This window comes from Streptococcus sp. SS4, from assembly GCF_030440125.1.
Taxonomy (GTDB): Bacteria; Bacillota; Bacilli; order Lactobacillales; family Streptococcaceae; genus Streptococcus.
Window position 1 is genome coordinate 57,672 of the sequence record NZ_JAQFJM010000009.1, and the last position, 57,671, is coordinate 115,342.

The following is a 57,671-nucleotide window of genomic DNA, read 5'->3' on the forward strand; positions in this document are numbered from 1 at the left end:
GGAACAAATGGAACCTTAAACTCATCCTTCTGTGGCAAGCCCTTGTCCTTACGAAGAATAATGAGGGCAATAGCCAAGAGGACCAAGTAAGCCAAGGTCGCAATGTTAACCAAGGATGCCATATTTGCCAAAGAGAAGATACCTGCTGAGATAGCTGACAAAACGCCTGTCAAAAGCGTCGCATGATGTGGAACCTTATTAGTCTTTGAAACCTTTTGGAAGGTTTGAGGAAGGAAACCATCACGCGCCAGGCTATAAACCATACGGCTAAGGGCATAGGCCATTGAAATACATACCGTAATCAAGGTCATAATAGCAACCACTGATACATAGTTGGCCGCCCAAGAAATACCGATATAGCGAAGGGCATAAGCCACGGCATCATCAACATTCAACTTGGTATAGTGAACCACTCCTGTCAAGACCAGCGAAACCACTGCATAAAGTGAAGCTACGATAATCAAGGCAAGAACGATACCTCGGGGAACGTTCTTTTGCGGCTCTTTAATCTCGTCTACTGTCATAGAGATAGACTCGAAACCAAGGAAACCAAAGAACATGAGAGAGGCACCCGCCATAATTCCTGTCTTTCCTCCATAAATTTGCCCAAAGCCAAATGGTGCAAAATCTGCCCAGTTGCTAGGATTCAAATGGAAGAGACCCACTAAGATAAAGACTGCTAAGGCTGAAAATTTGAGTACTACCAAGAGGGAGTTCAAACGTAAAGCCTGTTTAGAATTCATGAGAAGAAGAGCCGTCACCAAGACCAATACCAAGACTGGCAAGAGGTCTATGTAAGTGCCTTGACTGGGATTGAAAGGTCCACTGATAGCTTGAGGCAACTTAAGACCAAAGCTAGCCAGTAGCCCCTTGAGGTAGGCACCCCAACCAGAGGCAACACTGGATACAGCATTCATAAAGACAATCATGGTCAACCAGCCACCCATCCAGGCAGGATACTCCCCCCAGACAGCATAGAGATAACCATAAACACCACCAGCCGATGGGTAACGTGAGGCAAACTCAGCAAAGAAAATAGCTGACATCCCAACACACACGGCTGAAATCAAGACCGAAATAATCAGGGCAGGACCAGCTAGAGTCGATGCCGCGGTACCAGTAATTGTAAAGATTCCTGTCCCAACCATGGCACCGATTCCCAGAAGGACTACATCCCTAAGGGTCAGATGTCGTTTCATCTCAGTCTGAGCGAGACCTACATCCTTTTTACGAAAAATACTCATTTTTATACTCCATTTTTTGCGAAATACCGAACTATTATACCATATTTCTTGGCCTAAAAGGACCTCTTTCTGTATTTTTATACTTTTATTGTTGAATGCTATGCCAAAAATGGGGACTCCCAGTGGTTGCTTTTTAATTTTACATACATCTCTATCAAAAGAAACTTGCTAAAGTGGTTCTTTAGCATTCATTTTGTTTCTAAAATCCTTATCTCGAAAGAATTTTCAATTTTTAGAAAAAAACATGAAAATCTTATGAATGCGTTTGATTCTTCTAATGAAAGATGTTAGAATGGGGTCATTAAAAAGGAAAAGGGGAACTTTTATGGAAAATAAAGTTCATTTTAAACTTCATAAAGTGAAAAAACAATGGGTTACCATTGCCGTATCTGGTTTGGCACTTGGTGCCTCATTGATTGGAGTTGGTGTCTCTGCCGACGAACAAGCTGCGAATCAAGTCACCTCATCAAGCACACCTGAGAGCGTCAGACAAAATCCTGATTTTGTCGTCACAGAAACAACTGTAGATACGACAAAAGCTGATCAAGTCGCAACCAATAATGCAGCTGATACAACTGCTACTGTTACAACGGAAAAGCAGCCAGTCCTTAAAGAAGATCAAGCAAGTAGCACTTACAATTTGGCTAGTGGCGAAACGAGAACTGCTACTTCAACTTCAGAAACAGCTAGCACAGTCACTGAAGTAAACAGTCAAGCACCAGAATCTGTTGAAACTACTGTCGTTTCTGGCGGTCAATTCAAGAGTGATGCTGAAGGCAACTGGTACTACCTTAAAGACGGGAAAAATCTGACAGGTGCCCAAAACGTTGACCATTTCGACCTTTATTTCCACGAGGATGGAAAGCAAGCCAAAGGTGAGATTATCACTGAAAATGGACAATCTTTCTACTATGACAAAGCCAATGGACGTAAGGTAACCAATACCTCTATCAACATCGATGGTCAAGCCTACAATGCTGATGCCCAAGGTCGTTTGACAGCAGTTCTCCCTGAAACGAACAAACGCAACCAGTTTATCGAAGATAATAACCACAACTGGTATTACCTCGGCAAAGATGGCAAACCCGTCACTGGTGCTCAGACCATTGATACATTTAACCTCTACTTCCACGAAGACGGTCGACAAGCTAAAAACGAAATCGTTACTATTAATGGTGATAGCTACTATTTCGATAAAGACAATGGACGTCGTGTGACAGGTCGCCAATATCTTGATTATGCAAACCATAAATACTTTGGTTACTACTACTTCGATAAAGATGGCAAGATGGTAAAAGATGACTTTGTTACCGAGAATGGTAATCTTTACTACTTTGATGCTACTGGTAATCAACCTGATTCTGTCTTTGTCTCAGATAAATCGGGTAACTGGTACTACTTCGACAATTACAAGGCAACTAAAGGCTTCTCAGCCCCATTTGGTTTCCAAACCGAATTCCTAGACCGTAGCCAATCCGACTATAAGACAAGCGTTCAAAACCTAAACGGACAACAGTATTACTTTGATCCTAAGACTGGTATTATGGTAACCAATCGTTATGTTTCTGATGATAAAGGGAATTGGTATTACTTTGGTAAAGATGGTAAAGCGCTTCACGGTTTTCAAACGGTGGACGGAAACCTTCACTACTTCAATAATAGTGGACAACAAGTCAAAGGGAACTTCCTTTACTACGATAACGATATCTACTATCTAGATAAAGATAATGGAAATCCAGTAACTAACCAATTCGTTAATAGAGATAACTCTTGGTACTACTTCGGATCTGATGGTAAAGCCGTGTCTGGTTTCCAAACCATTAACGGTCAGAACCTTTATTTCCACGAATATGGTGTCCAAGCCAAGGGACAACTGGTTACCATTGACGGCAAAACCTACTACTTCGATCCAAATACAGGTGACAAGTGGGTTAATCGCTCACTTACCTTAAACGGTACGGTCTATAACTTTGATAGCAATGGTGTGGCGACTCTTAAAACTGCTCAAACCTCAAATCGAAACCAATTTGTTCAAGGTAGCGATCAAGAATGGTACTACTATGATGCTAATGGTAAAAAGGTCACTGGTTTCCAAACCATTAACAAGGACCTCTACTACTTTAACGATAAGGGCCAACAAGTCCGAGGTGCTTTCTTTACCCTAGGTGATAACCAGTATTTCGCTAACAGCGAAACTGGTGCTGTTCTTCGCAACGCCTTTTATCATGATACATCCACTGACCATTACGGTGACTTCTCTGAAACTATCTACTACGCAGGAAGTGATGGTGCCTTCAAGACAGGTTGGTTTGAAGTTGATGGCAACCGTTACTATGGTAGCGACTATTCTGATAATGATGCCATTAAAGGAAGTCTCTACACAGGAGTCGTCAACTCTCAGCTCTTTAGTCCAGATGGAAAACTCTTGACAAACGGTCTCTATCCTGAATTCAAGCGTACTGGTGAAAATGATTATGAACTTAAAGGCGTCTATATCACAGATGCTGATGGTAAAATCAAAGAAGGTCCTTATCAATATGATGGCAAGATTCTTGGATCAAAATATAGTAGTGTTCGCCAATCCCAATGGTCAACTTTTGACGAATGGGACATTCTGAATGGGCACCTCTACCATTTCGACTCAACACCTATGACCTTCACAGCACCAAATGGCCAAAAAGTAACCACAAACGTTGCCATTGCAACAACTAACAAGGCCCTTACATATCGCGGTGTAACCTTTAATTTTGATGCCAAGGGTATTGATGTGACAAAAGAAAAAGCCATCCACTTTGACCAATTGAAGACGGATCCTAGCGGTACAAGTTATCTCTATGAAAATGGCCAAAAAGTCACTGGTTTGAAGACCTTTGATGGCGTCAGTTACTATTTCTATGACGATGGCCACCAAGCTAAAGGTACTGAGGTCGCAATCAACAATAATATTTACCAATTTGACCAACTGACTGGTATCATGACACGCAACGCCTTTTCAAAATCATATAATTACGAAGGTTCTCCACGCTTCCCATACTACCCAACACGCTACTATGGTAACGACGGAGCTGCTCTTACTGGTTGGCAAACCATCGACGGCAAGGACTACTACTTCCGAGCTAGCGGAAACCTTGAAACAGGACGTTTTGTCATTGGGGAAAGAGCTTATAATGCTGATGACAATGGCGTAGTTACTGACCGCAAGGGTGAACCTGCCTACCGTAATCGTATCGTCTACGATAAAGGCGATAACTACTATTACAATGACAAAGGTGAGAAAGTGACCGGCTTCCAAGAAGTTGATGGCAAGGTCCTCTACTTCGACGCCGAAGGCAAACAAGTCCTAGGACGCTTTGTCACAGTTGATAATTACACCTACTATTTCGACCCTAAAACAGGAGAAAAATACACTAACCGCTCTGTCCTCATCGACGGTAAACTCTATACCTTCGATAAAGATGGACATGTGGTGTCTTAAGATGAGATGAAACCGAGACGAAAGTCTTGGTTTTTTTATGGGAGTTAAGTACCATATAAACTAACATTACATTTAGGAAACTAAAAATAGGCTGAGAAATGACCTCAGCCTATTTTATTTATACAAGAATTATATACTCTAATTATAACTTATCAATGATGAATCAAATCATATATTCCAAATCATAACTAGCATCAGAAAGAATACGTGCCAAAAATTGTTGTGTACGTTTTTCTTTTGGTCTGTAAAAAATGTCTTTTGGACTCCCCTCTTCGATGACATGACCACCATCCATGAAAACGACATGATTAGCTACATCTCGTGCAAACCCCATTTCATGAGTAACAACTACCATTGTTGTTCCTTCATGAGCAAGTTGTTTCATGACATCCAGAACATCCCCAACTAGTTCTGGATCAAGGGCCGATGTTGGTTCATCTAACAAGATAACCTCCGGCTTAACTGCTATAGCCCTGGCTAAACCAATACGTTGTTGTTGTCCACCTGAAAGTTGTGATGGGTAGTAATCTTTAAAATCCAGAAGACCAACTTTTTTAAGTGCTTCTTCAGCAATCTGTCGCGCTTCACTTTTAGGAACTTTCCTAGCAATCACTAAACCTTCCAAGATATTCTCAATGGCAGTCTTGTTTGCAAATAAATTGTAGTGTTGGAATACAAAAGCTGTCTTCTTTCGGATATCTAAAATATCTTTCTTTGATAACTTATCCAAAGAGTAGTCCTTACCCGAAATTGTTAATTGACCTCCATCTGCTTTCTCCAAGTGATTAAGGCAACGTAAGAAAGTTGTTTTTCCTGAACCTGATGGTCCCAAGATGACAACCACATCTCCCTGTTTCACTTGTAGATTAACATCAACAAGAACCTGATGATCTCCAAATGTTTTTGATATATGTTTAGCTTCTAGCATAGTGACTCCCTCTATGTAAATTGCAATTTTCTTTCTCCAAGGTTAAAGAGAACTTGAATGATACCACAAATGATTAAATATAAAATGAAGATGACAAAATAAGATTCAAAATATTGATATCCATATGCTGCTTCAACTCGTGCAATTGCGGTAATATCTTTTATCGTCATAACAAAGACAAGTGACGTTCCTTTCACAATATTGATAACTAAGTTACACAAATTGGGAAGAGCAGACTGAAGTGCCTGAGGAAAAACGATTCTCAGATAAGCTTGTCTTGTTGTTAAACCTATGGCTTGGGCAGCTTCTAGTTGACCTTTATCAACAGTTTGTAATGCTGATCGAATGATTTCCGATAAACTTCCTGTCGTCATCAAGCTATAGATAATAAAAGCATAGTAAAGCGGATTAACTTTGAAGACATCTATGTGACTCCCAATTCCTTTAAAAAATTGATTTAACAAACTAGGGAACAAACTATAAAAAAATAAAATTAACAGAATTGGAGGTGTTGCACGAATAAATGCAAGATAAACAATTGAAAAAGTCTTGACACCTCTCAACTTATAAATCTGCCCTAAAGCGAGAAATAAAGCAGGTAGAAAACTCAATAAAATTGCTACAACCATGATTCCCAGAGTTACCGGAACACCATATAAAGCCTTGATAAAGGTATCTATAATAAAAGTAATATTCATTTTTTACCTCTCTTTTACACTCAATTGTTGTTCTGTTATCCTAGAAATCAACGATAGAATTAACGCTATTCCCCAATAAACAAGGGCAACAGCTGTATAAGTCTCCAAAGAATAGTTTCCTAAATGGCGACTAATCAAAAGATTCCCTTTGCCCATAACATCAATAAAACCAATTGTATAAGCCAAAGCTGCATCGCGCATAAGATTAAGTATAGCTGTTGTAATATTTGGTAAAGCAACCTTAAATGCTTGAGGGGCAATAATTCTTACAAAGGTTTGTTCAGAAGTAAGCCCAATACTAAGCCCAGCTTCTAATTGTCCTTTAGGAATTGCTTGATAAGCCGCTTTAAACACTTCTGATATCATTGCTGAGAATAGGAGAACCATGGTCACAAGAACGAATATCAATTTGGACCAATTATTAATATCTAATCCCAACCACCAATTAAGAAATTCTGGAACTCCGTAAAATACCAAGAATAATAGCACAATAGGTGGGGTACAGCGTAAGATAAAAACATATCCCTTAGCTAAATTCTCCAAAGCTTTATCCTTGGAAAGGCTTGCCCAAGCAATTAATCCTCCTAATAACGACCCAAGTAAAGTCGTTAATATGATAACCAATAATGTCATTGGTAAGCCCTTTATGACTTCAGGTAATGCTCCAAAAACTTTTGAAATGTCATAATTGACCATATTTTCTCCTAACTAAACTCACTTCAGAAGCTTATCAAAACATCATACTTTTACGACGTTACAATTTACTTATTTGTCTACGTATGAGAAGACATCCTCACCAAAGTATTTTTTAGATAACTTTTCAAGTGTACCGTCTTCTTTTAGTTCCTTGATAGCCTTAGTATATTCTTTTGAAAACTCTTCGTTCTTACTATCTCGATGGAAGAGTGGATAGGTTGGAATTCCTTTATAAGGGAACCAAGTCAACTTATCTGCATATTGATGATACGCACCATCTTTATCAGTTACAGCCTTTTCAAAAGATAATTTAATATCAAAGTAAGCATCGTAACGATTTTCCAAAACCCATGCATAGGCATCTGAAACTTGGAAAGATTCAGCAGATGTTAACTCGATTGGTTGATCTTTATGCTCATCGTTGTAGTCTTTGATAACATTCCACTGAGCATTTTGTGGTGAGATTGGCACCAAGCGACCATTTTGTTTTGCAAAATCAGAGATATTTTTATATTTATCTTTATCATCCTTACGAATGGTAAATCCAATAATACTTGCTCCAATTGGATCTTTAGGAATAATAAATTTTTTAGCACGTTCATCTGTGTACCACGCACCCTTAGTACCAATGTCATATTTACCTGACTCTAAACCAATCAAAAGATCATCATCACTTGTTCCTGTATATTCAAATTTGTACTGTGGAAGCTTTTTATCAATTTCCTTTAATACAGCTACCTCATAGCCATCAGAATTACCATCCTTATCAACAAAATCATAAGGAACATAGTTTTGAGTATGGGCAACTTTTAATGTTGTTACCTTTCCAGAATCTGATTTTGCTTTTTTATCTCCTGTTAAGCTACGTCCAATAACTGTAGCCCCAATAAGCGCTACAACAACAGCTCCACCAATAATCCATGTCTTTTTACTCATATTAATCTCTCCTTTTTCTTACAAAATTGCTGCTTCACGTACCCATTCAATACGCTCATGGTTAATATCACTAGGAATCGTGCAATCAGCACCAATGATTAATCCATGGGTTCCAGTATCAGCAATAATCTCCCTAACCTTTTCTTGAATAGCTTTTTTAGTTCCAGTATATAGAAGACCGTCTTTTCCATTTTCAAATCCTCCAAGAACAGTGCGACCTCTAAAAATGTTAAGACCTTTTGCCAAACTAATTCCTTCAGGACCGACCGCCCAATTAACTACCTGAGCAGGATAATCTTTAAAGAGTTCGATGTTATTACGGGCTCCTTCGTATCCGCAAATATGTAGAATATTATGTCCTTTAGCTCCATTAGCTGCTTCTAAAACCTTTAATTCACTTGGAGCAATAATTTCTTTATAAATTTCAGTGCTAACTCGCTCATCTTGAATACTTTGAACACTTAGGTAAATACCATCAGCACCTGCTTCTTCAATCACCCTCTGACTAAGACTCGCAATGTCTTCGCCAATAACATCTAAAACATGCTTCAAAGCTTTTCGGTTTTCCACAATGTAATCTGCGATAAGATTATCGCCACCTGAAACTTTTCCAACTAACCATTTTAAATAAGTAACCGGAGCGAAGATATTGTAAATTGCAACAATATCTTCAGGAAAATCAGCAATCAGACTTTTAACAAGTTCGACTTGTGCAGAAATCCAAGGATGATTTGCACCTAAAGGTTCAATCGTTTGCAAATCACTGATTGACTTAAAATCTTTAAAAGCAGGTTGTGGGTATGCGAAGAAACCATCACTCATCAATTTAACAAAATCAGGTTTGACTTCTTCAATAAATTTTTTATGACCAGCTTTATTTTTATCAATAATTTCTGGATTTTCAAAACCATGTAACCACTCGTCTTCAGTAGTAAAATGATGCCAAAATCCTACTGGAACACGATCAACACTCTCTCCACGAAATGCTTTCAAAACTAACTCTCTTTTTTCTGACATAGGAAACTCCTTTTCTTTTATCCTAAAATCAACAACTCAATGAATTCACCTAAAATACTATAATCTCTTATTATCATTGGTTGCTTCAAAACTGAATGACATTATCTTATCAGAGATTATCACATCCGAAAAATAAAGAAATGTTATCCCTAGCCATAAATAAAATTTATGATATAGTAATCTAAATTACGTTAAATCCTATTGTTACTTCTTTTAAGCATATATACCTACATAGTATTATTACCATCAGCTATAAGTAATTCTTAACACCAAGATAGAGAATTACTATCACAAACATAATTTAGTCTCTAGTCTTCCTGGAGAATCACTTCTCTGACTAACTTTGCTATAATAGTCTCAAACAAATAAAAGGAGATTTTCTATGACATCCTTATACGATTTTACAGTTTCAGATCAAGCTGACCAACCCGTGTCTCTCCAGGACTATAAGGGCAAGGTCGTCTTAATCGTCAATACAGCAACAGGATGTGGTTTGACGCCACAATATCAGGGCTTGCAGGAACTTTATGACAAATACAAAGACCAAGGATTCGAGATTCTTGATTTTCCTTGTAATCAGTTTATGGGACAGGCACCTGGTAGTGCTGAAGAAATCAATAGCTTTTGCACCCTCAATTACCATACGACCTTCCCTCGTTTTGCCAAAATCAAGGTCAATGGTAAGGAAGCAGAGCCACTTTTTGAGTGGCTTAAACAAGAAAAATCCGGACCCCTTGGGGCTAGAATTGAATGGAACTTTGCTAAGTTTCTGATTAACCGTGAAGGTAAAGTCGTAGAACGCTTTTCTTCCAAAACTGATCCACTAAAAATGGAAGATGCTATCAAAGCTCTTCTTAATAACTAAAAATAAAAAACGAGAGTGAAACTAGAACGACAATCTCTGACTGTCGCTAGTTCTGCTCTCGTTTTCTGCGTTAAGAAAAATAGTATAGAAAGAAATTTCGCTTTATTTTAGAACAAAGCTGTCAATGCTGTAATTAAACCAAAGACGATACCTGGCGCATTTGCAGCAGCAAGGGGAAGGTCACGTTCTTTTTTAAAGAGACCATAGTAAACCCAAAGGCTACAGTTGATTGCAGCTACCAATGGTTGGATAAAGTTTCCTTTATGACCAGACAAATTGTCCATGATTTGTGGTACATAAGACACGTACATCATCACTGACATAAAGGTTGCCACCCAACCAAGGGTTTTCATTTGTTTATCTGACATTCGAGACTCCTCTTTTATAAATTTTTTCCTTGTACATCTTAAAAAATATTACAAGGAATGTTTTAATGCACTAGAATTAAAACAGTGTCTATCTTACGCTTTTACAATAGAGAATTCAAGATTTTTGGGGCAATGTTAAAAACATGTAAACTATCACAAGATTGTGATTGGTCACAATCTTGTGATAGTGGAGTTGGTCTCTTATGTAGCGTTTTCATAAGAAAAAAAGACCTCTTTAAGAGGTCAATTTTTCATAATATTATCTTTTGATCCTTAGAATAATAGACTCTTTATGATTGATTATAACGAAATCATTCTGCTAAGAGTACTTCTTTGATGGTTTGTTTTTGGAGTTTTCTGTTGGATAGATAAAAGAGGCTTTCGTATACCAAAGCAAAACCGAGCAAGGTCCAAAAGCAAACATTCCCATCAAAGTTATGCTCAATCTTTTCGGGAACGGTGTCTTTGATCACACCAATCAAAATTTCCATGATGCCATATTGATAAGCCGTCCCAAGAACAAATCCTAGATAAGCCCAGAAACGATAGGGAGCGAGAATATGACTTTGGCATTCACGATCGGTGTAGCCAAAAGCCTTCATCAAGGCTAAGGTTTCGCGACTTTCTGAAACGACAATCCCCAATGACAAAAAGAGAATGGAAAAAGACAAGATCAAGCCAATCATGATCATCATGGTTTGGATGATATCATCTGTGTAATCCCTTAGGCCAAAGGACAATTGAATCATAGCCGCAAAACACATGGAACCAAAGACCACAAAAAACAGGATAGATTTTCTTCCCCAAATCAGCGACGAGGACAGCTCTTTTAGGAAGGATTTCTCTTTCTTGGGGGCCCTCTCTCTCCTTTTGACCTTAATCGGTGTTGGAGATTTTTTCAATAAGCGAAGGGCCGGCGTTTGTAATTGTCTTCTAGCATAGCCAATCGCAAGGACCATAAAGAAGGTCGTTGGCAGCATCACCAAAGCAACCAGGAGCTGCCAGTGAAAATGAATGGTAATTTCTGGCAGAATTCCCTTTTCATTTCGAAAGTCATAAAAATGTCCCATCATAAGAAAAGAAGCGAAATAGCCAAGAAGAGCCCCAACTCCAAAACTGAGTCCAAAAGCCCAAAATCGTTTCGCCAACTGGCCATTGCTATAGCCTAAAGCCTTTAAAATCCCTAATTGTTCCTTGTGGTCATCGACAAATTGTTTGATATAAAAACACATGAGAAGGATCGACATCAAGGACAAAACGACCCCACTGACCATGGCCACCATCCAGGAAAGTGAAACCTGGGCATCATAGTAGGTCTGAATCATCGGATTGGTTTTAGAAATCTCCAACTGCTCGATATCCAGGTAAAAATTCAAGAAAAGATTAGCCACAAAAACCGCACAAGCCCCAATGATACTGACGACAACTAATTTTCGAATATCTTTTACTGAAAACATGGCTTACCATCCAATCTCATAGGCAGTCTGAGGCTGATCATTGGTCACAACTTGGGTAATCTTGCCACTATTGACACGAATGATGGTTCTGCCCATATCCGCAATATTTTGGTTATGCGTCACCATAATTAAGGTAAAGCCCAGCTTTTCCTTTAACTTCCAGATATAGTCGAGAATCTTGCGCCCTGTTTCTTCATCCAGGGCTCCCGTCGGCTCATCTAAGAAAAGAATCTCTGGCTTTTTGGCCAAGGCACGAGCAATGGAGACTCTCTGCTGTTCTCCACCAGACAATTCACTTGGATACTTGTCCAGCTTATCGCCAAGACCCAAATCCTCGATGATCTTCAAAAAATCATGATTGCTTGCCAGATCAGCTCCCATCTTAACATTCTGTCTGACCGTGAGATTCGGTAATAAATAATACTGCTGAAAAATAAAGGCAATCTTCTCACGTCTGAAAGCTGTCAATTGAGCATCCGTGAGTTGAGACAAATCCTGCCCTTGAATGAGGATATGCCCCTCGTCTACCTTTTCTAATCCTGATAATACGTTTAAGAGAGTGGACTTTCCTGATCCAGAAGGGCCTAGGATAACCACATCATCCTGGTCTTGAATCTGCAAATCAATCCCTTTTAAAACCTTTGTTTGGCCATAACTTTTGTGAACATTTTCTAGTTGAATCATTTCTTTCCTACCATTTCTTTGATGAGAGATTGACAAACTTCTGTCAATAAACCAATCACTTCTTCCATGCTGAACAGATAAATACCAGAAGCAACCATCGAGGCCATCCCGTGTGAGTAGATAAATAAATGCTGGTACAAGCGACTAGCCTCCTCTAACGTCAATGGATAGTCTGCGACAATCGATTCCAGAACCAATTGGTAGCTATGATCCTTCATGGGAAGAAAATCTTGAAAGCGACGAATCGGATCTTTGCTAGGATTTTGGAAAAGCAACTGAAAGAGTTGGGGCTCTTTTGAGGCGAACAGGATATAAGCAATCCCGACAGAACGGAAGGGCTTCTCATCTTCTAAAGCCTTTCGTATATATTCCACCACTACCATTTCCGCAGCAACAATAACCTCTACTTGTAACTCAGCCATATTTGCAAATTGCCCAAAAATGACCCTTGGCGTGGCTCCCAGTTTCTCCGCTAATGCTCGAGCCGTCAAACTAGCCATGCCCTCTTCTCTCACCAATTGTAAAGCTGTCCCAATCATAGCTTCTTTACTAAATTTAACCTTTGGTGGCATAAGACTCCTTTCGCGCAACATACGTTGCGCAACACTTGTTGCATAAAAGATATCATAAAAAGGAAAGGCTTGTCAAGAAAAAACTGAAGACCACAAAACAAAAAACCAGACTACCGATAAGAGTGGAATCTGGTTTGATAACAAGATTCTAAGGCAAATCATTTCCTGCAGCTAGGTAGATTTGGTACCATTCCTTACGCGTTAGGGTAACTTCTGCTGCTTTTCCTGCTTCAAGGACATGTTGGGGCTTGGTCGTTCCGATGACGGCCTGCATCTTACCTGGATAGCGGAGAACCCAAGCAAGGGCAATAGCTGTCGGAGTGACTTGGTATTTTTTTGCCAAGTCATTGAGGACGTGATTGAGGGCCGCAAACTCTTCTTTACCGACAAAATTTCCCTTGAAATAGCCATGCTGGAGGACAGACCAGGCCTGAATCACCGTATCAGTTAAACGACAATACTCAAAGACACTGCCATCTCGCACGGCTGCTTTTGGGCCTTCCATATTGACATGAAAACCAGCTTCAAAGCTCGGTGTAAAGGCGGCACTCAACTGCAGCTGGTTGACCTTGAGAGGTTGTTTGACAGCCGTTTTGAGCAATTCCATCATCATAGGATTTTGATTGGACACCCCAAAATGACGGACCTTGCCAGCTTGCTCCAAGTGATTAAAGGCTTCTGCCACTTCTTCAGGCTCCATGAGGGCATCCGGTCGGTGAAGGAGAAGACTATCTAAGCGTTCAATCTGCAGACGCTCGAGGATGCCATCAACGGAGTCCAAAATATAGTCCTTCGAAAAATCAAAATAGGTAAAGCCGTCTTTGCGAATCCCACACTTGGACTGAATCCACATCTGATCACGAAGATCCGGGCGACGTTTGAGGACCTTGCCCAGCAGGACCTCACACTGTCCATTTCCATAAATATCCGCTAAATCAAAGGTGTTGATTCCAATCGACAAGGCTGCCTCCACCAAGGCCTCCACCTCATCTACACTCATCTGACTAATCCGCATCATACCAAGGACAATGGTTGACAAGCGCTCATTTTCAGCAAAATCAATATACTTCATCTCTGTCTCCTTTTCTGTATCTCTATTGTAGTGAAAAGGGTTTCAAAAATCAATTGCGAAATAAAAGACCCTCAGCTGTAACTGAGAGCTTGTTTGATTAGCGATAGCTAAGAGCACGTTTGATGGTCTTCCATGGTCCGAGGTCATCGGTCTGAAGGATCAGGCTCGCATAGATACGGGCGATGAGAACTGTTCCCACGATGGTAAAGAGAACCGCAATTCCTAAAGAAGACCAAGATTCAAGACCAGTCGCATAACCATTTATGGTACGGAAAGGCATGAAGAAGGTTGAGAAGAAAGGAATGTACGAACCGATCTTCAATAAGAAGACATCACCGGCACTTCCCAAGGTGGTTACCCCAAGGAAGCTAAAGATAACTAACATCATTAGTGGCGAAATCGCTTTCCCTGAATCTTCAGGTCGTGCAACTGTGGAGCCTAAGAAGGCAGAGAGCACCACATACATAAAGATCCCAAGGATAATGAAGAAGACCGTATTGAGCGAGATTGACTCTGCTAGGTGCTGGGTAATTGGAGAGTTTGGAGCGAGAAAATCCTTGACAACAGGGATATCTGCTCTAAAAATCCAAACAGCTACTAAACCAATCACATAGACAAAAATATGAGTAAAAATCACTCCGAAGAGTCCGAGCATGCGTGCGAAGAAATAGTCGGTTGCTTTGATACTAGAGAAGACCACTTCCATGATCTTAGTTCCCTTTTCACTGGCTACTTCTTGGGCTGTGATACTAGAGTAGAAGATCAATATCATATAAAGCAACATTCCCAGACCACCTGCAACCATGGTTTGCACCATTTTCAAGCCTTCTTTTTTCTCATCAATTTTTTCTTTGAGAGAAACCTGTTGAGACAAGGCCGTCAGTTGCTCTTTGCTTAGATTAGCACGCGCTAGATTGATTCCTTGTTGGACTTGGCTTAATTTCGCAGCGACAAGGGTTTTCAATTCTGTTTTCATGGCTTGGTCGCCCACATAAGTAGCTTCTAGCTGACCATCTTTTTCATCAACTGTCAAGTAAGCAGCAACTTTCTCATCCTTGATGGCTTTTTTAGCAGCAGCTTCATCTTTGTAGTCTAAGGTCAAGTTATCGGTTCCTTTGAGGCTTTCTTTGACAGCTGGCACTTCTGTCACCAAGGCCACCTGATTCTTAGCATCTGTAGAAGAATCCGTCAAATAACCGATTCCGACGCCCAATCCCAAAAAGAGGAAGGGACCGAAGACCATGAAGAGAAAACTCCATGATTTCACTTGTCTGATATAGGTTTCTTTCATTACGACAAACATCTGTTTCATACTTCTACTCCTGATTCAAGTTTAAAGATCTCATCAATAGTTGGGGCTTGGTGGTCAAAGGTCGCAAGGTAGTGGCCCTTGGTCAAGCGATCAAATAATTCTGGTCCAGCTGACGCATCATCCAAGATCAGCTTCCAAGTCCCTTGCTTGGTCATGCTGACCTTGGTCACGTGTGGCAGAGCTTCTAGCTCTTCTTTGCTAAAGTCGTTAGAGACAAAGAGGCGAGTCTTGCCATAGCTATTCCGGACCTCTTGGACAGGCCCTGAAAGGACAACCGAACCATCACGGATCATTAGGATATCATCACACAACTCTTCGACGTTGGTCATGACGTGGTCAGAAAAGATAATGGTTGCCCCACGCTCTTTTTCTTCAAAGATGACCTGCTTGAGCACCTCTGTATTGACCGGATCCAGCCCACTAAAGGGTTCATCTAAAATGATCAATTTAGGTTCATGGATCAAGGTGATGATCAGTTGCACCTTCTGTTGGTTCCCTTTTGAAAGGCTCTTGATTTTATCGGTCAATTTCCCTTTTACTTGGAGTTTTTCCATCCAGGTCGGTAATTTTTCCTTGACCTCGGCGGTGCTCATTCCTTTTAAGGCAGCCAAATAGCGGACCTGTTCAAAAATCGTGAGTTTTGGCATGAGACTACGTTCTTCTGGCAAATAACCAATTTCCTTGTAGGTCTCTTGCGTAATCGCTTTGCCACCTAGGCGAATCTCACCGCTGTAGTCCAAAAAGCGCAAGATGCTGTGGAAAATAGTTGTTTTCCCGGCACCATTTTTCCCAACTAAGCCAAGGATATGCCCTTGTTGAGCTGTCAGATCTACTCCGAAGAGAACCTGCTTATTCCCAAAGCTTTTTTCTAAATTTCTAATTTCTAACATGGATGACTCCTTTACTCTTTATAATAACGTTTGGTAATCTTGTATTGTGAGACCAAGATATAGAGATAAATCAGTGATACAACTACTAAGGCTAATAAGATATCGGTATGGAAAAAGGTACCAATCAAGAAAATTCCAATTAAAGCAAAAGGCAAGATATAATTGCTTAACTTAATGATAATTTCATAGTTTTCCTCGTAGCTAATCTGCTTTTCTGCTTCATCCATCATACTCATCATAAATTCCCGCACTTCTTTGGCATTAGCATTGCGGGGAATCGGTTTTCCATAAATCAGATGGAAGGTCTTGCGAAAGAAGATATCCGATAGGAAAAATAGGGCAATCAAGATAAGAAAGAGATAGAGCATGGTAAAATCTCCAAAGATAAAAAACAAGTTTCCTGTTCCAGGTCTATCCATAGACATCAATTGACTATAAAATATGACGACTAAAAAGTATGGTAAAATCAAGATTCCTTTAAAAATGGTTGCTAAACCATAAAGTTTTTTCTTTTGAACGTCATAGTGATATGCCTCATCTTCATCTTCTATTTGAAGCATCTTTTGATGGACTTTTCTTCCCCACATCAGTAAGCCCATCGTAATCATAAACACAATCAGGAATAAAACTGCAGAACCCAAATAGAGTACTTCTGTACTAAAGAAAGATTGAATTTCAATTGGCTTTTCTGATCCGAACATCCCTGTCAAAACTCCGATAACTCCTCCGATCAAACCAGAAACTGTAATGATCCCTACATTTCTCCAAAAACGGTAACGTGGAAATCTTTTTTGTGGTTGCTTTTTCATAATCATTCCTCTTCCTCTACTAGACTAAAAACATTTTCCACAGGCTCTTTGAAAACCTGGGCGATGGTGATGGCAATAATAACCGAAGGAGTATATTCCCCCCGTTCCAAGAGACTGATGGACTGACGCGAGACCCCTGCTAGCTTGGCTAGCTCAGATTGGTTGAGCCCATCACGCGCCCTCAACTCTTTCAGACGATTTTTTAATCTCATGATGACTACCTCAATTGCTGAATTAATTCAACATCTTCAATACGAACTAATTTTGTCACCCTATGTTGTTTAATGCCCTCACGGCTTAATTTAACCCAATCTTCATCACAATCAACAATTTCCCAATTACTTCCAAAACCATTTAGTCTAATACTGACCGTTTGTCCTTTTAATTCTTCTAAAAGTCTAGACATTTCTTGATTTCCTTTCAATTGTTTTTCCAATCGTCTGATGCGTCTGTTCAATCCTTTTATCTTCTTTTCTGAGCTTGCATAAACTATAAGCAGAAAAGGGATAAATAGAATCCATATGGCTCCCATAAGAATACCTCTCCTTCCTTCGTCTAAAACTATTGTAACGCTTCTTTTTATTTTTGACAAGCATCTTTGTCAAAAATAAAAAGAACATTGTCAAAATCATTGGAAATAAAATATAAGCAGCTCACCTTTTCAAACCTTTTAATGTATCTCTCCTTCGATAAACGACTTGGAAAAATTGATGTGAAAGATACCGCTAAGAAAGTACCCAAAACCAAATAATTTTAGATACTCAGAGGTTTGGAGAACTGTCTTAACCTGAGCCTAAAAATAAAAAATCGAGGGCTCAAACTTTACTCATGAAACTTCGGAGAAGATCGCTGACATTTGCTATCACCTAAGGAAAGTTTCAAAATTCAAGCTATACATTTTCTTAGGCATTACTAGTTTTGAAATAGAAAAAACTAGCAAGATTCTTCAATCCTGCTAGTCATTTGTCTTATCATTATGGTTTTGTTCAGTCAGTACATAACCGACTGACTAAGTTAAGGTGATTATTTGTCGCCAAAAACTTTGAAACGGCCTTCTGTTTGGATGTCCTTATCTCCTGCTGGTGCGACGATTTGACCAAATGGTGCTTGGGCACGGAGCTTCCAGTTCGCTGGGATATCATATTTTTCAGCCAATTGGGCATCAACAAGTGGGTTATAGTGTTGCACGTTCATGCCGATATTCTTCTCAGCCAAAGCCAACCATGTCGCATAAAGAGCGATTCCATGACCTTGTTCTGACCAAATTGGGAAGTTATCTGCATAAAGTGGGAATTGCTCTTGAAGGCCTTTCACCACATCTTGATCTTCATAGAAGAGAATTGTTCCCTTAGCTTGGGCAAAACCTTTCAAACGTTCTTTTGTTCTCTCGAAGGCTTCTGCCGGTGTCACTTTTTCAAGCTCTGAATAAGCAATCTCATTCCAGAAAGCATCTGATTCTTCATCCAGCAAGATAACCACACGTGATGTTTGTGAGTTAAAAGCAGTTGGTGTGTTAAGAACCGCTTCTTGGATAGTATCAATCAATTCTTGATTTGAAAGTTCCACATCTTTTCCCAATGCATAGATAGAACGGCGTTTTGTTTGTAAATCTGTAAAGTTTGTCATCGTTATTTCCTCTTTCTTTGTGATATATGTTAATTGTTAAAATTGTTAAGTTTATTTGTAATAACTTTGATTACAATAACTATTATATAGATCCTTAATGTAATGTCAATGGTTACGACTTAAAAATCACTAATTGTTAATATTTTTTTCTTATCCGTGTCAAAATACCATCATTATCCTCCAAGATTAACGCATTAGAAGATAGCCATTTGACCTCTGCTCCACAATTCTTAGCACGTTCTGCTATGGTAATCAAGTCTTCTTTGTCTTCTACTTCAAGGACGTAGTAGGCAAGACCATTCATCTCTTTGTCACGTTTGGCTAAGTTTTTGCCACCCCATTCATTGACAGCCAAATGGTGATGGTAATCACCTGAAGCAATCCAACTAGCACTTGAAATGGTAAACTTATCTGCCAGCTCCAAAACATCCTGATAGAAAGCCGTTGCTAGCTGACTATCTTTGACCGATAAATGAATATGCCCCATGCGAGTATCCTTAGCTATCACAAAAGGCTCAACCTTGCGTCCCATCTCGTAAATTTCTTGAGCTGATAGTTCTTCTGTTACACCAACGATGCGACCATCCTCACGAATATCCCATTCAGCAACAGGCTTGTCTCTATAGAGCTCAATACCATTGCCTTCAAGGTCTTCCAAATAAAGGGCTTCACTATAACCGTGGTCAGCTGCACCGACAAATGGATAGTCTAGCTCAGCAATATGTTTGAAAACATCTGCCAAATCCTCGCGAGATGGCAATAAAATTGCCATATGGTAGAGACCATAACTAGACTTGACCGCTTCCTCACGATTGGTTTCAATCAAGTGAACTAGCGGCTTGTTTCCAGCTCCCAAAACAACTTCTGTTGCAGTTTGAGATAGGATTTCAAGTCCTATAATCTGTGTATAAAAGGCCGTCTGACGTGCCAAGTCCTTTACATTAAGTACTGCCTCCGCGACGTAAATCTTACTATTGTAGTCGTATGTCATATGTTTTTCTCCTTTGTTGTAATCATTTATATGACATTATTATACTTAGTTTTATTGTAATGTCAATTATTACAACCTGAAATTAAAAAGAAACCGAAAAACTTTCGATTTCTTATAGTTTAAAATCTAAAAATCAAGCTCCAGCTTCTTTCCAGTTGGCCTTAGCATCCTTTAAAATACCAGCCAAAGTTTTCTTTTCGAGTTCTTTTTCCATTGCCATTTGAACGTCTTCTAGGCTCTGATCCAAAATCCCATGGATATTACGTCCTACTGGACACGCTGGATTAGGATTGTCATGAAAACTAAAGAGTTTGCCACTTGGACCGATGCTATCCACCGCACGATAAACCTGCAAAAGGTTAATCTCCTCTGGTGCTTTGGCTAATGTGGCTCCTCCACTTCCCCTTTGAACTGAAATCAAGTCTGCTTTCTTCAGTTGCGACAAGGTTTTGCGGATAATAACTGGATTAACCCCCACACTACCTGCCATTAAATCACTGGTTAGCTTAGTTTCATTTCCCTTATTTTGTGCTATAAGGGTCAAAATATGAACAGCAATGGTAAAGCGACTTGGTATTTGCATATCAGGACCTCTCATTCATCTTTTTCTTTTCAATTAATTATAACAAAACCAACGTTGTAAAACAAGGAGTTACAACAACTTAAAGAGTTAGTCTTACTCTAAAAAATAGAGCCATCGTAGACTCTATTCTTTTGTATTTGATAATAACTAACTAGACTAATAATACATAGTATTCTAGGTTATTGAGGTTCTAGATTGGTCTTTTGCTTCTTACGAACACCTTGTCCTTCGATATGTTGTTTGATTAGTTCCACTACTTCATCATTGGTTGGTAAATCCGAGTGTTGGGCATCTTCACCTGTAACAGTGATTTCAGTATAACTTTTTGCCTGATTCTGATAGATATATTTCCCAGCGGACACACTAGCATCGGGAACCAATTCGTCCGAATCATAGGTGATAGTTCCCGCTACCGAATAGACATGTAGGGTAGCCGGAATATTCTCCTTAGCAGCTATAAAGTCTGCTAGCATGACCGATTTATTTTTAATATTGGTTTCAGTGAAATTATAGGGCGTTCCGATAGTCATCAAAGAATTTATCTTGACATCGTAGTCGCTAAGATAATTTTCAATAAAAGCCGTATAAATCAAGCCACCATTTGAATGCCCCAACCCTTTAAAATTATTGAAATTGTATTTATTCTGCAAGGCTTCAAATGCCTGATTCATCATCTTGGTTTGTTTCTTGATATTGTTATAGCCATCTTTGTTATTCTCAAATCCAATAACAATGACTGGCTCGTTATCCTTATCCTTGATTTTACCCTCAAAGGTGATACGCCCATTGTTCCAAACCTTAACCTTGAGGAGGCTATGCTTGACACCAGGACAGTCTTGATTGAGTTTACGTACTAGGCCGTCGAATCTATTTTCCGTAGCGGAGCTCCCTGGAATCATGATAATGGGAGACAATTTTGAATTATAGAAAGTCTCTATTTCCTTGACATTTTTCCTAGTCCAACTATAGGATGGGACGGCTAGCCCAATGAGAAAGAAAGCAACAAGGATAAAGACCAACTTAGTTTTTTTATTTAGTTTCAATGCTCTCTCCTTCCTCTTTTAGACCGTGTTGTACTTTATTAGACAGACGCACAAATGGAATAAAGATAACAATGTCGACTGCAAAACAGAGCAGACTAACAGCAAGAGCTCGTAAACTACCCCCAGTTCCGATAAAGGCGAAAAGAAGACTTGGTGTACCATCTGGAACTGGATAAACCGCAGCTGGCATAAGATGAATAGCCAAGGCCACCGCAGCAATGCCCATATTGATTATAGGTGCCAGTAGGAAAGGAACCAGATAAACTAAATTAAGCAAGACTGGTATCCCCACCATAAATGGAGCCCCATTGTTAAAGAGACTAGGAAAGACACTTAGAAGACTCACCTTCTTATCCTTATAACTGGTTGATGCTAAAAGCAGAGCCACCAAGAGGGCTAGCCCTGAGCCAATGCCAGCAACCAAGCCATAACTATGATAAAGATTTGTTAGTGTGTAAAGGTGGGGAAGCCCAGTCGTCGTATGATGGGAAACAGCATAGGTCAAATTTTCCAAGGCAAAACTATCCTCGGCAATTGAATTTAGGGCAAAAGCCTGACTATTTCCAATCCAAGCAGAAAAAGTGTTCAAAAGTCCCATCATAAAGGTTGAGAACAGGTGATTATCAGTTACAGTAAAGGTAGAGGTAACCTGCCTAATCGTCAGAAAAACATTATCTTGCTCTCCAATCACAAAGAGAATGTTAAGTCCAATAGCTAAAATGAGTGACAAAAAAATGGGACGGACGGTCTTTGGTTGATAAATATAGTCCTTGTCCACAATCTGATCATCACTAGCTCTTGAAAAGCGAAAAATCTGGCCAACCAGATAGCCCACAAAGATAGCCAACATAATGTTGATTGATGCCGGTAAATTGATGCGAGTCAAAACACCATCGTTTAGCGGTGACAGCAACAGCTCCTGCGATCCTATAATTAAGCTAACCAAAAGGGATGTCACACCAGCTGTACCAGTACTTCTACCATAGTGACCAGCTGTGTATTTTCCTGCAAAGTAGGTTGATAAGGGCCCGGCTAAGCCACCAAGAAAGTTGGAAAGATTAATGAGCACCTGCCCAGTTATCTTAAAGGCCGGTAACCAGTCAGAAACTGAAAACAATTGGTTAATATAACCAAGCTCCGAAAAGACAGATAGTGAAATCACCCGAATAATTCCTGAAAATAGGAAAAAGGGAAAGAGCGAAACCAAGGTTTTCTGCGTAATTTGGACGAAGCCTCGCTCACGAAACCAGAGAAACCTCTGGACCAAATAGTTTGTCATAAAAGACTCCTAGTAAAAGGCAAAATAAACTTTACATTCAACGTTTTTCTTCATTATAACACAAAGATAGAGGCCTTACCTTAATCGTGGGTTAAAGCACACACTATCAGAATTTAGTCACCACCATTTTCATGATTTCTTGAAAAATTTAAGAAATATTTGAGAATTTCTTGATGTTTATTTAATGACTTTATACTACAATAAAGATGAAAAGAAAGCGGTATCAAATAAGCGAAAGGAGGCTTATCATGAAAAAGGTACTTGAGGTCAGACATCTGACTAAACGTTACGGCCAACACCTAGCACTCGACAATGTAAACCTGACCTTAGAAAAGGGTGAGGTCTATGGCCTTATCGGAAGAAACGGGGCAGGTAAGACAACACTGATTAAAGTCATCACTAAACTCATCCGCCCTAGCCAAGGCAGTGTTTCCCTCTTCCACTCTACCTCCAAATCAGAGTGGACTCACGCACTGAAACGTGTTGGTTCTGTGATTGAAACACCAGTTGCCCTGAATCATCTCAATGCACGTCAAAACCTACGTTACTACTGCAAGATTCATCACGTTCCAAATCCTGACAAGGTCATTGATGAGATCCTTGATACAGTTGGACTTGGACACACTGGCAAGAAAAAATTTCGTAGTTTCTCACTGGGTATGAAGCAACGTCTAGGTATCGCTATTGCACTGATTGCAAAACCAGACCTACTTATTTTAGATGAACCGATTAATGGTCTCGACCCAGTTGCTATCAAAGAATTCCGCCAAATGATTAAAAAATTAAGCGAAGAGCAAGGTATGACAGTTCTCATCTCTAGCCATATCTTGTCTGAACTCTATCAAGTTTCAACCCGCTTTGGCATTATTGATCACGGTCACATCATCCGTGAAATCACTAAGGACGAATTCGAACATCTCAGCGAAGACTATATCGTTCTTAAAACTAACCAATTAGCCCTGGCTAGTCGCATTCTCCAAGACCAACTCCATCAACACTTCAAAGTGGTTAACAGCGACAATGAAATTCATATTTTTGACAAATCCCATGTTATAAAGGCAATTGTCAAAGAGCTGGTTAAACAAGAAGTTGACATCGATGAAATTTACTACAAACGTCAAGACTTAGAAAACTACTTCACACAACTAGTAGATTCAGAAAGGAGGTAGAGCCATGTTACACACTATTCACGCCGATTTCTATCGACTCTTCCGTTCTAAAGGATTTTGGATTTCTGAAATTATCCTAGCCCTAAACATTATTTCTGGTGTCCTATTGGGAGGCACAGGGCATGTAGGCGTAGAAACTGGGGCAAAACAAGCCGTTAAAAGCGCCTCTTCGTGGACTGGTGTCGGATCACTGATTAATTACTCTAGTAGTATCTCCATGACAGTCCTCTTCACTTTAATTGTGGTCTCTATCATTTTGGGTGTTGATTTAGCACAAAAATTGTACAAGAATAATCTCACCTCTGGCATTTCACGGAGCGGGTTCTTCTTCGCCAAGGCAACCGTCATTGTAGCTATCACTTTAGGACAACTCCTCCTGTCTTACGGCCTTGCCTTTGTTCTAGGTACTCTTTGCCACGGTCTTGGAACTGTACCTGATCACTTTGTTAGAAACTTTGCCTTAACTTTCCTTCTCCAATTCTTGTGTAATCTAGCTTGGGTAAGTCTGACCACGGTTGCCCTCTACCTCACACATTCTATCGTGACAACCTTTGTGACTTACACCCTTGGTTTAGTAGCTTTAACCGTGCCAGCAGCAATCTTCCCTAAAGTAGAAATTTTGAAATACTTGTCACTCAACTTTAATTACGGCATGACTGCAGATAAAACTATCATTCAAAATACTGCAATCGTGGCAGTAGCATTTATCCTAGCATTCACAGCTTTGGGCTTGATTACCTTTGAAAAACAAGATTTATGAGAACAAAAATAACATCGTGCAAACTGTTCTAACCTAAAAAGTTGGCCAAATAATTTAAGTAAAGGATTTAGTTCTGTGTAGTACAGGGTTAAGTCCTTTTAATTTTACCTTTATTCGTTTGTTGTAATAATCAATATAGTCTAAAATAGATTGTTTCAGTTGGTTAAGCAACCGAAATGCCTTCTCATAACTGTAAAAAATTTCGAATGTCGTAAAGACAAAGAAAGATTCCATCATATCATTGTCTAGGCAGTTACTCTTACATGAGATGGACGGTTATAGCAATCTAGCCTCATTTATCAAAAAAACACTGGCATTCTCAGAAAAATTTATCAAGTACTATAACCTCTTTGAAGTATTTCAAATCGCCTACTAAAACTTCAATGATTATTTCAACAAATTACTATCTAAATTTTTCCAATCTTTGATTTTTTCATAAGCATCTTTTTTCAATTTTCCTAATGATATATTGATAAGTTCATCTTCTGATTTAAATATAATATCTCCATAAATAAGAGCATCAATCTTTTTATTCAGTTCACCTTCAGTCTCCGAAAATATAGATTTTAATAATTTTCTTTGCTCACGTCCGTACTCTTCTTCCCTATTAACCATTTCCTCAATATCAATACTATGAACTTGATACGCTTTGTCCAACTTCAAAACATCGTATATATCATTTTTAAAATTTTCTTTTTCTTCATCATCAATAGATTCACATATTAATTTAATTTTGTACCCTTCGTCTTTATCTTTTATTAGATCAAATTTTATATCAGAGTTATTCTCTTTTAAAAATGGATTATTTTTCAAGTCTTGTATATTTTTTATGTGATTACAAGTACTGCAACTAGGAATGAAATTATATAACGATACTGCAAACATTGGATACTTATCCTTACTATAAAAATGATCCATTTCAGCACCTAGAAAAGGCTCTCTATCATTAATATAGTTTCTATTACAATAAGGACAGACTAATAAGCCTTTATTATAGGGATTGATAAAATTTTTAACAATAAAAGTATTTATTTTTTCTTTTTTATTTTCTAACTCAATATCTTGAGTTAGATTATATAACCTTTTAAGTCTTTCAAAACTACCTGGATTCTTCTTATTTTGACCATTAATATATGTTTCCATGGTTTTAGGGTGGATTAAAATTAACTCACTTAGATAATCAACTAAATTAGTTATTTCCTCAGACTTTAACTCACAAATCAACTCTTTTATATTTCTGCTTCTCTCAGTTATTAACTTGTCAACAAACAATACAAAACCTTCATACCACTCTTCCTGTTTATAGTCGGAAAATTTTCCTTCTCTTACATTTTTTAATAAATGTTTGTTTTTTGTACCAATTATTTCTTTAATATAGTTTTCTATATCTTGTCCTTGTTTTTTTTTATATTCAGTAATCTTAAAATAATAATCCTCTTTAAAATAATGCTCTATAATCAATTTATCTATCAATGAGTCACTAGCGGTTCCGAAAGTACGTTTGAGATATCTTTTATATTCATTTTTAATAAAGTCTAGAATATATTTTTTCTTTTTTATATAGTCTAGAAGTTTCTTTCTCTCATTATTTAATTCACAAGTATCCCCTTTAATATTTCTCTCAGCTACAAACTTATCAACAATCAATACAAAACTCTTATACCAATCTTCCTCTTTATAGTTTGGAAATTCTCCTTCTCTCACTTTTTTTTGTAGGTGTTCGTTTTCTTTACCAACTATTTCTTCAATAACTTTTTTTAAATCTTGTTCTCGATTTTTTGCATAACCAATAATCTTAGAATAATAATCCTCTTTAGAATAATGCTCTATAATCAGGTTATTTATCAATAAGTCATTATCGGTTCCGAAAGTTTGTTTGAGATCACTTTTATATTCATCTTTAATAAAGTCTAGAATAGATTCCCTAATCGTTCTCTTTATATACTGGATAGTCATCAATTTGACGTAGGCATCGATAAACTCTCTTGGATAATTAGGAAGTTTTAAAGACATCATTTTCTTTCATTCCTTTCAAGTTCTTCAAGCTCTTGCTGAAGTTTATTAATCTGATTTTTGAGTTGATCAATCATACTGAGATCAGATCCTTCATCTATTTGGGGAAACGCTCTCTCAAATAACTCTTTAAGCTGGTTTGCAATAATAATATCACCAATAGAGTCAATTATCTTTTTGGCAGTTAGATTTCTTTTATTCTCTCCGAGTTCATAATATAAATTATCTTTATCTAGAGTTTTTTCACTAATCTCTGCACTCAGATATTCAACAGTATCTTCAATAGTTTTATAAGCATACTCACCCATCAACTTATTAAGAAAGAACGAACTCTTATATAAGGTATATATATTTTGGCCAAAGGTTTTTTCAAATTCTTGATTTATACTTACATCATTATTTTTTGTAAGGAAAATAACATTTTCTTTATAAATATCAGAAAGAAGGATAGGTGAATGACTAGTAATAATAAGTTGTAAGTGCTGGTTTTCAAATATTTTTTCAATGATAGGTAAAGCTGAATGAACCCATTTTCGTTGCCACTCTGGATGCAATCCTAAATCGACCTCATCCAACAACAACAGGAAATTATTCTTGTCAACCTCTGGATATCTTTTTCTCTGTAAAACTGTTTTCGCATAATTCAGATTACTGAAAGATCTTAATAGTCCTAGTTCACCAGAACTTAATCCTGTCCATTTTATTCGCAAAGAGTCAATAACTGCGGAGATGTCCACTTTTGAAATATTATCTATAATTATTGATAAAAGTTCAAAATCTGTACTAATTGCTCTTAATTTATACAACTGCTCTTCTATTTTTTGTAACAATTCTAGGTTTTTAATAGATGTTTTCCTTTCTAAATTATTCCATACCCTCTTAGGTGATAATATAAAATCGTCACATTCAGTCTTTTCAAAATAAGAATTATAACTCAATGTTTTAGCTATCATTGTACAAGGAGCTTCAAATATACGCCAAAAGTCTTGCCAAATATATTCTTTATTTCTATTATGAACCACATCAAAAAATAAATCTCTATAGTTAACAAGTCTATCAATTAGATTATCTAACTCTCGATTTCTTTCCCTCTCTATAATTATATCAGCATCAGTATCAATATACATAGCCATCTCATCTAATTGATTAAAAATACGTTCAATATCGCCTTTATATATATCCCTACTTTTATCTCTCTTTGTTAAAAATTCAATATATAAATGAAGAATATAAAAGAGATACCACATTCTTATCCAAGCCCGCCCTAAACCATACTTACTTAGTGACCCAGGTAAAGCTTCTCCTAATCGTCTCCTGTTAACATAAGTTGGTATGAGATAATTTACGCTAAAATTACTCTTCTTAACAGAAGACAAATGAAAATTCAAAAGTCTCTCAACATCGTCTAAGGTGTTTTCTGAGTAGTCTATTTCAATCATGTAATTAATCAATACCGAAAAATATTCTACCAACCTAGAATTAATAATTTTTTTTTCCTTCTCACTAATACTAAGACCCTGAACTTTATCTAAATAAATCAGTTGCTTACTTCTGGTGCCTACCCAATCACTTTCAAAACCTACTGTTACCCCCTTACGTGTATAATCAACAAATTTACTAACTTTATGCTTAAATTTCTCAACAAATCTTACTTGATTGATTGTTTCCCGTAAGTAATTATTTTTATTATTAGGTACCTCTCTATCCGTAACAGCTTGAAATTTATCAAGATTATATATATTCTCAAATCTAGAAGCATCAATTGCACCTTTAGGAATATAAATATTTCCATCAGAAAATTCCTCAGCATTTGAAAATTTTATAATATAAGGATGCTTGTAAAGGAATAGGCCTTCGTGAGGATCATCAATATAGAGATCTTTATCTAAACTTTGTAATGATATTCTACTTTCTCCTTCACTAAAGTATATATATATATTATTATACTGCTCGAAAATAAGATATATCTCTTTAGATCCACTTAATATTTGATTGATTATTGTTGTTTTTCCTGTTCCATTTTCACCAACTATAACAGAAATTTCTTTTATATTATTACTATATGGAATTTGAAATACAGCTTCCTTTTCTACACTAAAACAATACCTTCTCTTACTATCCTGTTTATGAACACCACTCTCTATAACTTTTTTTACTTTAAACTCTGGTAAAAAATTTAGTATTTTAAAATTATCATTTATATTTTCAATTAAGGCTATTAACCTATTATTATTTTCTTCCACCATCTGATTTGACCCTTTCTATATATCATTTTACAACACAAACGATTTCTCAGCATAATAAATCAATACTATCAAATCCACCTACTAATATATTAATAACTCCTTTCTTATATCATATGGAATTGTAGCCAACTTTATTTCTGATACATATATATGTATAATTGACTTTTTCCGAAAGAACAATAAAACCATGAATTTGAAGCTTTATTTTTCTAGTTACTACCGTTTAAATTAGATCTACTATTTCTCATCAAAAAACACACCTTAGTAAATAATAAAGATAATCAATTCCTCTTCTGAAAACAACAGTGAGAGTTTTTGAAACAAAGTAAGTAGCTATTTATTCCTTTGTACTGACACCAAAACGTTAGACAACTAACTTAAGTAAAGGATTTATTCCTATACTGTACATGACTAAATCCTTATCGTTCTATTCGTTTGTTGTTGTAATAATCAATATTGTCTACAATAGCTTGTTCCAAGGTAGTGTGAAATAAGGATGACTATATCCCCATCTTAACAATTCAAAACCTTTTAATTCATAATCTCACTGTTAAATAGAACCATTCATTCTCATAGGCCAGATGCAACTCACCCGATAAGACTTGGACTAAGTGTTCGGTGATATAAAGTCCAAGTCCAGAGGAATCCTCGGTGTCTGACAGGTTTTCAGAATAAAAGCGGGTCGTTAGTTGGTCCAGATGCTGTATCGGCTGTTGGACCATATTACTAACTGACAAATAAATGCCATCGTCCTTTTTCTGCAATGTCAGTTGAGCTTGAATCTTACCATGTTTTAGAACGTTACTGATAATATTCTGAAATAGACGTTCAAAAATATCAGCATCCATTTCGCATTGGATATCAGGGGTTACTTGAATATCTAGTGTAATCCCTGTCTCCTGAAACATGTCATAGTAAGGCAGGATAGACTTAACCACAAGTTGAGAAAAGTCCACATCTTGAAATTGTGGTTGGATGGCCCCCTCTGTTAATCGTCGATATTCCAACAAGGCTTCCAAACGCTTTGAAACAGTCAGTAGATTTTTAGAAATCTTCTCCATAGCCACGTCATCTTCACTACTACTTCGAAGACTTTGCTGAGCATAGCCGCTCGCTACTGTCAGTGGTGTTCGTATATCATGGGCAATATTACTGATAGCCATATCCATGGTTTTCTTTTCTTGGAGAGCGACAAGGTTAGTCTTTTCAATTTGGGTAAAAAGAGACTCAATCCGATTCGTTAGGATAACCAATGATTTTGGCTGGTTTTTCAGAGTAATTCGTCGATGGCTTTCTTCAACTAGCTTTTCTTCAATCTGCTTTGAGAGAGATTTTACAGCCAAATAGTAACGAACTAGACAGGTAGTCGCTCCCAGAAGAAGTCCTATCAATACAATAAGCAGTCCTTCCATCAGTCTTCTCCTTTAAGTCGCACACCTAAGCCCCAAATCGTTTCGATATACTCCGTACCCGCATCCACTTGGGCTAGTTTCTTACGTAGATTACTCAACTGTGCATTCAATGTATTATCACCTGATAGATAAGGGGCTTCCCAAACCGTCTCATAAAGGTCCTCTTTAGTAAAAATTTTCTTTGGATTTTGAAGGAGTGTGTGGAAAATTTGAAACTCTTTCTTACCTAAACGAATGACTTTTCCCTGACAGGAGACTTCAAAACTGTCTGGGTTTATCGTGATATTTTTGACTTGATAGATGTTATCAGGCTTACTACTTCCCTTGCTGTGTTCACGTAGTTGAACCGAGACACGCGCATAAACTTCTTCAAGATCAAAGGGCTTAACGATATAATCATTTGCACCATCAAGTAAGTACTGACTAATCAAGTGCTTGTCACCCAAGGCTGTCAGCATAATGACAGGAACAGAGCTTCTTTGCCTGATAAACTTAAGCACTTCTTCGCCACCCTTACCCGGTAACATGATATCTAGGAGAACCAAATCAATCTCTTGACTTTGAAACAAAAGCTCTCCTTCGGTTCCAGAGTAGGCTTGGATAATATCATGTTCTTCAGAAAACAAGTTAAAAAGAATATTCTGGATATCCTCATTGTCTTCAATCTGTAAAATACGTGCCATGTCTTAATCCTCCAATGATACTACCGATTGTATACGCTCACTTTTTCTTTCATCTTAACAAAAAGCCAAATTAATGACAAGGTGCATTATGAGTTATTGATAGCATAAAAGGAAAAATAAAAACCGCAAGCCTCCACTTCCGAGACTTACGGTCAATTATTTATTAAGCAAAAGTCGTCACATCAGAAGCATTCAAACGAACAGACTCAAAGCCTTCTTCATTGGCTTTCCCAAGAGCAATGAGCAAAACTGGTACATGACGGTCTTCATCAAGTCCAAAGGCTTTGGCAAGCCCATCTTTTTTATAACCACCGATGGCGTTGGTATCATAACCATAAGAACGAGCAACCAACATCAACTGCATAGCAGCAAGGCTAGCATCAATGTGGACAATTTCATTCATCATTTCTCGAGGAGCATTTTCATACATTGGCACAATGCTTGACAGTTGTTTTTCTTTGACTTCTTCAGGCATTTTTCCTTGAGCAACAGCCTTACCGTAGATATCTTCAGCTCTTTCTTGGCTCTTCAAATCGGCAAAAATAAGGACCATGGCTGATGATGTTTCATTTTGCACACCATTGTAGCTGACGAAAGGTGTCAATTTTTCCTTGCCTTCCTCACTATCAACGACAACAAAACGCCAAGGTTGCATGTTGACTGATGATGGTGCTGTGACAGTTTTATCTAGGATTTCCAACAGTTCTTCTCGCGGAATCTTAATAGATGGATCAAAGTTACGAATGGAACGACGGTTATAAACGATATCTGAAAAATCATTGCTTACTACAGGCATCTTATGTCTCCTTTTTTTGATTAAATGAAAATAATATAATCAAAATTATAACACAAGACAATTGTTATCAAAAATATTTGCTACAGACGACTAAAGATTAGTTTCCTTGAGCCCTAGCCGTTTCACTTCAGATGAATAGTAAACCATGATGATAATAAGACTGAGTGTGATTAGCCAGATTGACTTAAGATGCACAAAATGCATCAGAACGGCTGAGACGATAGCGCCAACGACAAAGCTCCCTACGATAAAGCTATAATTGACAGCCTGACGACGATATTCTCTCTGATCACCACTTCCCTGAATGGCATAATAGATGGCCGTTAACATCCTTCGATAATTTCCTGAGGTCATAAATATCACGAAGGGATGATTCTCAATCTGACTGCCAGTAAAAGTCTTCATCATGATACCTGCAGAAAAAGCGATAATCGGGAGCTCAATCAAGGCATTTGAAGGTAGAAAAGGCAGGATAGCTGTCATCACGCAAAGTGGAAGAAGACCATAAACACGCCAGTAGGCATTCTTACGATGATCTTTAAACCACATGCCAAAAAGAAAACCTAAGGAAAAGAAAAGGATGGAAAAGCATCGTAACATGTTATGGTACATGCTACTGTTCTGCCAGTCAGCGACCAAGAGAAGGATATTCCCAGTCTGTGTAGCAACCAAACTATGATAGTACATATGACAAAAGACATCCAAAGCCCCTCCCGAGAAACTCAACAAATTAGCCATCAGACGCGTATTTTGAGGAAGAAGGTTCCGCGATTCCATAGCATAACTTCCCTTCTAATAGTAATTGATATGATAGCCTTATTATAGCAAATTCGGGCACACACAGTATAAAAAAGCAACCCTAACGAGTTGCTTCTATCCTATTAAAAATTAACGGAACCTAGGATATTCTATGTCTTGATACTAATAGATATCACGTCTATGACCGACTTCGAGGGCAAGTATGATTAGTTCATTGTCCTGAATATTGACAATAACACGATAGGCACCAATACGATAACGCCATTGTCCAGTGCGATTGGCAACTAAGGCCTTACCCTTGGCTCTTGGATTATCTGTGACACGATTGAGATAAGCCTTAATTTGTTTCCTAACAAAAGGATCCAACTTTTTAAAACTTTTGGCAAATTTAGGGGTGGGTACTATCTTATAGGTCATCCCAATTTAGCACCTCCCCACCATTTTCAAGATAGTCTTCATATTCTGCCAAAGCCAAATCGGCTACTCTAGCGTCATATTCATCCTCAATGGCTTCTAAAGTTTTGGTACGAATTAATTCTGACAAGGATACGCCTTCGAATTTCGCAATGGCCTGCATGAACTTCTTATCTGCCTCTGAAACCTTCAATGTAATTGTTGTCATATCCTTAACCTCGTTCTCTTTTGTAACACCATTGTATTACCACTCCTCTTTTTTGTCAATTTTGATAATAGGTTCATACTTTTATTCGTAAAACAATAGAAAAAGCAACCCTTACGAGTTACTTGCAGTCCTATTAAAAATTAACTGTATCAGGATCATCCTGAGTTTTAATGCCTTGAATCTTATCCAATACTGCCATATCTTCCTCTGACAAATCAAAGTCAAAGATATCCAAGTTGGCTTCGATATTTTTTGGTGTCACTGACTTAGGTAGTGGCAAGAAACCTTTTTGAAGGCTCCAACGTAGGGCAACTTGAGCAACTGATTTTCCGTTACGTTCAGCCACTGCTTCTACATCTTCATTTCCAAAAATGCTACCAGTACCTAGTGGGCTATAGGCTTCAAGAAGAATGTCACGCTCTTGGCAATAGGCAACCAAATCTTCTTGGGCACAACCTGGAGCCAAAAGAATTTGATTGACATGTGGCACAATTTCAGCCGTTTCAAGGAGAGCATCAAGGTGATGCTGCATAAAGTTAGACACACCGATAGCACGCACCTTACCATCTTTGTAGGCTTCTTCCATTGCCTTCCAAGCACCTTCATTGCCAACTTTCCAAGCATCATTCTCACGAAGAGCCTTTGGATTAGGCCAGTGGATGAGCAAAAGATCCAAATAATCCACACCTAGTCTTTCAAGAGACTCGTCGATAGAGGCCTTAGCCAAATCGTAATCGTGCTTGTCATTCCAGAGTTTAGTCGTTAGGAAAATATCCTCACGCGCCACAACACTATCTGCAATCGCCTTACCTACAGAAACCTCGTTACCGTAGATTTGCGCCGTATCAATGTGTGTGTAACCCGCCTTAAGTGCGAAACTAACGCTGTTATAAGCTTCTTCCCCTTCTGGAATCTGCCAAGTCCCAAAACCAATTTTAGGAATCGTAACGCCATTTGAAAGTGTATATGTTTCCATCCTGTTCTCCTTTTCAAGTTGTAACAGAATTATCTTAAAGGATATAAGATAAAATTGCAAAGATTTGCTATGGCTTGTTTGATGAATAGTTCCTTACTTCTTTTTCCGCTTCTTTTTAAAGACAACACCATTTTCTTTAAGGATTTCCAAGCTCACCTTTCCAACTCCTCTAATCCCTGCTACTTCCTCTTCCGTTTTCTTTTTAAAATCTTTAAATTCTATTAAGCCATGTTGACGAAGTATACGCTCCACACTTATTGAAAGACCTTGGAGGGCTTTGCTTGGTTCTATACTTTTTTCCAATTCTCTAATTAGTTTGTGCAATTCTGGTTTTTTCTTTTTCGCAACATGTCTTTGTGGACGTTTTGCACGATATTTTTCGATTAACCAAGTAAAATAATATTCTGACTGGGACAGATCAACGACTTGATTAAAAACCATCAAAAGACTTTGCATACTATTGGCTTCAAATAAGATAGGGTTGACTTTAAGCGTTTCGGCAACTAGACGCTCTTCATCACCTTGTTCAATCATTTTTAAATAATTTTCGAACTCTGGATTTTTTGCATAGAGAAGATCAAAATAGAAATCCGCATCCTCAATATGTCCCGTCATTAGAGAGACCGTCATCATTGGTACTATCATCAAATCTTCTTCGTGATATTCCATTTGCTCACATTCGAAAAAGTTTTTAGCCTTATCATAGTCCTCCAGATTACAATAGGTAGCCATCAATTCGTAACGGACTCCCATGTGATCTTGAACATCTATCTCTAGAATCTCTTCAAATTCCTTAATAGCAAACCGCTTCATACTGTTGCTTAAATAAAATTTAGCAAGATTATACTTCAAAGACAAATAAGGACGCTCGTCAAGATTAGCCCAGCCCATTCTTGGACCTTGCTCCCACTTGGACCTTTGCTCTTTTTCTAAAGCAATTAGGCCTTTTAGATGTTCAAGTGGAATTTGAAAAGTTAAGAGCATCTGCTTAGCATCAAGATTTTCAGGATCTAGTTTTAAAGCTTCTGTCAAAAATTCCTGACTTCTCGAAGGATCGTCCTCATAATAATGATAAGCCTCTTCAATAAGTTTCCAGGCTCTCTCCTGCTTTGAATCAGGGGAAGTAATCTCATCAAAAAGCCCTTGGTTGTATTGTCTTGCAAAATCTTCAAGAGCCATGTCCACACTGAGATACTCTGTAATATGTTCTTCTAAGAATGCTTCTGCTTTTTTTGTGAAGTCTTCAAAAGATGATGTCATCAATCTTCTCCAATCTATGTTTATTTCTCTAACTACTATTGTATACGTTTTCATAGAACATTACTATATTCTAAGTGAAATCAACAACCTCTTAAATTTTTATTGACAAAAATAGTCGCCAATCACAATACAGATAAGAATCCATAGAGTCTTATTTTGGGACATCTAAACTCAAAGTTGTACACTTATATTAGATAGAGTGCCATTGGACGATTAACATCAAGGCATAATCTTCAAGTTTCATTTAAAGCTACAAAAAATCATTAACTCCTTGGGAGTGGTTTAGTCCCTTCTCTATATCAATAACTTTAACTCACTTTTTCATAATTTTACTTGACCACTCCCATTTTTAAGGGAATTGAAAACTGAGTTATATTTTAAAAGGAAACAGAGGTCTGTTTCCTTTTTTCTTACTTCAAACCATGACAAAAGGAAACCCTTTCGAGTTTCCTTTATCAAATATATCGTTGGAGTCAAAGTCCAATAATACTTTAGTTGAGTGGTTCAATCATGAAGCTCAATTGATAGCTATCTGCTGAGCTAACCAAGAATTCGTCATGAACTGGAGCACCCCATGAGTCGTCACCACCGACACCCATTTGAGCAGCAAGAACTTTAATCCATGTAGCATCAGATTGTTGCAATTCATATTGATGACGAGCATTTTCAATTTGTTCAGTACTGTTACGCAAAGCACTGAATTCGAATGCCTTATTAAGTGCGGTGAATTTAAGACCATTATGGTTATCATCAGATACTGTAAATTCACGAGTACCATAGTGATTACCAGATTCTTGTGGCATTAGATATGGAGCAAATGTCTTTTCAACAGAAGTTTCATAGCGACCAAGATAGGCACCAGGAAGTTTATCAAGGTAACTTTCTTCTGCACCATATCCATAATAGCTAAGGTTTGTAAATTGTGAACCAATCGCAAATTCTAGACCAAATTCAGGGAAGTTTGGCAAACCTGCTTTACCATCATAGTTTGCAGTAACAAAGATTCGACCCTTGTAATCAACTTGATAAGTCACCTTAACTTCGACATCAGACAAGCCAGGCAATTCATGAACATAAGTCACTTTAACAGAGTCATCTTCAATTTGAATTTGAGTATCTGTAACCTTACTATAGTTTCCAGCAACTTTCCAGCCTGCCATTTCGAATGGATATCCAGCACCACGATCGTTGTCAGTGTAAGCACGAGTAAAGTTAAGTTTAGGACCTTTCTCAATGAATTCAACACCATTATACTTAGCAGATACTAGCGTATTTTGTGCACGTGAAAGCAAGATAGAGAAGTTTTGTCCGTGGATTCCGATGTTGAAGTCGCCTTCAACAACATTCAAAGGTGCTTTAACTGGTGTTTCAGTGCTAATCTTTTCAGCAACATATTGACCACGAACAATTTCATGTCCTTTTGGAGCCCATTCAGTTGCTTCATTCTGAACACAAGCAACTTCATAAATTCGTTCAGCATTTGAAGCTCCAACAGCGAATTCTACTGGGAATGTTGCTTCTTCACCTGGTTTAACATCAAAGTGATATTCACTTTCGCTAACTTTTCTACCATCTTCGTAAACTCTAGCTAGGAAAGTATAAGCAGAAAGATCTTCAAAGACATTATCATTCTTGATAGTTACTGATTTTTCATCAACAGCAATCTTAATATTAGAGTAAAGATGTTTAACTGTTTGAAGTTTTGGAGTTAGGGTACGATCTGCGAAGACAATACCATTTCCACAAAATTCGTAGTCAGAAGGTCTATCATGCCAGTCACCACCATATGATAGGAATTCGCTACCATTTGGAAGTGGTTTGTAAATAGCTTGGTCAATGAAGTCCCAAATAAATCCACCTTGGTATTCTGGATATTTCTCTAAGTCAGTGTAGAGTTTCAATCCACCACCAGAATTACCCATTGTGTGCATGTATTCACATGAAATATAAGGTTTTTGAGGATTGTTAGTGAGGTATTCTTCAATATCAGCTGGTTTCGCATACATACGACTTTCGATGTCTGTAATGTAATCAAATTCACGACACCATGTAACACCTTCATAGTGAACTGGACGAGTATTGTCAACACTACGGAAGTAATCAGCCATGTCAGCAATATCTTTACCAGCATATGATTCATTACCACAAGACCAAATGATAACACTAGCATGGTTCTTATCACGTTGGAACATGTTATTGGCACGATCCAAACAAGCAGGCAACCATTCTGGTTCACTAGCTGGGATATTCCATGAAGGTTCGCTTAGACCAAGTTTTTGCCATGTACCGTGTGTTTCAAGGTTGGCTTCATCGATAACATAAAGTCCATATTCATCACACAATTCATACCAACGTGTTTGGTTAGGATAGTGAGAAGTACGAACAGCATTGATGTTATGTTGTTTCATCACTTTGATATCCCAAAGCATATCTTCTTCAGTGATACAACGTCCTGTTCTAGCGTTAAATTCGTGTCTGTTAACCCCTTTAAAGACAATTCTCTTACCATTCAAAAGCATGAGTGTATCTTTAATTTCAAAGTGTCTAAATCCAACTTTAACTGGAACGACTTCAACAACTTGGTCATCATCCAAAACATGAAGGGTCAAATTGTAAAGTTTAGGACTTTCAGCACTCCAAGGTTTGATTTTCAGATTTTCAAGACTTACAGATAGTTCACCGTCACCATTAACAGATGCATCACCTTCTGTAACGATGCCTTCATAATCTGAAAGAACATATTTAATTTTCTTATCTTCGTAATCACCAACAGTCTTCAAATCAATATCCAATTGACCTGCTTTTGTTTGGTAATCATAATCTCCCTTAACAAAGAGATCTTGAACGTGAACTTTTGGAATAGCATACAAGTAAACATCTCTGAAAATACCGTAAAGTCTCCAGAAGTCTTGGTCTTCCAACCAGCTTGCTGTAGAGTAACGATAAACAGCTACCGCCAACTTGTTATCACCTTCAACAAGGTAATCACTGATTTCAAATTCACTAGGTGTAAATGAATCTTCACTGTATCCTACGAAGTTACCATTGACCCATACAAAGATGGAAGTGGCAACCCCTTGGAATGAGATAAATACTTTTTTATTTTTTAATGCATCATTCAAGGTAAAATGTTTAACGTATGATGCAACAGCATTTGATTCTTGAGGAACTTGAGGTGGACGAAGGAATTCTTTACCATCCCAAGGATATTGGGTATTCACATATTGTGGAGAACCAAAACCTTGAAGCTCTAAATGACCTGGTACATTGATGAAATTCAAATCCGTTTCATCAAATTCTGTTTTATAAAAGTCTTTTAAAACCTGATTTGTATTCTGAGCATAGTGAATTTTCCATTTTCCATTAAGAGATTGTCTTAACTTCATCTCCCCTTCAGAAAATTCTGTAAGAGATTCAAAAAACTTATGATCTGAGTGAGCGTCAACAGTATTAACGCTAACAATCTTTGGATCGTTTAAGTAAGTTTGAATTTTTTCAGTCGTGTTCATAGATTATTCTCCTTTTTTGAAGGTAATAACTTCAGACAAAGCTTCTACCTTTTCTCCAACTTCTTGTTCAAGATGGAAAGCACTGAATTTTTCTGAATTAGTTACAGTGACAAGTACTGTGTCATCAAGACCATTTTTCTCAATAATTGGTGACCAGAACTCAAGAAGTTTTTGTCCAACTTCAACACGATCACCTTGTTCTACGTAACTAATGAACCCTTCACCTTTAAGTTTAACTGTTCCGATACCAACGTGGATAAGAACAATGACACCATCTTCACTTTCAATACCAACTGCATGGCGAGTAGGAAGAACTTGACGAATGGTACCACTAATTGGTGCAAAGACAGCTCCATCAGTAGGTTTAATGGCGAAACCTTTACCCATGCTACCTGAAGCAAAGTGTTCATCATTAACACTTGAGAGGTCAACCAAATGACCAGTTGTAGGGTTTACAAGAGATACGACGTTAGCTTTAACTTCATTTTCAGAAGTTGCTACGCTAAAGCGATGTTCCAATTCTTCAACAATTTCAGCGTGACGTGCTTCAGTCAAAGTGATTTTACGAGCAATAATGAAGGCTCCGATGAGCATTGCTGCTGCTGGGAAACCAAACATGCTAAGCTTAAAGATAGACTGTTGATGTGTTGTAATTGTTGATGCTGAGGCACCTGTTGTCATACCGGCAGCTACGGCAATTGTAGAAACAAGCCAGTTTGACATCGCACCACCAAGTTTATCAACAAGTGGACGAACTGACAAAGTAAGTGATTCATCACGGTGTCCCAATTTCCATTGACCATATTCTACTGAGTCAGAGATAATCATGAGGATAACAAGGAACACAAGAGGTTGTGGAATAAAGAAGAGTTCAGCAGCAGTCAAGATCATTGGAAGTGATGTTCCTGCAATACTAAAGATTCCGATACCACCGAGCATTACTGCAATACATCCATAGAACAAACGTTTACGGTTGAATTTACCAGCTAGGCTAGGGAAGAGTGAAACTGAAACCAAACCAACAACTGTATTCAATCCGTAAAGGATTGAGTATTTCCCTGGATCACCAAGGATAAATGTGAAGTAAAAAAGTTGAAGAGCATTAAGTGTATTAATACCAAGACCATAGAACCAATATCCGAGAGACAACCACATCAATTGGTCGTTTTTACCAAGAACTTTAAAGACTTGTTTAAGGCTAGTTTTTTCTTTGTTATCACGAAGTTTTGACTCAACTTCACGTGTACCAATACCAACAGCAATTGATGTAATCACACCAATGAGAGCAACGATAAATGCAAACCAGAACCATCCAGATTTATCTCCAGAACCACTACTGTTCGTCATAGAGAAGAACAAAACGATTGGCATGATGGCAACACCTACAATATTGGCACCAATCGTAGAACCAATACGGGCAAAAGTTGCCATTTTTTCACGTTCATGACTGTCAAGAGACAAGGCAGGAATCATTGACCAGAAACCGATATCTTTAATTGAGTAGAAGACATCCATTACAAGGTAGATAATTCCGAAAAGTACAAGGTACAAGAAAGGATTTGTTTTATTCAAACCACCTAAATCGGTGAAGAGAAGCAACAAGGCGATAGAACTGATGATACCACCACCAACTACCCATGGTTTGAATTTACCATACTTAGTATGAGTGTTATCAATCATGTTACCGATCAATGGATCGATAAATACTTCCAAGATACGCAAAATAGCGATGATGTTAGTAATTAATAGTACGTAGTGACTATTTTGCTTTGGATCACCTGTGTTAAACAAGTGAGTTGTCACAAACATGATAAAGTATGTTGACAACGTTGCATAGAAGACGTCGTTACCAAAAGCACCAGCTGAATAGGATAGACGAGACTTCATTTGACCTTTAGATTTTCCCATTACGAAAACCTCCTGTTAGTTGTTTTTTTGAATACGCTTACATTATATAAGTATTAGTTTAAACCGTCAATAGTTTTAGTGATTTTTTACTAAACTTTTACTAAAACATGATTATTTTGATGAATTAAAATATTGGAAACCGATTTCATAGCTTACACTATGACCCTCCTCCAAGATGATATCTCCAAAATCTGTATGATTAACGGCATCTGGGAGTGTTTGAGCTTCCATAGCTATAGCTTCTCGTCCTTTTGCAATTGTTCCTCGATCTCTCGCAAAGTAAATATTATCCTCTATAATATCCATAGTATAAATAACTAAACCATTTCTGTTAGAGAAGATTTCAATACCATCTCCGCTTTCTTTGTCATGCAAAATAGCTACTTCTCTCACATGATCACAAGTTTCCCCTCCAACTACAAAGGCATCATCAAAACCATTATTTGCTTCAATTCGAGGTAGCAAGTCAGTTGTCTTTCTGAAATCATAATTCGTTCCATCTACATTAATTTTTTGTCCTGTTGGAATTAACTCAGAATCCAACTCTAAACGATAGTCTGAATAGATTTGTAACTCATGACTTGATAAATCCTGTTTGTCGCTAAGATTAAAGTAAACATGGTTTGTCGGATTAAAGACTGTTGACTCTGTAACATCGAAGGCTTCAAAGAGTATTGTTAAGCGGTTATTATTGTTAAGTCTATAACTAATAGAGACTGTAACATCACCAGGAAAGCCATCTACACTTGAATAAAGTCTTCTAATAAATTTTGTCTCAACATATTCATCATTCAGGTTTGTGACATAGTTCCAATTTTGAACCTGCATTCCTTTTGGACCGCCATGTAAACAGTTTTCTCCCTCATTCTTAGGAAGGCTATAAAGAACCATATTATGAGTATACGAAGCTTTCCCAATTCTTCCAGCAACCCTACCAATGGACTGGCAGGCACATAAATTATTCTTATAGTAATCCTCGTAATCACTGAAACCAAGTACTATATTTTTAAGAGCACCAGTTTCTGTTGGAACCAAAAACTCCTGAAGTGTAGCACCTGTTGTGAGTGTGGAAATGACAACACCATTATTATTTTCCATTGAAATTTTACTGACATCGCCTGAATCAACTTTTCCAATAATTTCGCAGTTTATTTTCATACTATTTCCTCAAAAAACAAAGAGTACAATAATTATATATACTCTTTGACCCTTTTTTTATTATTTTAATTATCCTCGATCATCGTACCCTTTTGGATGGCTAGAATGCCATGCCCAAGCACTTGCGATGATTTTTTCGATGTTATCAAATTGTGGTTTCCATCCAAGAACTGTACGTGCTTTTTCAGATGAAGCAATCAATGTATCAGGATCACCAGGACGACGATCAGCTTTCTCAGCTGGGATTTCTTTACCAGTTACCTTACGAGCGGCTTCAAGAATTTGAAGGTTTGAGAATCCCGTTGATGAACCTAAGTTAAAGGCTGTAGATTCATTACCTTTACGAAGATATTCAACAGCAAGGAGGTGAGCATCAGCCAAGTCAAATGGGTGAACATAGTCACGAACATTTGTACCATCAGGAGTGTTGTAGTCATCACCAAAAATCATGATTTTTTCACGAACACCTTGAGCTACTTGAAGGATAATTGGGAGAAGGTGAGTTTCTGGACCATGGTCTTCACCGATAGATCCATCAGGTTTTGCACCAGCAACGTTGAAGTAACGAAGTGGCACATATTTAATACCATAAGCTTTATCAGACCACTTCATGATAGTTTCCATCATCAACTTACTTTCACCATATGGGTTGATAGGATTTTGTGGTGTTGTTTCAAGAATTGGAATTTCTTCTGGGATACCGTAAGTTGCTGCTGTTGATGAGAAGACAATGTATTTAACACCGCATTCGTTCATAACTTCAAGCAATTTAACCATTCCAGCTGTATTGTTATCAAAATATTTGAGTGGTTTTTCCATTGATTCACCAACCAATGAATAGGCCGCAAAGTGAATGACGGCATCAACATCAGGGTTTTCTTTGAAGACCTTTCTCATAAAATCTTGATCAGAAAGATCGCCTTGATAGAAAATAGCATCTGGATGTACGGCAGCACGGTGACCGGTTACCAAACTATCTACTACTACTACTTTTTCTTGACCTTTTTCAACTAAGCGATCAACCATGTGAGAACCGATATAACCAGCTCCACCTAATACTAAAATTGCCATTTCTTATCTCCTTTCTTCAGAAAAAACAATTAATCAGCTAAATTTACAAAATCTACAAATGCTTTAAACTGATCCAAGCCTTCACTATTAGTCTTATAAACACCTGCATCTTCTAGTACACGAGCAAAGATATCTGCAACAGATTGTCGAACAACTTCTGTCACTTCCTCAGCTGTAACATTCGGATTTTGAGCTTTGAGTTCATCTGCCCATTCTTGGTGAATTGGAGCAACTTGGTTACCTTGACCTAATAGATAATCTTCAACATCTTTAAGTTCTGTTTTCAAACGAGGAGGAAGAATGGCCAATCCCATAACTTCAATCAAACCAATGTTTTCTTTTTTAATATGTTGAACATCTTTATGTGGGTGGTAGATACCGTCTGGATGTTCTTCAGAAGTTTGATTGTCACGAAGAACCAAATCTAATTCAAATTTACCGTCTTTTCTACGAGCAATTGGGGTAATGGTGTGGTGAGGCTGCCCATCAGACTCAGCCAAGACACCAGCTTTTTCGTCTGAATAACCACGCCAACAATTTAAAATTTTGGTTGCAAGAGCAATAAGTCTTTCCTTGTCTTCACTTCTAAGACGAAGAACAGACATAGGCCAATTAACGATACCAGCCTCAACATCAGAGTAACCATCAAAACTAACTTTTTCGTTAATGCCTGCTACTTCCATTGGGAAGGTATGGCGACCACCTTGATAGTGTTCATGTGTAAGAATCGAACCACCTACAATTGGAAGATCGGCATTTGAACCTGCGAAGTAACCAGGAAATGCTTCAACAATTGATAGGAGACGACCAAACGTCAATGGACTGATGTGCATTGGTTCGTGCTTACCATAAAAGAAGATAGAATGTTCATTAAAGTAAGCATATGGTGAATATTGGAAGCCCCAGTCATTTCCTTCCATTTGGAAACGAATAACACGATGATTACTACGTGCTGGGTGATTGATGCGACCAAGATAACCTTCATTTTCCATACAAAGTTGGCATTTTGGATAATCAGAAGCTACCGCATTTTTAGCAGCAGCGATGGCTTTTGGATCTTTTTCCGGTTTCGAAAGGTTAATCGTAATTTCCAAGTCACCGTATTTAGTAGGTGCTTTATAAGCAATATTTTGTGCAATGGCTTTGACTTTCACATAATCATTTCGTTTACTTTGTGCATAAAAGTCAGCAATTGCTTGCTCTGGGTCAGATTTATAAGTATCCCAGAAGTTACGATTGACAAGGCTAGGGCTTGGTGTAATCAAGTCCATGAGTTGAGCACCGATGATATCTTGTTCTTCATTAAGTTCACCTACAGAACCAGCTTTAACACCTGCTTGAAGCAACTGGTCTTTAAGGTCAATCAACTCAGAGCTATCTGTTTCAACATCAGCAACTCCTTCTCCAACCAAAGCAAAAACTTTGTTTGTCAAATAGATACGGTCCAATTCCTCATAATCACTATTTTCAATAACCAGAGTTACAAAAGTGTTTACTAAATTTTCAGCCATAATCTCTACTTCTTTCTCATTAATCAAGTACTCGTGAACCGCCAGCTACTTCAGCAATATAGAAGCTTGGTGCATAACCAACGACTTCTTCATAACGTTGACCAACTGCTTTTTTGAAATCTTCAACTTTATCTTTGTTTACTAACGCGATGGCACATCCACCAAAGCCCGCTCCTGTCATACGAGCTCCAAGAACACCTTCTTGTTCCCATGCGGTGTGTGCCAAAGTATCAAGTTCAAGACCTGTCACTTCGTAATCATGTTCCAATGACACGTGAGAAGCATTCATAAGGCGTCCAAAGCCTTCCAAATCCCCTGATTCAAGAGCTTTACGGGCTTGAAGTGTACGTTGATTTTCAAGAACTGCATGACGGGCACGTTTGATACGATTTTCATCTTTAATCAAGTAGCTGTATGCATCAAATGTCCAGAGGTCCAATTCACCAAGTGTTTGGATATCAAGTTTTTCTTGGAGTTCAGATACTGCTGTTTCACATTCAGCACGACGTTCATTGTATTTAGAATCAGCCAATTCACGACGTTTGTTAGTGTTCATGATAACAACAACATTGTCTTTAAGGTCAAGTGGTACCAAGTCATACTCTAAAGTATTTGTATCCAAGTAAATCGCACGTTGATCAGCTCCCATACCAATAGCGAATTGGTCCATGATACCAGAGTTAACGCCGATAAAGTCATTTTCAGTTTGCTTACCGATTTTAACCAAGTCAAGGCGTTCCAATTTAAGGTCATAAAGTTTTTCAGCAATAACACCAATCAACAATTCCAAAGATGATGATGATGACAAGCCTGATCCATTTGGAATGTTACCATAGATGTAAATATCCATACCTGAATCAATCGTATGACCAGCTTCTTGCAAGAAATGAAGAACACCTTTTGGATAGTTTGTCCAGTTGTGTTCTTTTTCAAAACGAAGATTTTCAAGTGGAACTTCGATGATTCCCTTATCTTCAAAGTTACCTGAGAAGAAACGCAAAACTTTGTCATCACGTTTACGGGCCGCTCCGTAAGTACCTAAGGTAATAGCTGCTGGGAACACATGTCCACCGTTGTAGTCAGTGTGTTCACCAATCAAATTAATACGACCTGGAGAAAAGAAAGTATGTTCTGCTTCTACACCAAAAACTTCTTTAAACTTTTCTCTTAACTGTGATGTCTTCATAGGATGTACCTCACTTATTCTTTTTTACACTAACAGTGTAACCCCTTTCACAAGGAAAATCAATATTTTTACTGTTTTTTTAGTAAAAAATAGGTAAAATTTTAGAAATTATGATATACTTTGGATGAAAGGAGAACAATATGGCTACATTAAAAGATATCGCAAAATTGGCTGATGTATCAATCGCAACTGTTTCACGTGTTCTCAACCAAGATGAAAACCTCTCCGTTACTGAAGAAACCAGGCACCGTATTTTAACTGCGGCAGATGAAATCGGATATACCAAACATAAGAAAATCGGAAACTTGAAAAAAGAAAAACATCAAGTGGCAATTATCCAATGGGTAAGTGAGGAAGATGAGTTAGACGATCTCTACTACTACAACATTCGGCTTGGAATTGAAACAAGAGCCCATGAGCTAGACTACGAGATGCTTCGTTATTTCAATGACATTCCTTTTAGTCTCGCTGAAGAAGTCATAGGTATACTTTGTATCGGAAAGTTTAGTCGTGAACAGATTACTGAATTGGAATCATTGGGTAGATTACTGGTCTTTGTAGATAGTGATACCCTACTTCAGGGACATCCTTGTGTGACAACTGACTTTGAAAATGCTGTTCAAACGGCACTAAGTTATCTCACTGAGCAAGGGTGTAAGAGCATCGGTCTTTTAACAGGGCAAGAAAAAACAACGGATTCAACTGAAATCGTTCCGGAGCCTCGTTTACGTTCTTATCGTAACTACTGTATTGAAAAGAGCATCTATGACCCTCTTTTGATTCTTTCAGGTAATTTTACAGTTCAATCTGGCTATGACCTTTTAGCCTCTAAAATAGCAAGTGGTACACCCCTACCAGATGCCTACTTTGCTGCTAGTGATAGTCTGGCTATCGGTGCTCTTAGAGCCCTTCAGGAAAATGGCATTAATGTCCCAGAAGATATCCAGATTATCTCCTTTAATGACACCAGTCTAGCCAAACAAGTTTATCCGCCACTTTCTAGTGTCACTGTCTACACCGAAGAAATGGGACGAACTGCCATGGATGTCCTCAATAAACAAGTCTTGGCTCCAAGAGAAATCCCGACACTTACTATGTTGGGCACTAAACTGACTCTGAGAGAAAGTACGAAATAACAACTATTTAATAGATAAAAAGTGGTCGCCAACAGTCAGTTGACAACCACTTTTCTTTTTATTTCACCTTCACACAAATGGCATCCCAGGCTTGGAGTTTGCCTTGGTCTGTAATTGGCTCTAATTCGGTATTTGCAATGACAACTTCTGCTCTTTCGAAATCATAACAGAAGTCTTGTTCTTGGTCTGATAAATTGACTACAACCAGATAGCTACTATCTTTAGTCTTACGAATATAAGCAAATACTTTTGAAGCTGTCTCCAAGAGTTCAAAGTCAGCATCTACCAACCAATCTTGAGTTTTACGAAGCGCAACGAGCTTCTGATAGGTATAGAAAATCGATTCTGGATTGGCAAGGGCTGATTCAACATTTATGTCCTTATAGTTTGGATTAACAGGTAACCAAGTCTTATCCGATATGCTAAATCCAGCATTTTTAGAAGTATCCCATTGCATTGGTGTTCGAGCATTGTCACGACCCACCTGACGGATTTGGTCCATGATAACTTCTATCGATGCCCCTTTTTCGAGAGCTTCTTTGGCATAGTTGAGAGATTCAATGTCATTCAATTCTTCCAAAGTTCTAAATGGATAATTGGTCATGCCGATTTCTTCGCCCTGATAAATGTAAGGTGTTCCCCTCATCAGATGAAGGAGGATAGCCAAGGCCTTAGCTGACTTCTCACGATAGACACCAGTATCTCCCCACATTGAGAGAATACGAGGCAGATCATGATTATTCCAAAAAAGTGAGTTCCACCCTTGTCCCAACTCTAACTCGGTTTGCCATTTATTGAAAATAGCCTTAAGTGCTGAAACATCCAACTCCTTCTCATACTCCCATTTAGGGCTATCTGGCTTATGCTGAAGTCCAATATGTTCAAACTGGAAAACCATTGAAAGTTCTTGATTATCAGGATTTGAATACTGTTTAGCAATCTCAGGTGTCGCTCCCCAGGTTTCACCAACGGTTAGAAGGTCATGCTTGCCAAAGCTCGCCTGGTTCATTTCCTTAATGTAATCGTGAAGCCTTGGACCATTTGTATCAATCAGTTGATCTGGAATCTTACCAATCATATCAATCACATCCATGCGGAAACCACCGATTCCCTTATCAATCCAGAAATTCATCATGTCATAAACTTTCTGGCGCAACTGTGGATTTTCCCAATTAAGGTCTGGCTGTTTCTTACTAAAGAAATGCAGATAATATTGGCCTGAGGTCTCATCATATTCCCAAGCAGATCCACTAAAGATAGATACTAACTCATTAGGTTTGTCTCGCCAGATGTAGAAATCTCGTTCAGGACTTTCTGGATTTTCACGCGCCTCGATAAACCATGCATGTTCATCAGAGGTATGGTTAACCACCAAGTCCATAACAATTTGAATATCACGCTTCTTGGCTTCCGCCAAAAGCTCATCCATGTCACTCATGTCTCCAAAAATATCTGCAATAGCCTCATAGTTAGCGATGTCATAGCCATTGTCATCCATTGGACTGTCATAGACAGGCGAAAGCCATAGGGCTGTTATTCCAAGTTTTTGCAAGTAGTCTAACTTACTGGTAATCCCCTTCAAATCACCAATGCCATCACCGTTTTTGTCCATAAAAGATTTAGGGTAAATTTGATAAATCGTAGCTTTATGCCACCAATGTTTTTGCATGATTCTACTCCTCGTTTTTATTATCATCGTGAGTCTGATAGTTCTATTTTACGTTTTTCTAGAAGTTATGCAAGCGTTTTCTTTTTTGTTTAAAACATTTCAATGACCTATACTCCAGACTCCTTAAAATTTTGGTAATATTGAAAAATAATAGAGTTGAAATGTAAGGTTAGCCTTTGCTTAGCTTAACAATACAAATCAAAACCACCCGTGAGAACGGGTGGTTTGCTCTTCGGCTGAAAGCCTCTGCTACCGGCCGAGGCCTAAAGGCCTACCGAATGGTTTCCCTTCAGCACCACCTTTGCTAGCTGACCCGACTAGCGGGTCTCTTTAAGACTACTTTCTTTTATTCTTTTCACCTGTAAACGGACAATATTCCTCGAAAAGACTGAGCTAATCTGCTATCACGTCTTCTTGTAATTGATTACGAATATATTCTTCAATTCACTTTTGATTTAGCCCAACCGTATCAACATAAAACCCTCAACACCAAAATTTGAAATTCCCAAATTTATACTTTAAATTAGCGTGGTAGTATGTGCTAAACTATTATTATCCTGTCTCATCAGGGGTCCTCCTTTTGTATACTAGTTAGTGGTCGGGAAACCTTATCTAATATTACACTTTAGGGGGACTTTTTTGATACATCGCTAAAAGCTTTTCGGAACCACTAGCACAGCTAGTGGGTTTCGTGAGACAAAAACGACGGTTAATACCTCAACCGTCACTTTTTACTTTTTGGGCAAGACCATAACAAAGCGTCTCCCCATGGAACTTTCTTCAAATCTATAGCTAAGTTCCTCATGCTCTAGAAGGTATTTAACCACAAAAAGGCCTAATCCTCCTTCTTTCTTAGACTGAACTTTAGTTGGAGTATTTTCTTTAGATACAATCGTATTTTCAATGACAAAATCAGTTCCTTCATTTTCTAAACCTATTCGAATCACTCCACCCTTATCAGAATGCTTGACTGCATTACTGATGATATTTGAGAGAACCAATTTCAAAATAGGTAAATTCATGAAAATACTAGTTGCCGGAAGATAATTGTCAATTGATAGGGAGCGATTCTCAACCAACACTTGATTTTGAGTGAGTATGCGATTTACCACATCATCTAACTGAATCCACTCCTTATCACCACCTAATTCTTGAACAGAAGATAAAGACAGGATCTCTAGGACAATCTGGTTCATCTCATCGACGATGTCAAGAGAAACTAATAGGTAGCGGTCCCGATCCTTGTAGCGACCAATTTTATCTCGCATATTTTCTAGGATAATCTTCAAGCTGGCCAGAGGCGTCTTGAGCTCATGCGAAGCCCCCCGTAGGAACTCGACCTTCATCTGCTCCAACTTCAGATTTTCCTGTTTCTGCTGCTCTAGATTGTCGATCACCTCTAAAAGATGGTGATAGAGGTCGTTGATCTGTTGCTTGAGAACGCCAATCTCATCCTGCGAGTGAATAGGAAGACTGGCTGTCCGATCCAGCCGTTTCATCCGCTTGGTCATCTGCTTGATCTCAAGGATCGGAGCAGAAATCATGCGGGCATAGAGATAGGAGGCAAGCAATGACAGAACAAAGGAAGCAAGGAGACTATAGGGAAGAAAGCCCAGACTGATGTCCCGCGCTTCCTTTTGGGAATCGACGGTCGCTAAGAATTGCAAGGTCAAGTCCTTCCCTTCCTTGGTCTGAATCTTTCGCTCTTCAATGACCAAGGAATTATTCTGGCTGTCAGGGTTCACGAGCAGGTCATCCTTGACCTCTAGGGCATTTTGTTTTTGCTTTCCTTTGATAGACACCTTGATATCATTGGTCTTGGAATAAAGGTCGATGACCGACTCAATGGTCCCTTCTTCCTGGCCCTGGAAACTCTTAGCCAGAGCTTGCGATTTCTTCAAAATCGTCTGGCGCTGGGACTCGATATAGGTCGATGGAAAAATAAAGTAAACCGAAGCATGTAGAAGAATGACTAAGCTACTAAAAAGGGCAAAGGTAATCAGAAAGATTTTTGCAAAGATACTCCGTTTGGTCATGGTCTCTCCAATTTATAGCCGACATTGCGTACCGTAACGATACAGTCCAGCTCTAGTTTTTTTCGTAGTTCCTTGATATAGACATCGATCACCCGATCAAAAGGAATCTCCTCCGTCTCCTTCCAGACGGCATCGAGGATCTGAGAGCGAGTCCGGGCCTTGCCTTCATGCTGGAGCAGGTATTCCAAGATTTCCAACTCCTTGGCATTCATGGAGATGGCTTGCCCAGCTAGGCTGGCTGTGTAGCTCTCAAAATCCACCTGTGCCTCTCCATAGGTGAAGACCCGTGAAGGCTGAAGCTTTTTAAAAATAGCTTCGATACGGACCTTCAAGAGGGACAAGGAGAAGGGTTTTTCCAGATAGCCATCTGCCAACTCTCCAAAGGCTGTCAACTTATAGTCCTCGTCATGGAAGGCCGTTAGCATGAGGACAGGGACTGAGCTGGTCTTCCGGATGGTCTTGAGTACTTCCAAGCCATTGAGGATAGGGAGCTGGATATCCAGCAAGACCAGATCTGGCGCCTCTCTGTGAAAGAGGTCCAGGGCCTCCTGCCCATCGCCTGCTTCAAAGACCTCATAGCCACATTCCATGAGATAGTCGCTCATCCCTTCGCGAATCAGGACTTCATCTTCTACGATTAGTATCTTCATACATTATCCTTTTAATCTATATATGGTCTCTTTCTTCCATTATACCGTTTTTTATAGGTGCAGCAAACTTATCATTCAACATCAACTAAGAGGTCCTTGGGTTTCTTGTGAAGAAGCCAGCGAGAAGAAATCAAGGATACCAAGCTTAAAATAAATCCACCGACTAGAATGACTACCAAAAGTTGCTTAGGTTGGACTGTCATGTGAATCTGAGTTAGAGTCTTACTGAAGCTTTCTGCCTCAGCCCCTCCACCAAGATTTGCAGCTAGAGATTCTTTGGTCATTTGCTTATTGATACCTTCTGTTACATTGGAAAGGACTGTATTACCAACTTTTTCGGCAAAGAAACTAGCTAAACCATATGACAAAAGAAAGGCTGGTAAGGCAATCATCAGCAATTCTATTAAAAATTGACCCGCAACCTGTGTCTTTTTAAGTCCCAAGGCCAAAAAGATACCAACTTCTCTACGACGAGCATTTAACCATAAAATTAACAGAAGGGTTAGCAATAAACTTGTAAAAATGAGACTTCCAATAAACATACGGTTTGCCACACGATACATCCCAAGAATAGATTTCTGTAAAGCAGGGTAATTTGACGAGCTCTTAACAAGATCGTAGAGGGACCAGTTAATATTCAACTTTTTAATCTTTGCTATCAAGGAATCAAGATTTTGATCGCCTTTAGCAAAGAAAGTGGCATCCTCATAAGTGGCAGTTTCTACAGTATTACCATAGAGTTTTGCTACTGTATCTAGATCAGTGATGAGGGTGTTTTCATACAACTCCTGAGCATAGGTAACGGCAGCTTGATTTTGACCAGAAAATAAACCTTTGATAGTCACTTCTACTGTTTCATCAGCCCTTTTTTCGTTATCAGCATCATAGAGATTAGATTTAAGCTTTACTTTATCTCCTACATTAAGACCATTCTTTTTAGCTAAACCTTCGTGCATCAAGATTTGATTATGGTCCTTATCGGTTAGATGTTCTCCTTCAACTAGTTTATAAGCACCTGAAACAAATTTATCTTCTTTTGATGAGTCATTGACTCCTGTCAACATCAAGGTAGACTTAAAATTTTTAGCACGTTCTGGCGATTGATTTTGTAGCGTTTGCTCTGTTTCAATAATCTCATAATCTAGTAAATCACCAATACCATTTATCCGTTTAATAGTCGAAACAATTCCTTTAGTCTCACTAATCTTTTTAATATCTTCTCCCTTAAGATTTCCAGCCCCTCGAGGAGTTCCAGGATTCGTGTTACGATTAATCTGCATTGAAAAACTATTGGTAATTGCCCCTAGACTCTTGGATGCAGCTTCTTGGGTTGCACTTCGCATAGCAAGTCCTAACAAACTAAGAGTACTCATCAAAAGAATAATAATTAACAGTAATAGTGACTTTGACCATTTTCGTGTAATATATGCAAAAGCGTTTCGAAACATAAGAGTCCTTTCTTTATTTTTTCTTTTCTATGAGTTGTTTCTTCTTCAACTCTAAAACCACATCAGATGCCTGAGCAACTTCCTTACTGTGCGTGACAACAATAACACATTTTTGGCGATCTAAGGCCATTCTTTTAAGGATAGCAATAATATCCTTGGCAGTTTCGTCGTCTAGATTTCCTGTCGGTTCATCTGCTAAGATAATCGGAGCCTCTGAAACCAAAGCCCGTGCAATAGCTACGCGTTGTTGTTGCCCTCCTGAAAGTTGCAGGACATTTCGATTAATTTGTTTTTCATCTAATCCCAATTCAGAAAGTATCTTCTTATCAGCATTTTTATTAACAAGTCGTACATTTTCTAAAGGTGTAAGATAATCAATGAGATTGTAATTTTGAAAAACAAGCGCAACATGGTGTCTACGATGATAACTAGAGCTTTTTTTCTTGATATTTTCTCCGTTAAACAAGACCTGCCCCTTCTTGGGATAATCAAGACCTGCCAAAAGGGAAAGTAAGGTCGTTTTTCCCGCTCCAGATTGCCCAATAATACTATAAAATTTACCTTTCTCGAAACGATAATTCACCTTCGAGAAGATAGCTTCACTTTTATTTTGATAACTATACGTAACATCTTTGAGTTCTAACATAGTGTTCCTTTCTCCTTAACTCATATTAGATAAGATTTCTTTTGGAGTTTTGCGCCAAATGAGACCTGTTGTCACACCGAGCGATAATATTACCAAGACTAGAAGACATAGATAAGATAGCCCTAAGGGTAGTCCCTGAGGAATTTGATCTAATAACTGAAGAGCCTGCTGCTGTCCTTGCTGTCCTATAAATTCTTGCAAAAACAGTCGACTTAGTAGTCGTCCAATAGCAAGGGCTGGTAACAAAGACATAAGGGACACCAACAATATCTCCATAAGAAATTGAGCAAAAATGCGTCCCTTGCTCTTCCCAATTGCTAAAAGAATACCTATCTCATGATTTCTCTCACGCGTCCATAGTGCCATTAAAAACGAGAGGATACCTGCTCCTGTAACAATTAAACTAATCATCATCGTTCTGACTATTTCTTGTAGCGCTTGAGACGATTCCTTCAAGGAGTCAAAAGCCTTTCGGTCCTGGTCCAAACGTAGACGATACCAATCGATATCTAATTGTTCCACTTGTTTAATGACTTGGTCGATTCTATCTGGATTCTTAATACCAAAGGATAATTTTGTCACTAACTTATCAGTCAAATTAAGCAGCTGGCTAGAGTCCTCATAATGGAGGAAGACTTGATTTTCACTTAAATCTGAGGACATTCCAGTAAATGTCTCCTCCTTCTTGCCAGAAAAAATACCAACGATATCAAAGCCCATTTCCCTAGCTCCACTTTCAGTCATCTGGAAATTGGACAAGGTCAGCTTATCTCCGACGCTTAGCTTATTTTTCCTAGCAAGCGATTCATGAATCATAATTTGACCTTTAGCAGATATGTGCTTCCCCTTAAGGAGTTGAAAAGCACCACTCCTAAAATCAACACTTTGGCCTGTTTCCTTAGTAAAAGTGGCTCCCAAGGCTTGATTAGCCTCATTATCAAGATCATCACGTTCCACCGTTTGTTTTCCTGTAACGACCTCCTTATCGATAAGTCGCACTGGGCTTATATATTCAGGTATCGTTGTCATCACATCAGATAGATGACTAATCTTTTCCCCCTCTTTCCAGGAAAATGCACTGCCTCTTTCTTTACTTACCAGAGCAAAACTTGCCCCACTTGACTTCCTGATTTGTGCTTTCATTCCTCCACCAACTTGCATAAGAGAGAAACAAAAATACAAGCAAGATAATATCAAAAACAAAATGAGAAAAAGGATAATATTCCGCGTTTTTTTGCGAAAAATATAAGCAACTGCCTGTTGTAAGAGAACCATCTTCCACCTCCATTTAAGACATTAGCCCTCAGCTACACCAAAGATAGGTGAGGACGCTTTCATTTTCTTATCCTAATTATAGACGACAAATGTGAAACCTTTATGAAATTAAATATTCTAATCATGATTGACTTTAAACTCTTTTTCTCCAACAAATCGACTTTCGCTAATAGCATTTACCTCAGGCATTTGATATAATTTTCCTCAGAGGTATTTTTATTTATGAAGAAACAAGCTTTTAGTTCTGAACAGTATTTGAATCTGCAACGCGACCATATTTTGGAGCGTATTAACCAGTTTGACGGGAAACTCTACTTGGAGTTTGGTGGTAAAATGTTGGAGGATTTCCACGCTGCTCGTGTCCTTCCTGGTTATGAGCCTGACAATAAAATCAAGCTCCTTCAAGAGCTTAAAGATCAGGTTGAAGTGGTTATCGCCATCAATGCTAGCAATATCGAGCACTCTAAGGCTCGTGGTGACCTTGGCATTTCCTACGACCAAGAGGTCCTTCGTCTGATTGATAAATTCAACGAGCTCAATATCTATGTGGGTTCTGTTGTTATTACGCAGTATTCAGGTCAACCTGCGGCTGATGCCTTCCGTAACCAACTGGAAAAAAATGGCATCACGTCTTACATCCATTACCCTATCAAGGGCTATCCAACGGATATGAACCATATCATTTCTCCTGAAGGTATGGGAAAAAATGACTATATCAAGACTAGCCGTAACCTTATCGTCGTTACTGCTCCTGGTCCTGGTTCTGGTAAATTGGCGACATGTATGTCTAACATGTACCACGACCAAATCAATGGCATCAAATCAGGTTATGCAAAATTTGAAACCTTCCCAGTTTGGAATTTGCCACTTCATCACCCAGTCAACTTGGCCTATGAAGCTGCCACTGCCGACCTTGATGATGTCAATATGATTGACCCATTCCACTTGGAAACTTATGGCAAAACTACGGTAAACTACAACCGTGACATCGAGATTTTCCCAGTCCTCAAACGTATGCTTGAGCGCATCCTTGGTGAGTCACCTTACGCTTCACCTACGGATATGGGTGTTAACATGGTTGGTTTTGCCATTACGGATGATGAGGCAGCCAAAGAAGCTTCTAAACAAGAAATCATCCGTCGCTACTATCAAACCGTCCTTGATTTCAAAAATGAACGTGTTCCTGAGACTGCTGTCAAGAAGATTGAGTTGCTCATGAATGACCTTGGTATTACTCCTGAAGATCGCCAAGTGGTTGTTGCAGCACGCACTAAGGCTGAAGAAACAGGTGGTTCTGCTCTTGCCCTCGAATTGCCAAATGGTCAAATCGTCACTGGTAAAAATTCAGAACTCTTTGGTCCAACTGCGGCTGCTTTGATCAACGCTATCAAGACTTCTGCAGGTATTGATAAGGATACTAAACTTATCGAGCCTGAGGTGGTTAAACCTATCCAAGGTCTGAAAATTGACCATTTAGGTAGCCGTAACCCTCGCCTCCACTCAAACGAAATCCTCATTGCCTTGGCCATCACAGCTGCTAACAATGCGGATGCGGCGCGTGCCATGGAGGAACTAGGTAACCTCAAGGGGTCTGAAGCCCACTCAACCATCATCCTTACTGATGAAGATAAAAATGTTCTCCGTAAGCTTGGTATCAATGTGACCTTCGACCCTTACTATCAATACGACAAATTGTATCGTAAATAATGCATGACTAGAAACAACAAAGACCTCAGTTGCTAAAACTGAGGTCTTTTAGAATTGCATTTAGTTGGAGAAAGAAAAAAGGGAAACTCTATCGAGTTCCCTTTTTGATAACCCACTCTTTCGTCTCGACCCGTTCCCAATGAAAAGGGAGTGGCCTAGCATTATTATGAAAAAGTGAGTTAAAGGTATCAAACAGAGGGCTAAGCCACTCCCGATTCTAATCAGCCTACGATTTCTAACTTGAGAAAAGGTAAGCTAAAAAGCAAAATTATAGTAGATAGGACTGCCACAAGTGGGAGGTAACGGCCTCCAACAAGATAGAGTAACAATGGCGCTATCGCTATGAAACGATTTAGAAAATTGCTAGTAACACGAACGGTTTGTCCGTCCTCAACGGTAATGGTGTTAGACTTGTAACCCAACTTTCCGACACTCAAACGAGCTTTCGACGATGGTAGGGAAACGCTCACGTCTTCCACTCCAGAAACTGTCCCCACAAGACTACTGTCTACGCGAATAGGACTCTTTCTAGCTACCTTGCTCGCTTCAATTGTTATACTAGCCACTAGCCATCTCCTTTTCCTATCTTTCTACTTATAGTATACACTTTTTGAAACGCTTACACAAGCGTAATGACTGTTAAATCAGGATTTCTTGAAAATGTTTTATGTTTTCAAAAGTTCTTAAACTGCTTTGAGGAACTTTGAAATAATTGGATTTTAAATAGTAAAAAGGGCTTAGTCCTATCTAATACAGAACTGAACCCTTTCCTATAAGAATTTGTCTATCCTGTTTGGATAAGTGCCAGAGGGGGATAATATTCCTATACGGGAATGGTGGCACTTCCCCTACAAAAGACCAAATTCACTTAGGCTAATCCATGAACATAAGCATCTACAGCAACGATGGCTTGCGCAATATCAGAAGCTTTCACTTCAAATGGCATTTGATGAATAGTCTCTCCTTCGATTGTTGCTTGTTGACCAACCTTGAGAAGATCTTCGTAACTTGCATTTTCAAGATGCATTTCTTTAAGAGTGGTTGGCATGCCAATTTGTTGATAGAAACGAATGTATTTATCCAAAACTTCTTTTGGACGATTTTCTAGGAACAATTGTACAAGAGTTCCGTAGGCTACTTTTTCACCATGAGTCAAATGGTGAATATCGCCAGTGAGGGCTGTGAAACCATTATGGATGGCGTGAGCCGCAGCCAAGCCACCACTTTCAAATCCGATACCACTGAGAAGGGTATTGGCTTCAATGATGTTTTCAAGGGCAGGCGTTACCACTTTTGCTTCACAGGCAGCCATGGCTTGTAGACCATCCGCAAATAGAATTTCTTCACAGCGTTCAGCAATGGCGACACCAGCAAGTGTTTGGTGTTTGCCTAGCATGGTTTTACCATTTGCTTGCATAACTGCTCGAGCTTCTACCCATGTTGCTAAGCCATCTGCAATACCAGATGCTAACAAGCGTTTTGGCGCTTGAGAGATAACCTTACTATCGACCAAAACCAAT

Annotated in this window: 51 protein-coding genes and 2 pseudogenes (2 of these 53 cut by a window edge); 6 read left to right on the plus strand and 47 right to left on the minus strand. The window is 38.5% G+C overall.

Features of this window, described 5'->3' with window-relative positions; genetic code table 11:
* Window positions 1-1,244, minus strand: partial view of an amino acid permease gene (locus PCY16_RS08795; RefSeq protein WP_195413934.1) — the 5' portion only. 142 nt of this gene lie to the left of the window's left edge; only the first 1,244 of its 1,386 coding nucleotides appear in the window; the start codon lies at window positions 1,242-1,244; the stop codon falls past the left edge of the window.
* A gap of 325 nt (window positions 1,245-1,569) precedes the next feature.
* Between PCY16_RS08795 and PCY16_RS08800 the strand changes: the two genes are divergently transcribed.
* Complete coding sequence (locus PCY16_RS08800; protein ID WP_195413935.1) at window positions 1,570-4,719, plus strand: KxYKxGKxW signal peptide domain-containing protein; 3,150 nt, start codon at window positions 1,570-1,572, stop codon at window positions 4,717-4,719.
* A gap of 163 nt (window positions 4,720-4,882) precedes the next feature.
* Here the strand turns inward: PCY16_RS08800 and PCY16_RS08805 are convergent, their stop codons facing one another.
* The 5 genes from PCY16_RS08805 to PCY16_RS08825 all read right to left on the minus strand — a co-directional run bounded on the left by PCY16_RS08805 (window position 4,883) and on the right by PCY16_RS08825 (window position 8,994).
* Entirely contained in the window at window positions 4,883-5,647 is a 765-nt protein-coding gene (locus tag PCY16_RS08805; RefSeq protein ID WP_195413936.1) for an amino acid ABC transporter ATP-binding protein, read from the minus strand.
* An 11-nt stretch (window positions 5,648-5,658) separates the two neighbouring features.
* The gene (locus PCY16_RS08810; RefSeq protein ID WP_195413937.1) at window positions 5,659-6,345 is read right to left on the minus strand and encodes an amino acid ABC transporter permease; all 687 of its coding nucleotides are present in this window, start codon (window positions 6,343-6,345) and stop codon (window positions 5,659-5,661) included.
* 3 nt (window positions 6,346-6,348) lie between these two features.
* The gene (locus PCY16_RS08815) at window positions 6,349-7,041 is read right to left on the minus strand and encodes an amino acid ABC transporter permease (RefSeq protein ID WP_073685789.1); all 693 of its coding nucleotides are present in this window, start codon (window positions 7,039-7,041) and stop codon (window positions 6,349-6,351) included.
* A 69-nt stretch (window positions 7,042-7,110) separates the two neighbouring features.
* Window positions 7,111-7,977 carry a transporter substrate-binding domain-containing protein gene (locus PCY16_RS08820; RefSeq protein WP_002885359.1) on the minus strand — a complete coding sequence of 289 codons (867 nt, stop codon included), beginning with the start codon at window positions 7,975-7,977 and terminating at the stop codon, window positions 7,111-7,113.
* An 18-nt stretch (window positions 7,978-7,995) separates the two neighbouring features.
* Window positions 7,996-8,994, minus strand: a complete 999-nt coding sequence (locus PCY16_RS08825) for a uroporphyrinogen decarboxylase family protein (RefSeq protein ID WP_038676338.1) — start codon at window positions 8,992-8,994, stop codon at window positions 7,996-7,998.
* A gap of 382 nt (window positions 8,995-9,376) precedes the next feature.
* On the opposite strand from PCY16_RS08825, the gene PCY16_RS08830 reads away from it, so the two are divergent.
* Window positions 9,377-9,859: a glutathione peroxidase gene (locus PCY16_RS08830; protein WP_195413938.1), complete on the plus strand. Its 483-nt coding sequence runs from the start codon at window positions 9,377-9,379 to the stop codon at window positions 9,857-9,859.
* A gap of 107 nt (window positions 9,860-9,966) precedes the next feature.
* Here PCY16_RS08830 and PCY16_RS08835 read toward each other — a convergent pair whose 3' ends face one another.
* The 15 genes from PCY16_RS08835 to PCY16_RS08905 form a co-directional block, all read right to left on the minus strand.
* Window positions 9,967-10,227: a SemiSWEET family transporter gene (locus tag PCY16_RS08835; protein WP_008534978.1), complete on the minus strand. Its 261-nt coding sequence runs from the start codon at window positions 10,225-10,227 to the stop codon at window positions 9,967-9,969.
* 311 nt (window positions 10,228-10,538) lie between these two features.
* The gene (locus PCY16_RS08840) at window positions 10,539-11,684 is read right to left on the minus strand and encodes an FtsX-like permease family protein (protein WP_195413939.1); all 1,146 of its coding nucleotides are present in this window, start codon (window positions 11,682-11,684) and stop codon (window positions 10,539-10,541) included.
* A 3-nt stretch (window positions 11,685-11,687) separates the two neighbouring features.
* Window positions 11,688-12,368: an ABC transporter ATP-binding protein gene (locus tag PCY16_RS08845; protein WP_195413940.1), complete on the minus strand. Its 681-nt coding sequence runs from the start codon at window positions 12,366-12,368 to the stop codon at window positions 11,688-11,690.
* Window positions 12,365-12,940 (minus strand): TetR/AcrR family transcriptional regulator, encoded by a 576-nt coding sequence (locus PCY16_RS08850; RefSeq protein ID WP_195413941.1) that lies wholly within the window; start codon window positions 12,938-12,940, stop codon window positions 12,365-12,367. Before PCY16_RS08850 ends, PCY16_RS08845 begins: the two co-directional genes overlap by 4 nt.
* Before the next feature lie 148 nt (window positions 12,941-13,088).
* Complete coding sequence (locus tag PCY16_RS08855) at window positions 13,089-14,012, minus strand: aldo/keto reductase family oxidoreductase (RefSeq protein WP_195413942.1); 924 nt, start codon at window positions 14,010-14,012, stop codon at window positions 13,089-13,091.
* Window positions 14,013-14,109: 97 nt separating this feature from the next.
* On the minus strand, window positions 14,110-15,324 hold the full coding sequence (locus PCY16_RS08860) for an ABC transporter permease (protein WP_060971968.1): 1,215 nt from the start codon (window positions 15,322-15,324) through the stop codon (window positions 14,110-14,112).
* Window positions 15,321-16,214, minus strand: a complete 894-nt coding sequence (locus PCY16_RS08865) for an ABC transporter ATP-binding protein (protein ID WP_021153540.1) — start codon at window positions 16,212-16,214, stop codon at window positions 15,321-15,323. Before PCY16_RS08865 ends, PCY16_RS08860 begins: the two co-directional genes overlap by 4 nt.
* Window positions 16,215-16,225: 11 nt before the next feature.
* A complete protein-coding gene (locus PCY16_RS08870) occupies window positions 16,226-17,029 on the minus strand; it encodes a DUF3169 family protein (RefSeq protein ID WP_195413944.1) in 804 nt (267 codons plus the stop codon).
* Window positions 17,026-17,235, minus strand: coding sequence for a helix-turn-helix transcriptional regulator (locus tag PCY16_RS08875; protein ID WP_002885361.1), 210 nt, complete (start codon window positions 17,233-17,235; stop codon window positions 17,026-17,028). Before PCY16_RS08875 ends, PCY16_RS08870 begins: the two co-directional genes overlap by 4 nt.
* 5 nt (window positions 17,236-17,240) lie before the next feature.
* Window positions 17,241-17,555, minus strand: coding sequence for a hypothetical protein (locus PCY16_RS08880; protein WP_060971969.1), 315 nt, complete (start codon window positions 17,553-17,555; stop codon window positions 17,241-17,243).
* A 491-nt stretch (window positions 17,556-18,046) separates the two neighbouring features.
* Window positions 18,047-18,649, minus strand: coding sequence for a nitroreductase family protein (locus PCY16_RS08885; RefSeq protein ID WP_045768562.1), 603 nt, complete (start codon window positions 18,647-18,649; stop codon window positions 18,047-18,049).
* A gap of 136 nt (window positions 18,650-18,785) precedes the next feature.
* Window positions 18,786-19,640, minus strand: a complete 855-nt coding sequence (locus PCY16_RS08890; protein WP_060971971.1) for a VOC family protein — start codon at window positions 19,638-19,640, stop codon at window positions 18,786-18,788.
* Between the two features lie 133 nt (window positions 19,641-19,773).
* Window positions 19,774-20,223: an Rrf2 family transcriptional regulator gene (locus PCY16_RS08895; protein WP_049553619.1), complete on the minus strand. Its 450-nt coding sequence runs from the start codon at window positions 20,221-20,223 to the stop codon at window positions 19,774-19,776.
* Between the two features lie 179 nt (window positions 20,224-20,402).
* Window positions 20,403-21,266, minus strand: a complete 864-nt coding sequence (locus tag PCY16_RS08900) for an alpha/beta hydrolase (protein ID WP_195413945.1) — start codon at window positions 21,264-21,266, stop codon at window positions 20,403-20,405.
* Window positions 21,253-22,545, minus strand: coding sequence for a PTS sugar transporter subunit IIC (locus tag PCY16_RS08905; RefSeq protein WP_048675316.1), 1,293 nt, complete (start codon window positions 22,543-22,545; stop codon window positions 21,253-21,255). Before PCY16_RS08905 ends, PCY16_RS08900 begins: the two co-directional genes overlap by 14 nt.
* A gap of 248 nt (window positions 22,546-22,793) precedes the next feature.
* Between PCY16_RS08905 and PCY16_RS08910 the strand changes: the two genes are divergently transcribed.
* Both PCY16_RS08910 and PCY16_RS08915 read left to right on the plus strand, forming a co-directional pair.
* Window positions 22,794-23,714: an ABC transporter ATP-binding protein gene (locus tag PCY16_RS08910; protein ID WP_021151675.1), complete on the plus strand. Its 921-nt coding sequence runs from the start codon at window positions 22,794-22,796 to the stop codon at window positions 23,712-23,714.
* A gap of 4 nt (window positions 23,715-23,718) precedes the next feature.
* Entirely contained in the window at window positions 23,719-24,474 is a 756-nt protein-coding gene (locus PCY16_RS08915; RefSeq protein ID WP_195413946.1) for a hypothetical protein, read from the plus strand.
* Window positions 24,475-24,528: 54 nt separating this feature from the next.
* Here the strand turns inward: PCY16_RS08915 and PCY16_RS08920 are convergent.
* The 17 genes and pseudogenes from PCY16_RS08920 to PCY16_RS09000 all read right to left on the minus strand — a co-directional run.
* Window positions 24,529-24,768, minus strand: a pseudogene (locus PCY16_RS08920) (IS3 family transposase); the annotation flags it as partial.
* 93 nt (window positions 24,769-24,861) lie between these two features.
* The gene (locus PCY16_RS08925; protein WP_060971974.1) at window positions 24,862-26,490 is read right to left on the minus strand and encodes a hypothetical protein; all 1,629 of its coding nucleotides are present in this window, start codon (window positions 26,488-26,490) and stop codon (window positions 24,862-24,864) included.
* The gene (locus PCY16_RS08930; RefSeq protein WP_060971975.1) at window positions 26,487-28,733 is read right to left on the minus strand and encodes an AAA family ATPase; all 2,247 of its coding nucleotides are present in this window, start codon (window positions 28,731-28,733) and stop codon (window positions 26,487-26,489) included. Before PCY16_RS08930 ends, PCY16_RS08925 begins: the two co-directional genes overlap by 4 nt.
* A 536-nt stretch (window positions 28,734-29,269) precedes the next feature.
* Window positions 29,270-30,145, minus strand: a complete 876-nt coding sequence (locus tag PCY16_RS08935) for a sensor histidine kinase KdpD (protein ID WP_195413949.1) — start codon at window positions 30,143-30,145, stop codon at window positions 29,270-29,272.
* Window positions 30,145-30,828 (minus strand): response regulator transcription factor, encoded by a 684-nt coding sequence (locus PCY16_RS08940; RefSeq protein ID WP_014632931.1) that lies wholly within the window; start codon window positions 30,826-30,828, stop codon window positions 30,145-30,147. Before PCY16_RS08940 ends, PCY16_RS08935 begins: the two co-directional genes overlap by 1 nt.
* A 163-nt stretch (window positions 30,829-30,991) precedes the next feature.
* A complete protein-coding gene (locus PCY16_RS08945; protein WP_195413950.1) occupies window positions 30,992-31,624 on the minus strand; it encodes a nitroreductase family protein in 633 nt (210 codons plus the stop codon).
* Window positions 31,625-31,714: 90 nt separating this feature from the next.
* Window positions 31,715-32,401, minus strand: coding sequence for a YoaK family protein (locus PCY16_RS08950; RefSeq protein WP_060971979.1), 687 nt, complete (start codon window positions 32,399-32,401; stop codon window positions 31,715-31,717).
* 144 nt (window positions 32,402-32,545) lie between these two features.
* A complete protein-coding gene (locus tag PCY16_RS08955) occupies window positions 32,546-32,800 on the minus strand; it encodes a type II toxin-antitoxin system RelE/ParE family toxin (RefSeq protein WP_060971980.1) in 255 nt (84 codons plus the stop codon).
* Window positions 32,790-33,005 (minus strand): type II toxin-antitoxin system RelB family antitoxin, encoded by a 216-nt coding sequence (relB, locus tag PCY16_RS08960; protein WP_014632927.1) that lies wholly within the window; start codon window positions 33,003-33,005, stop codon window positions 32,790-32,792. Before relB ends, PCY16_RS08955 begins: the two co-directional genes overlap by 11 nt.
* 133 nt (window positions 33,006-33,138) lie before the next feature.
* The gene (locus PCY16_RS08965; protein ID WP_060971981.1) at window positions 33,139-33,981 is read right to left on the minus strand and encodes an aldo/keto reductase; all 843 of its coding nucleotides are present in this window, start codon (window positions 33,979-33,981) and stop codon (window positions 33,139-33,141) included.
* Window positions 33,982-34,074: 93 nt separating this feature from the next.
* The gene (locus PCY16_RS08970; RefSeq protein ID WP_229056662.1) at window positions 34,075-35,241 is read right to left on the minus strand and encodes a hypothetical protein; all 1,167 of its coding nucleotides are present in this window, start codon (window positions 35,239-35,241) and stop codon (window positions 34,075-34,077) included.
* A gap of 491 nt (window positions 35,242-35,732) precedes the next feature.
* The gene (locus PCY16_RS08975) at window positions 35,733-38,750 is read right to left on the minus strand and encodes a glycoside hydrolase family 2 TIM barrel-domain containing protein (RefSeq protein WP_301354534.1); all 3,018 of its coding nucleotides are present in this window, start codon (window positions 38,748-38,750) and stop codon (window positions 35,733-35,735) included.
* Between the two features lie 3 nt (window positions 38,751-38,753).
* Complete coding sequence (locus PCY16_RS08980; RefSeq protein ID WP_014632923.1) at window positions 38,754-40,658, minus strand: PTS sugar transporter subunit IIA; 1,905 nt, start codon at window positions 40,656-40,658, stop codon at window positions 38,754-38,756.
* Window positions 40,659-40,769: 111 nt separating this feature from the next.
* Window positions 40,770-41,816 (minus strand): galactose mutarotase, encoded by a 1,047-nt coding sequence (locus PCY16_RS08985; RefSeq protein ID WP_064525313.1) that lies wholly within the window; start codon window positions 41,814-41,816, stop codon window positions 40,770-40,772.
* Window positions 41,817-41,885: 69 nt separating this feature from the next.
* The gene (gene galE, locus PCY16_RS08990) at window positions 41,886-42,887 is read right to left on the minus strand and encodes a UDP-glucose 4-epimerase GalE (protein WP_002888050.1); all 1,002 of its coding nucleotides are present in this window, start codon (window positions 42,885-42,887) and stop codon (window positions 41,886-41,888) included.
* Window positions 42,888-42,916: 29 nt separating this feature from the next.
* Complete coding sequence (gene galT / locus PCY16_RS08995) at window positions 42,917-44,398, minus strand: UDP-glucose--hexose-1-phosphate uridylyltransferase (RefSeq protein ID WP_073688492.1); 1,482 nt, start codon at window positions 44,396-44,398, stop codon at window positions 42,917-42,919.
* A gap of 19 nt (window positions 44,399-44,417) precedes the next feature.
* A complete protein-coding gene (locus PCY16_RS09000; protein WP_060934054.1) occupies window positions 44,418-45,584 on the minus strand; it encodes a galactokinase in 1,167 nt (388 codons plus the stop codon).
* A gap of 140 nt (window positions 45,585-45,724) precedes the next feature.
* Here PCY16_RS09000 and PCY16_RS09005 point away from each other — a divergent pair, with 140 nt between their 5' ends.
* On the plus strand, window positions 45,725-46,720 hold the full coding sequence (locus PCY16_RS09005) for a LacI family DNA-binding transcriptional regulator (protein ID WP_013990346.1): 996 nt from the start codon (window positions 45,725-45,727) through the stop codon (window positions 46,718-46,720).
* 58 nt (window positions 46,721-46,778) lie between these two features.
* On the opposite strand, the gene dexB is transcribed toward PCY16_RS09005, so the two are convergent.
* The 7 genes and pseudogenes from dexB to PCY16_RS09040 form a co-directional block, all read right to left on the minus strand.
* A complete protein-coding gene (dexB, locus tag PCY16_RS09010) occupies window positions 46,779-48,389 on the minus strand; it encodes a glucan 1,6-alpha-glucosidase DexB (RefSeq protein ID WP_156685334.1) in 1,611 nt (536 codons plus the stop codon).
* A 393-nt stretch (window positions 48,390-48,782) separates the two neighbouring features.
* Window positions 48,783-48,920 (minus strand): annotated as a pseudogene (locus PCY16_RS09015) (IS200/IS605 family transposase); the annotation flags it as partial.
* 200 nt (window positions 48,921-49,120) lie between these two features.
* The gene (locus PCY16_RS09020; protein ID WP_037602236.1) at window positions 49,121-50,425 is read right to left on the minus strand and encodes a HAMP domain-containing sensor histidine kinase; all 1,305 of its coding nucleotides are present in this window, start codon (window positions 50,423-50,425) and stop codon (window positions 49,121-49,123) included.
* The gene (locus PCY16_RS09025) at window positions 50,422-51,075 is read right to left on the minus strand and encodes a response regulator transcription factor (protein ID WP_037602238.1); all 654 of its coding nucleotides are present in this window, start codon (window positions 51,073-51,075) and stop codon (window positions 50,422-50,424) included. The genes PCY16_RS09020 and PCY16_RS09025 overlap by 4 nt, the downstream gene beginning before the upstream one ends.
* Window positions 51,076-51,146: 71 nt before the next feature.
* Complete coding sequence (locus PCY16_RS09030) at window positions 51,147-52,523, minus strand: ABC transporter permease (protein WP_037602240.1); 1,377 nt, start codon at window positions 52,521-52,523, stop codon at window positions 51,147-51,149.
* A gap of 13 nt (window positions 52,524-52,536) precedes the next feature.
* On the minus strand, window positions 52,537-53,169 hold the full coding sequence (locus PCY16_RS09035; RefSeq protein ID WP_014632914.1) for an ABC transporter ATP-binding protein: 633 nt from the start codon (window positions 53,167-53,169) through the stop codon (window positions 52,537-52,539).
* 15 nt (window positions 53,170-53,184) lie between these two features.
* Window positions 53,185-54,444, minus strand: coding sequence for an ABC transporter permease (locus PCY16_RS09040; protein ID WP_183135764.1), 1,260 nt, complete (start codon window positions 54,442-54,444; stop codon window positions 53,185-53,187).
* 222 nt (window positions 54,445-54,666) lie between these two features.
* On the opposite strand from PCY16_RS09040, the gene PCY16_RS09045 reads away from it, so the two are divergent.
* Window positions 54,667-56,151 carry a DUF1846 domain-containing protein gene (locus tag PCY16_RS09045; RefSeq protein WP_037602244.1) on the plus strand — a complete coding sequence of 495 codons (1,485 nt, stop codon included), beginning with the start codon at window positions 54,667-54,669 and terminating at the stop codon, window positions 56,149-56,151.
* A 221-nt stretch (window positions 56,152-56,372) separates the two neighbouring features.
* On the opposite strand, the gene PCY16_RS09050 is transcribed toward PCY16_RS09045, so the two are convergent.
* Window positions 56,373-56,717, minus strand: a complete 345-nt coding sequence (locus tag PCY16_RS09050) for a hypothetical protein (protein ID WP_002885337.1) — start codon at window positions 56,715-56,717, stop codon at window positions 56,373-56,375.
* Window positions 56,718-57,019: 302 nt separating this feature from the next.
* Window positions 57,020-57,671 carry the 3' portion of a glycerol dehydrogenase gene (locus PCY16_RS09055; protein ID WP_073687106.1) on the minus strand. The gene runs 440 nt beyond the window's last position, so 652 of the gene's 1,092 nt are visible here — the last part of the coding sequence; its start codon lies off the right edge, out of view; its stop codon occupies window positions 57,020-57,022.

Excerpts from the sequence above, each read along its gene's own strand:
- PCY16_RS08865 (WP_021153540.1), bottom strand. The coding sequence starts at position 16,214 with ATGTTAGAAATTAGAAATTTAGAAAAAAGCTTTGGGAATAAGCAGGTT.
- PCY16_RS08980 (WP_014632923.1), bottom strand. The coding sequence starts at position 40,658 with ATGGGAAAATCTAAAGGTCAAATGAAGTCTCGTCTATCCTATTCAGCT.
- PCY16_RS09035 (WP_014632914.1), bottom strand. The coding sequence starts at position 53,169 with ATGTTAGAACTCAAAGATGTTACGTATAGTTATCAAAATAAAAGTGAA.
- PCY16_RS08880 (WP_060971969.1), bottom strand. The coding sequence starts at position 17,555 with ATGGGAGCCATATGGATTCTATTTATCCCTTTTCTGCTTATAGTTTAT.
- PCY16_RS08820 (WP_002885359.1), bottom strand. The coding sequence starts at position 7,977 with ATGAGTAAAAAGACATGGATTATTGGTGGAGCTGTTGTTGTAGCGCTT.
- PCY16_RS09005 (WP_013990346.1), top strand. The coding sequence starts at position 45,725 with ATGGCTACATTAAAAGATATCGCAAAATTGGCTGATGTATCAATCGCA.
- PCY16_RS09030 (WP_037602240.1), bottom strand. The coding sequence starts at position 52,523 with ATGTTTCGAAACGCTTTTGCATATATTACACGAAAATGGTCAAAGTCA.
- PCY16_RS08810 (WP_195413937.1), bottom strand. The coding sequence starts at position 6,345 with ATGAATATTACTTTTATTATAGATACCTTTATCAAGGCTTTATATGGT.
- galT (WP_073688492.1), bottom strand. The coding sequence starts at position 44,398 with ATGGCTGAAAATTTAGTAAACACTTTTGTAACTCTGGTTATTGAAAAT.
- PCY16_RS09020 (WP_037602236.1), bottom strand. The coding sequence starts at position 50,425 with ATGACCAAACGGAGTATCTTTGCAAAAATCTTTCTGATTACCTTTGCC.
- PCY16_RS09040 (WP_183135764.1), bottom strand. The coding sequence starts at position 54,444 with ATGGTTCTCTTACAACAGGCAGTTGCTTATATTTTTCGCAAAAAAACG.
- PCY16_RS08860 (WP_060971968.1), bottom strand. The coding sequence starts at position 15,324 with ATGAAACAGATGTTTGTCGTAATGAAAGAAACCTATATCAGACAAGTG.
- PCY16_RS08805 (WP_195413936.1), bottom strand. The coding sequence starts at position 5,647 with ATGCTAGAAGCTAAACATATATCAAAAACATTTGGAGATCATCAGGTT.
- PCY16_RS08895 (WP_049553619.1), bottom strand. The coding sequence starts at position 20,223 with ATGCAAATACCAAGTCGCTTTACCATTGCTGTTCATATTTTGACCCTT.
- PCY16_RS08850 (WP_195413941.1), bottom strand. The coding sequence starts at position 12,940 with ATGCCACCAAAGGTTAAATTTAGTAAAGAAGCTATGATTGGGACAGCT.
- PCY16_RS08815 (WP_073685789.1), bottom strand. The coding sequence starts at position 7,041 with ATGGTCAATTATGACATTTCAAAAGTTTTTGGAGCATTACCTGAAGTC.
- PCY16_RS08870 (WP_195413944.1), bottom strand. The coding sequence starts at position 17,029 with ATGATTATGAAAAAGCAACCACAAAAAAGATTTCCACGTTACCGTTTT.
- relB (WP_014632927.1), bottom strand. The coding sequence starts at position 33,005 with ATGACAACAATTACATTGAAGGTTTCAGAGGCAGATAAGAAGTTCATG.
- PCY16_RS08855 (WP_195413942.1), bottom strand. The coding sequence starts at position 14,012 with ATGAAGTATATTGATTTTGCTGAAAATGAGCGCTTGTCAACCATTGTC.
- PCY16_RS08915 (WP_195413946.1), top strand. The coding sequence starts at position 23,719 with ATGTTACACACTATTCACGCCGATTTCTATCGACTCTTCCGTTCTAAA.
- PCY16_RS08925 (WP_060971974.1), bottom strand. The coding sequence starts at position 26,490 with ATGATGTCTTTAAAACTTCCTAATTATCCAAGAGAGTTTATCGATGCC.
- PCY16_RS08940 (WP_014632931.1), bottom strand. The coding sequence starts at position 30,828 with ATGGCACGTATTTTACAGATTGAAGACAATGAGGATATCCAGAATATT.
- PCY16_RS08955 (WP_060971980.1), bottom strand. The coding sequence starts at position 32,800 with ATGACCTATAAGATAGTACCCACCCCTAAATTTGCCAAAAGTTTTAAA.
- PCY16_RS08975 (WP_301354534.1), bottom strand. The coding sequence starts at position 38,750 with ATGAACACGACTGAAAAAATTCAAACTTACTTAAACGATCCAAAGATT.
- PCY16_RS08875 (WP_002885361.1), bottom strand. The coding sequence starts at position 17,235 with ATGAGATTAAAAAATCGTCTGAAAGAGTTGAGGGCGCGTGATGGGCTC.
- PCY16_RS08945 (WP_195413950.1), bottom strand. The coding sequence starts at position 31,624 with ATGCCTGTAGTAAGCAATGATTTTTCAGATATCGTTTATAACCGTCGT.
- PCY16_RS08910 (WP_021151675.1), top strand. The coding sequence starts at position 22,794 with ATGAAAAAGGTACTTGAGGTCAGACATCTGACTAAACGTTACGGCCAA.
- PCY16_RS08800 (WP_195413935.1), top strand. The coding sequence starts at position 1,570 with ATGGAAAATAAAGTTCATTTTAAACTTCATAAAGTGAAAAAACAATGG.
- PCY16_RS08965 (WP_060971981.1), bottom strand. The coding sequence starts at position 33,981 with ATGGAAACATATACACTTTCAAATGGCGTTACGATTCCTAAAATTGGT.
- PCY16_RS09025 (WP_037602238.1), bottom strand. The coding sequence starts at position 51,075 with ATGAAGATACTAATCGTAGAAGATGAAGTCCTGATTCGCGAAGGGATG.
- PCY16_RS08845 (WP_195413940.1), bottom strand. The coding sequence starts at position 12,368 with ATGATTCAACTAGAAAATGTTCACAAAAGTTATGGCCAAACAAAGGTT.
- PCY16_RS08930 (WP_060971975.1), bottom strand. The coding sequence starts at position 28,733 with ATGGTGGAAGAAAATAATAATAGGTTAATAGCCTTAATTGAAAATATA.
- dexB (WP_156685334.1), bottom strand. The coding sequence starts at position 48,389 with ATGCAAAAACATTGGTGGCATAAAGCTACGATTTATCAAATTTACCCT.
- PCY16_RS08890 (WP_060971971.1), bottom strand. The coding sequence starts at position 19,640 with ATGACATACGACTACAATAGTAAGATTTACGTCGCGGAGGCAGTACTT.
- PCY16_RS08840 (WP_195413939.1), bottom strand. The coding sequence starts at position 11,684 with ATGTTTTCAGTAAAAGATATTCGAAAATTAGTTGTCGTCAGTATCATT.
- PCY16_RS08835 (WP_008534978.1), bottom strand. The coding sequence starts at position 10,227 with ATGTCAGATAAACAAATGAAAACCCTTGGTTGGGTGGCAACCTTTATG.
- PCY16_RS09000 (WP_060934054.1), bottom strand. The coding sequence starts at position 45,584 with ATGAAGACATCACAGTTAAGAGAAAAGTTTAAAGAAGTTTTTGGTGTA.
- galE (WP_002888050.1), bottom strand. The coding sequence starts at position 42,887 with ATGGCAATTTTAGTATTAGGTGGAGCTGGTTATATCGGTTCTCACATG.
- PCY16_RS08950 (WP_060971979.1), bottom strand. The coding sequence starts at position 32,401 with ATGGAATCGCGGAACCTTCTTCCTCAAAATACGCGTCTGATGGCTAAT.
- PCY16_RS08970 (WP_229056662.1), bottom strand. The coding sequence starts at position 35,241 with ATGACATCATCTTTTGAAGACTTCACAAAAAAAGCAGAAGCATTCTTA.
- PCY16_RS08825 (WP_038676338.1), bottom strand. The coding sequence starts at position 8,994 with ATGTCAGAAAAAAGAGAGTTAGTTTTGAAAGCATTTCGTGGAGAGAGT.
- PCY16_RS08985 (WP_064525313.1), bottom strand. The coding sequence starts at position 41,816 with ATGAAAATAAACTGCGAAATTATTGGAAAAGTTGATTCAGGCGATGTC.
- PCY16_RS09045 (WP_037602244.1), top strand. The coding sequence starts at position 54,667 with ATGAAGAAACAAGCTTTTAGTTCTGAACAGTATTTGAATCTGCAACGC.
- PCY16_RS08905 (WP_048675316.1), bottom strand. The coding sequence starts at position 22,545 with ATGACAAACTATTTGGTCCAGAGGTTTCTCTGGTTTCGTGAGCGAGGC.
- PCY16_RS08830 (WP_195413938.1), top strand. The coding sequence starts at position 9,377 with ATGACATCCTTATACGATTTTACAGTTTCAGATCAAGCTGACCAACCC.
- PCY16_RS08935 (WP_195413949.1), bottom strand. The coding sequence starts at position 30,145 with ATGGAAGGACTGCTTATTGTATTGATAGGACTTCTTCTGGGAGCGACT.
- PCY16_RS08885 (WP_045768562.1), bottom strand. The coding sequence starts at position 18,649 with ATGACAAACTTTACAGATTTACAAACAAAACGCCGTTCTATCTATGCA.